Origin of the sequence: Photorhabdus hainanensis (assembly GCF_018448965.1) — a bacterium.
Taxonomy (GTDB): domain Bacteria; phylum Pseudomonadota; class Gammaproteobacteria; order Enterobacterales; family Enterobacteriaceae; genus Photorhabdus; species Photorhabdus akhurstii.
In genome coordinates, this window is sequence record NZ_RCWD01000011.1 from 57,672 (window position 1) to 115,342 (window position 57,671).

A 57,671-nucleotide genomic window follows, 5' to 3' on the forward strand; every position below is an offset into this window, starting at 1 on the left:
ATCCGCCAGTTAGCTTATGAATTAGCGCCAGTTATCAGGGTTAATGGTGTTGCGCCTTGTGGTATGCCAAGCGATCTTCGTGGGGCCGCTTCACTATCTCAGCAAGATAGATGTATTACAGATAATCTGTCATTAGAAAGTCTCGGTGCGATTTTGCCTTTGCAATTCACACCTCAGCCAGAAGATTTCACCGGTCCGTATGTCATGCTGGCTTCCCGCGCCAATAACCGTACTTTAACGGGGGTGATGATAACGGCTGATGCCGGATTAAGTATTCGCGGCATTCGCCAAACTACAGCGGGGGTGATGTCTCCGAACAAAAAGGAGAGTTCAAATGACTGTTAAATTGATTTGTACTTCGCACACGCCTTTGATGGATTTTGGTTCTCCACCGGAAACGACAGAAAAGCATGTTCGGCAGGTTTTTCAGCAATTGGCTGAACAGATAAAAGCCTACGATCCACAATTGATAGTGATTTTCGCTCCTGACCATTTTAATGGTTTTTTTTATGATCTCATGCCGGCATTTTGCGTTGGCGTCAGGGCGAATGCTGTGGGGGATTGGGATATTGGTAAAGGTCCGCTCAATGTTCCTGAGAACACAGCGCAGGATTTAATTTCCGCCTTGTATAACGCCGATATTGATGTTGCCCAGTCCTGGCGTATGCAGGCCGATCACGGTTTTACTCAACCACTGATGTTGCTTTGCCAAGATTTACAGCGTTATCCAACTATCCCAATATTTATTAACTGTGCAGCTAAACCATTGCCGACATGTCGCCGCGCTGTTGCGTTAGGTCGTGCGGTTGGTCAATTCCTATTCACCACAGATCAGCGGGTATTGCTGCTAGGTTCTGGCGGCTTATCACATGATCCCCCGATACCCCAGATGGGACAAGTGCCGCCGGAAGTTGAGGAAGGACTGATTGCCGGAAGAAATCCGACAAAAGAAGTGCGCCAGAAACGGCAAAAAAGAGTCATTGAGGTTGGAAAATCGTTGGCTCGTGGTGAGAATGTCGTTGCTCCGTTGAATCCGCAGTGGGATGACGAGTTATTGCGTATTTTTTGTAGTGGCGATATTCGACGCCTTGCTTCATTAACTGAGGGAGGGATTGCCATTCAGGGCGGGAAAGGTGGACAGGAAATTCGTTGTTGGATTGCGGCTTTTGCAGCGCTTTCTGTTTATGGCGAATATAAAGCGCAGCGACATTATTACCAACCTATTAAGGAGTGGCTGGCAGGGATGGCAATGGTCAGTGCTCAACCTGTAACTCAGATAGGAGCGTAATATGCGGAATCAGACTTTTGTTATCGTTGGAGCAGGACAAGCGGGGGCGATGGCCGCCGCGACCTTAAGGCAGCAGCAGTTTGATGGCGATATTATTTTAATTGGTAAGGAATATCATGCGCCTTACGAACGGCCAATTTTATCGAAAGAGTATTTAATCAACCCAGAGGAAGCGCCGAAGTATCTGTTCTCCGAAGATTTTTATCTGAAAAACCAGATAGATCTACGCATAGGCCAATCGGTCAGCCGGATTGTGCCATCAAAACATTGTGTTGTTTTAGAAAATGGCGGCGAGCTTAGGTATGACAAACTCCTGCTTGCTGTGGGGGCAAGAGCCAGACGATTTCCGCTCCTCGATCAACTGGGTGAAAATGTTTATACCCTGAGGACGTTGGATGATGCGCAACGTTTACGCCAGGCGGTGAAAAAAGACAAACGGATTTTGATTGTTGGTGGTGGTGTGATTGGCTTGGAACTGGCGGCAACCTCCTGTGAATTGGGGGCAAATGTTACGGTTATCGAACAGGCGGATAACATCATGGGGCGTTGTGCCCCACCGTTATTGCAAGATTATCTTCTGAATCGTCATCAGGAAAACGGGGTGCAATTCTTCCTGGATGCCAATATTGTTTCCGCACAAAAGCAAGGGAGTGAATTAGCACTTATATTGAACACCGGAGAAAAGGTGATCGGAGATATTATTATTTATGGCATCGGCGCCGAATTCAGGGATCAGCTTGCCGCTGACGCCGGTTTGGTAACTAATGGCGGTATCGTTATTGACAGCCGTTGTCAGACTTCTGAACCGGATATTTTTGCTGCCGGGGATGTTTGCCTCCAGAGAGAACCACTAACAGGTGATCTCCAGCGCCGTGAAACCTGGGAAAATGCTAACCGTCAGGCGACTATCGCCGCATATGCCATGATGGGGTTGGAACCCCCGCAGCCGGGCGCTCCGTGGTTCTGGACCGATCAGTGGGGCATTAACATCCAGATGGTTGGTAATATGCAGGCTGAAGAGTGGCATGTTCAGGGTGATTTGCAATCAGATAAGGCCATTTTATTTGGTACAGAAAATGAAGTTTTAGTCGGTGCCGTCGCGATTAATCAGGGAAGAGAAATGCGCAATTTACGGAAATTACTTGCTAATTCAACAGTTGTTTCGGTGTAGTATTTGAATAGCTAGGTTTATAGTTATAAAGCATGACGGTATTTTATTAGCAATGAGTGATTTTATTATTGATTTACCCTTAAGGATATCACTGCCTCTGAAAAAGATTACGGCTAAAAACCGTAATCTTTATTTTAATATTACAACGATGTCTTATTAATGTTTAATAACATAAAGATCTTTCGATGACATAAGACCGAGTGGGCTGATATAATATCCACCAACATAAGGTTTTACTAATCTGGCACTGACATAGTAATAAATAGGAATTGACGGGACATCTCTTGTAAGAATATCTTGTGCTTGCTGGAAATATTCTATGTTGTTTGTTGCTTTGGCTTTACTGATCAGATCATCATAAATATCGTTATGATATAATGATGTATTATTAGAACTATTGGTGACATAATTATTTAAAAACGAAGCAGGATTATCGTAATCAGCTATCCATGCGTGTCTTACCAAATCAAAGTTACCTTGATGCATGGTGTCTAACATGGTTTTCCATTCTTGATTTTGTAAGACAGCATCTACGCCCAGATTCTTCTTCCACATTGAGGTGGCTGCGATAGCAATCCTTTTATGATCCTCTGATGTATTATAAAGAAGGTTAAGCTTCAATGGGTTATTTCTATTATAACCTGCTTCATTCAATAACTGCCGGGCTTTTTCAATTCTTTTTGCCAGCGTCCATGATGCATAATCAGGCTGCTTTAAGTTCATTCCTCCTGCGTTTGGTGGAGTATTATTATAGGCCGGCTTTTGGCCTTGCCCCAAGACTTTATTGGTTATGATGTTTTTATCTAAAGCCAGATTTAATGCCTGTCTGACTCTAATATCATTAAAAGGGGCTTTCTGGGTGTTAAATTCGTAATAGTAAACACCTAATTTAGGAGAAATATGGACCTGGCTGCCTAACTTAGTTTTTAAAGAGTTAAATAAAACCGATGGGATATTTTTTGTGATATCTATCTCTCCGGCCAAATAACGGTTTACCACCGCTGTTTCTGATGTGACGTTAAGATAGGTGACTTTATTAATCACGGTGTGTTCATTGTCCCAATATTGTGGATTCCTGACGCCAATTATTTTCTCATTGACGATCCATTCAGAGAGTTTGAATGGACCACTACTGACAAACACATTCGGTTGGGTCCATTTTTCACCATATTTCTCAACCGCTTTTTGGCTGATAGGAACCATAACTGGATGTGCCAGCATATTTAAAAAATAGGATAGCGGTTGCTCTAATGTTACTTCTACCGTTAAATTATCCAATGCTTTTACACCTAATTCATCGGTTTTTTTCTTACCGGCAAGAATATCTTTGGCATTTACTATATACATGTTTTCAATATAACTGCCATACGGGGACGCCATTTGGGGATCAATTAAACGTCTCCAGCTAAAAACCACATCGTGAGCGGTAATAGGTGAACCATCAGACCATTTTATTCCTTCTCTTAGATGAAACACCCAAGTTTTATTATCGTTAGTTTCCCAACGGATAGCTAAATTAGGATTAAACTTACCATCATTTCCTATACTGATTAATCCACTGAAAAAGTCGTTTATAATATCAAACTCAACATCACTTTCAACTTTATGCACGTCAAGAGAAGCAGGTTCTGAGCCATTATGACGAACAATATTCTGGTTGGTTGCCAGTTGTGTACCGGGTGGAATAATTGCTGCATGAGCTAATGTCAAGCTTCCAAGCATAACTCCTGTGAATAAGGATATGTTTTTTATTGTTTTTTTCATCATGATTTCTCCAGTAATAACGCGTTTTTTCGGGTTAATGTTGCAAGTTGTAACGCCTGAAATCGAATCTAGGATAAATAATTAGGCTGAACGTGGAGCCAAAAGTAATTATAGCTAAATATGTATTATTTCATTCCAGATATCGGTGATTGATAATTTTATTTTTCTAATTACCCTGTTTAAAGAGTGATAAAAATAACCTGAATGACTTATTTTTATAAGAATTTATCTGAACATTGTTATTTTTTTATTAAAAAAATTTATTTAATAACAGTATTATTTGTTTCAGATATTAGTTGGTTTTTAACTTTGAAAATCGTGTTTTGTGAATTAACTCGCAATTTCTCAAAAGTGTGATTTCCTGCTACTGTCGGGTATCAACGAAGATTTATGTAGTGTAAGAGGCGAGTATGAATGTTGTAGATTAGCGGATGTGTAAGATGATGGCGGTTGTTCTTGATAATAGCACACAGTACAGATGGGTAAGATTTGCATTGGTTAACGATTGTATGTATATTCTTTATGCCATCAATCGTTAACTTGAGGTGCATTATGCAAACTGTATATAGGAAAACCAAAGTCAATAATAACGCGACGGCACCTCATCATGAGTACGATGACGCTGATGTAGCGGCTGATCGCCTTGAGAATATCATTAAGGAACTGGCTGATGGTATTCGCAGTAAGGGTAAGGCTAACATCAAGCGCCAGCTAGCGTTGCCGGATAATCAGTTTCTGATGAATATGTTGTTTTTGGCGATACCAGCACGAGCGCTTGCCGAACTGACGCCGGAAAAGAAGAGGTTACTCAATCGTGTGCGTAGCCGTGCGCGCTTTTTTGACAACGTGCGTGAAAACGGTGGTGTGTTAAATTCTGCCGAGGTAGCGAGTTTGCTAGGTGTCAGTAAAGTAACAGTTAAAAAGAAAAAGGACACCGGTAAATTACTGGCCTTGGAATACGATGGTGAGTTTATTTATCCGGCTTTTCAGTTCACCGATGATGAAAGTAAAGGCGAAAAAGGTGTGCTCAGGGGGGTGACGGAGATCTTGTTTCATCTTAATCACGTTAGCGGTGTGATGCAGTACGGATTTTTCGTGCAGAAACGTAATGTACTGGATCACCGTTTACCAGAAGGTCAAGAGTTCACGGTTATTGCTTTGCTGAGAGAGGGTGTTTCGGATGATAAGCTTCAACAGATAATCCGTTTAGCCAAGTTGTTTGGCACTCAAGATGCCGCATAGAAATATAGAAGCATAGTAAAAAGAGAGGGAACGGGCACATACCGGCTCCCCCTTTTGTCATATTACGGGGATATCCAGGTCGTTCACCAGGATATCTTCGGCAATTTCTCCTTCATACTCAAATTCCCTAAGCACCTTGAGTTCCTCGGTGCGTATCATGCCTTTACCCGAAGGATCGTCATGCCAGAGCACGATGCATGGCTCAAGCGTAACGTTGGACATGTAGGCAAGTCCATCCGCGTACGGCGATAGCTTCGCCGCGAGTTGCTGCGTGATCCGGTAGTCTGTGCCGGTTAGCTGATGGGCGGTGATGTGCATTTTCGGCGCAAGCCGGGTAATGTCTACAATACGTAACTCTTTCTCTGTCACTAATGTCGCCATATGGTACCCATCCAGTTCCCGGTCAGTAATGGCTGGCAGACGTTGAAACACCTCCTTCATCGATGTTCTTGGCGAGTTGGCAAGATATAAATTACCAACTGTGCCGTTCATTAACCCGTACCGGGTATGCCCTCCATCGCGGTTAAAGAATACGCCGCTGCCTCCGTGTTCACCCTCTTGTAGTCGGTAAAAAATTGTGCCGACTGAGATGATAATGATACTTTGCGTAATTTTATCGATGGTGAGGGTGTCTAACTGCTGCTTTGTCACTGAGTCAGGGCTTGCCTCTGATTTTGTTACCACTGAACACTCCTGTATTCTTGCCTGTTTCAGCCATATGTCGCCTCCGGTTTTATTACATTAACTGGACAGCGAAGACACGCAATGCTGTGTATCTATCCAGTTATGTCAGTATATTACAGACAACGGGGTAGGGTATATGTTTTGATACAGAAAATGATTGAAAAATGTACCTCATTGTATGCTGTCAATTAGCCGTGAGAATATGCGATAGGACAATATTAATGTATTCATTGTTGATGTATTCATTCACGAGAATAATATGAGACATTTATTATTTTATTTTAATCTAATTGCGATTATGTATTATTAATATAATAATTGAATTCATATGCTATGAAATAAAAAATTGCGCAATAATTAAAGTTATTATTTTTATTTTTTTATACAATGATATGCTTTATTAAACAGAATAATGAGTTAATGGTAAATAAATCCTCAGAATTTATCATGATATTACAGACGAATGTGATGTGAAAAATTATTTTATAGGCTGATTGATAGTATAATGGTATTAAAATAACAATATATTTGCTCGTGGATATTTATCATTGGTTTTATTACATGGGTAAAATAATCTATCAATTAGTTTTACATAATTCACAAATGGCGATTAAAATAAGCAGAAATATTGAAAATACTTATTTATGATTATGGTGATATATCTTCATTAGCCTACTTTTATAACTAGGAAAATTGACATTTTCAATCCATGTATGAATGGTAACCAATATGCAGAAAGCTCAAAGAGTGGTTATTACAGGTATGGGAGCGGTAACACCGATTGGTGAAGATGTTGAATCATGTTGGCAAAGTATTATTGAAAAACAACATCGATTTCACAGAATTGAATTTCCCGATTCATTCATTAATTCACGTTTCTTTTCCTTCCTTGCGCCAAACCCATCCCGTTATCAGTTATTACCAAAAAAGTTGACTCATACGCTTTCAGATTGCGGAAAAGCAGCGTTGAAGGCGACTTATCAAGCTTTTACGCAAGCATTTGGTGTGAACATATCACCTGTTGAATATTATGATAAATACGAATGTGGAGTCATCCTTGGCAGTGGTTGGGGAGCTATCGATAATGCTGGAGATTATGCCTATCAATATAAGAAAGTTAAATTAGCTCATCCTATGAGTAATCTTATCACCATGCCAAGCGCCATGACGGCGGCATGTTCGATTATGTATGGATTGCGTGGTTATCAGAATACTATGGCGGCCGCCTGCGCAACGGGCACAATGGCAATAGGTGATGCCTTTGAAATTATTCGCTCAGGACGTGCGAAATGTATGATTGCCGGAGCCTCTGAATCACTTACTCGGGAATGTAATATTTGGAGTATTGATGTACTGAATGCATTATCAAAAGAGCAAACGGACCCAAATCTCGCATGTTGTCCATTTAGCCTTGATCGCTCAGGGTTTGTATTGGCCGAAGGAGCGGCGGTGGTTTGTCTGGAAGATTATGATTCGGCCGTCGAGCGTGGTGTGACGATTCTGGCGGAAATTAAAGGTTACGCTCAATATTCAGATGCCACTAATTTAACTCGGCCAATAGAAGATATTGAACCTAAAATATTAGCGATAACCAAAGCCATTGAACAGGCACAGATTTCGCCGGAAGATATTGACTATATTAATGCTCATGGCACTTCTACACCGTTAAATGATCTTTATGAAACCCAGTCAATTAAAGCGGCGCTGGGGCAGCATGCTTATCAGGTCTCCATATCAAGTACAAAATCTTATACCGGTCACCTTATTGCCGCGGCCGGCAGCTTCGAAACTATTGTATGTGTAAAGGCATTAACTGAAAATTGCTTACCGGCGACATTGAATTTGCATCGGGCCGATCCAGATTGTGACCTTAATTATTTGCCTAATCAACATTGCTATACCGCTCAACCAGAAATAGCGCTCAATATTAGTTCAGGTTTTGGGGGGCATAACGCTGCGTTGGTTATCTCTAAGGTAGGGTAACTGATATGTTGATTTTTGAAATAGAAGATATTGAACATTGGTCGAATTTCTCTGGGGATTTTAATCCTATCCATTATCCGGCGAAAAGCCAGTCTTTACACAATATGCGGCAGCATCCAGTTCAGGGGATGTTGAGCCTGCTATATGTGCGGCAACAGTTCTCTCAATTAACTTCAGCTTTTACCACTGGAATATTGAACATTGATGTGTCTTTTCGTCAACATGTTTATACCGCATTACCACATCAATTGAGAATTGATACTAAAAATAAAACGTTTAAATTGGAAAACCCTGACAAAGAAAGCACGTTGTTCGGCAATACCAGCGTAGAAAATACAGTGGAGTCAATTGAAGATTGGATCGTTCAGGATAACTGTCAAAGGTTGACAATAACAGGGGAAGAAATTTGTGAAAAGTATGCTGCCTTTAGATGCTATTTCCCAAGTGTTACTTCTGTTGGCTGGTTCCTGGATGGGCTTGCTTTTCATCTTGTCATTAATTCGACAAGATTTCTTAATTTTGAGCACTACCATTTTAATCAGTTACAGGATTACCTAAATCAATCTTATACTTTGCATACTGGGCAAGGGATTAGAATAAAGAAAATGGTTGTTAATAGTACACTATTATCATCTGCACCGGATATCTGTATTGAATTAAATCCACCGTTAATAATTAAGAATGGCCCTAAAGACTATATTCGTATTTTTCATTATCGATGTTTATATGATAAAGAACCTGTTTTTGTGTCAAAGATTTCAATTGTCTCTAAAATGAAATAAAAGGAAAGCGAAATGCCAACACAAAATGATATTTTTAATAAGATAAAGAATAGAATATTAGTGATGAAGGATATCGAAGAGGATGAAATAACACCAGAATCTTCTTTTGTTTCGCTTAAATTTGATAGCCTTGACTATGTGGAAATTCAGGTTTTTGTATTGGAGATGTATGGTATTAGTATTAAAGCTGAGCTTTTTTCAAATCATTCTATTTTAACATTAAATGAACTTACGAATTATATAGAGTCTAATTTATAAACTGAGATTTTAATTTTCATCATTATACCCTATAGATTTCAAGATGCATCGCGGCGGCAAGGGAGCGAATCCCCGGGAGCATAGAGAACTATGTGACCGGGGTGAGTGAGTGCAGCCAACAAAGAGACAACTTGAAAGATGACGGGTATAAACCACCTCGTTGAGAGGTGGTCTTTTACTCTAACCCTATTTTTACTATTAACATTTAGAGGTTATAATGAACATTCTAGAAAAAGGTAAAATTGCTGCTTTATATTCAGCCTATACAGAGACAGAAGGTTCTTCGTGGGTTGGAAACCTATGCTGTTTTTCAGTTGATCGAGAACATTTGCCTATTATTGTGAATGGACGTCGTTTCTTGATTGAATTTGTTATTCCAGATCATTTACTTGATAAAACGGTTGAACCCAGAATATTCGATTTGGATATAAATAAACAGTTTTTACTGCGCCGTGATCATCGTGAGATAAATATTTATCTTTTAGGTGAAGGAAATTTTATGGATAGAACGACGACAGATAAAAAGCTATTCGAATTAAACGAAGATGGCTCACTATTTATTAAGACGTTACGCCATGCTCTTGGTAAATATGTTTCTATTAATCCTTCAACTACACAATTTATCTTTTTTGCACAAGGAAAATACAGCGAATTTATCCTGAACGCCTTGAAGGAATTTGAAGACGAATTATCAAAACGCTATCGCGTCAGAATTATTTCTGAATTGCAAGGGCCATATTATGGCTTTGAACTTGATATTCTATCTATTACCGCTTAATTCATAATATTGGAGGGTCCTATGGAAAAGAAGGTGACAGCATTTACCATCGAAAAAACTGACAATCGTTTTTATGCTAATGGGCGTCATCAATGCATGGTTAAGATTTCTGTACTTAAGCAGGAATATAGAAATGGTAATTGGGAAAAATTAGCGCTTAGCGATTCTGAAAAGAGATCGATTCAAGTAGCAGAATTTAGTGATAGTCTGATATATGATCAATTAAAAATGCCTCTGGGGTGGACAACGACCAGTGAGCGGAACCGATACGATCTAGGGTTATTAAAAGGTACCTATAGTGCTAATATTTTCGTTGAGCAGCCGGAAGCACATCATGCAGGAGATTGTTGTACAAACGAAGGTTATCAAGCAGCGGTTAGGAGTGTTCCTGAAGTTTTCTATCGCTATGTGAGTAGCGATAGAACAGGCACAAAACAGTTGATAGCAAAAATGACATTTGAAGATACGACGGGGAACCGTACACTGACAACAAATATGTCAGTTGGAGATGAAGTCTTTGACAGTAATATTTACTTAGAAGCTATCGCTCCTTATGCAATAAATAGAGTTGATTTAGATGAGAGAATAAATACATTATTTGATAAAACAGAACATCCTACAAAGTCGGATACCCATCATCAGACAATTAATCTTTATACTTGGACATTGCCGCATCACTTGAGAATTTTGGAAGGAAATGACAGAACAGTTAATAACATATATAACCTTGGTAAAGATCCGTCAGATGATAGATTTTTGACAAGAGGAAGGGTATTTAAGCGAGGAACCTCATATGTAAATGCGCGTGATAATATGGGGGGCGGGTGTGTTATGGACCATTCTTATACCGTAACTATTCCAGACACGCAGCTTGCTGCTGAAGTACTCCATGTGACAGGATGTTCATGGACGAGTGGTTATTATGATGGATATCATGATGTCACAATCATTGATAACTACGGTTGTCAGCATAAATTCAGAATATCCTCGGTTAATATTGGACGTGCGCTAAGCATAGCAAGAATAAGTTGATTTTCCTTAGTAAAGAACCTTTGTCTATGCCGGTAATCGCATATGCGTTTACCGGCAATTAAGATATTCTATTATTGAAATAGAAATATAGGGATATCTGTTATTGTACATAAATGAATAGCTAAATGGATATTTAATTTGGCTATAATTTTAGCTAACCAAACAGGAAATTTAAAATGAAAGTTAACGATATATATTCCAATGCTTTTAATTTTGGATCTTATATTGATACCGGTGTCGATCCCAGAACGGGTCAGTATAGCGCAAATATCAATATTATCACGTTAAGACCAAATAATGTCGGCAATGTTGAACAGGTATTTAATCTATCATTCTCGCCATTAACAACGTTAAATAATGGGTTTGGGATTGGCTGGCGGTTTTCATTAACAACATTGGATGTAAAAACACTCACATTTAGCCGAGCAAATGGAGAGCAATTTAAGTGTAAACCATTGCCGCCTAATAATAATGATATTAGCTTTAAAGATAAAAAGTTAAAAGATTTGCGCGTATATAAACTCGATAGCAATACCTTCTATGTTTATAACAAAAATGGCATTATAGAAACACTGAAACGAATTGGATCGAGTGACATTGCAAAAACGGTGGCGCTTGAATTTCCTGATGGTGAAGCATTTGATTTAATTTATAATTCAAGATTTGCATTATCCGAAATAAAATACCGTGTGACGGGTAAAACTTATCTTAAACTCAATTACTCTGGAAATAATTGTACATCAGTCGAATACCCTGATGATAATAATATCTCAGCCAAAATTTCATTCGATTATCGTAATGATTACCTTATTACAGTGACGGTACCTTATGATGCTTCTGGTCCTATTGATTCCGCCAGATTTAAGATGACCTATCAGACATTAAAAGGAATATTTCCGGTTATTAGTGCTTTTCGTACACCAACAGGTTATGTTGAACTGGTGAGTTATAAAGAGAATGGGCATAAAGTAACGGACTCGGAGTCTATTCCTTATGCTGCTGCATTGATTATTCAACCGGGTAATGGGCAACCCGCGATCAGCAAATCCTATGAATATAGTTCAGTGCATAATTTCTTAGGCTATTCTTCTGGTCGGACAAGCTTTGATTCTAGCCAGGATAATTTGTATCTGGTCACAGGGAAATATACTTATTCATCCATTGAACGGGTTTTAGATGGTCAAAATATCATTTCAGTAACAGAAAGAGTGTTTAATAAATTCCATTTAATGACCAAAGAAGCGAGAACACAAGATAATAAGAGAATTACAACAGAAATTACTTATAATGAAGATCCGTCAAAAAGTTTCTCCGAGCAACCAGAAAATTTACAACAACCATCTCGGGTATTAACGCGTTATACAGACTTACAGACCAATACTTCACGAGAAGAGACGGTTAATATTAAAAGCGATGATTGGGGAAATACGCTACTTATTACTGAAACCAGTGGGATACAGAAAGAATACGTTTATTATCCGGTGAATGGTGAAGGTAATAATTGTCCTGCCGATCCATTAGGTTTTTCCCGATTTTTAAAATCAGCTACGCAAAAAGGATCGCCTGATGCCGCTCAAAGTGTCGCGAATAGAGTGACTAATTACACATATCAAAAATTGCCTACGTTTACCGGCGCTTATATAAAGGAATATGTCAGCAAAGCTTCAGAAACCACAGATAATAAAATAGTGAGAACCTTTAGCTATGTTAATTCACCGACAAACAAATCTCATGGATCGTTAGCGAAAATAGCGTCGGTAATGAATAACCAACAAACGGTCACAACATTTAAATATGAATATTCAGACAGTGAGATTACCACAAACTCTACAGTGACGGGGTTTGATGGCGCGCATATGGAATCGAAAAATGTGACCTCTATTTATACACATCGGCAGCTTCGTAAAGTTGATGTGAACCGTGTGATTACAGATCAGTCTTATGATCTTTTGGGCCGAATGACAGGTCAAATTATTGACCCTGGCACGACAAAAGAAATTAAACGTAATTATGTTTATCAATATCCCGGTGGGGACGAAAATGATTTTTGGCCGGTGATGATAGAAATTGATTCCCAAGGTGTCAGGCGTAAAACCCATTACGATGGACTGGGGCGTATTTGTTCTATTGAAGAACAAGATGATGATAGTACTTGGGGAACATCGGGAATTTATCAAGGCACATATCGCAAAGTGCTTGCCAGACAATATGATGTTTTGGGGCAATTGATTAAAGAAATTTCAAATGATTGGTTATGGGATTTATCTGCTAATCCTTTGACTCGTCTGACGACTCCTTTGGTGACAACGAAAACCTATCAATATGATGGTTGGGGAAATCGTTACAGCACTGAATACAGCGATGGTCGGATAGAACTGGAAATCCATGACCCTATTACGAGGACAATTATTCAAGGGGTCAAAGGGTTGGGGATGTTAAATATTCAGCAAAATAGCTTTGAGCAACCTGCTTCAATCAAAGTTGTGTATCCTGATGGTGCGATATATAGCACTCGTACTTATCGTTATGATGGATTTGGTCGTACGGTGACTGAAACAGATGCAGAAGGTTCCGTTACCCAAATTGAGTACGATGTATTTGATCGTATAGTGAAAAAAACGTTGCCAGACAGAACAATATTAGAATCCGCTTATGCAAGCTTTAGCCATGAAGAATTAATTTCTGCACTGAACGTGAATGGAACACAATTAGGTTCATTAGTTTATGATGGTCTTGGGCGAGTCACCAGCGATACGGTGGGTGGCCGTAAAACCGAATATTTATATGGTCCTCAAGGTGATAAACCTATTCAGTCTGTCACTCCTGCGCATAATAAACAAAACATTGATTATCTTTACTCTCTCGGCAGTGTGATGTCCAAATTTACCACAGAGACGAGCCAACAAAACTTTCGTTATCACCCGAAAACGGGGGCGCTATTATCTGCGTCAGAGGGAGTATCCCAGAGTAATTACAGTTATTTCCCATCGGGTGTATTACAGCACGAATCGTTTTCTCGGGATAATAAACCCGTTTCATCGGGCGATTACCGTTATACGATGTCCGGCTTGATTCAGCGTCATAAAGATAGTTTTGCTCATGATCATGTTTATAGTTATGACGGGCAAGGGAGATTAGTTAAAACAGAGCAGGGTTCACAATACGCTACATTTGAATATGACAATGTTGGACGGTTGATAACAACGACGACAAAAGACGCAACATCATTATCCCAATTAGTTACAAAAATCGAATACGATGTTTTTGATCGAGAAATAAAACGCTCGCTAATTAGCGACTTCTCAATACAAGTAATGACTTTAAGCTACACAAAGAATAATCAAATTAGTCAACGCATCACCTCCGTCGATGGGGTGGTTATGAAAAATGAACGTTATCAATATGATAGTAATCAACGCTTAAGCCAGTACCAATGCGAAGGGGAGCAATCTCCGGTTGATCATACCGGGCGTGTGTTAAATCAACAGATTTATCATTATGACCAATGGGGAAATATTAAACGGATTGATAATACATATCGAGATGGTAAGGAAACAGTGGACTATCATTTCAGTCAAACTGATCCAACTCAACTTATTCGTATTACCAGCGACAAACAGCAAATAGAGTTAAGTTATGATGCCAACGGTAATCTGACGCGCGACGAAAAAGGGCAGACGCTTATTTACGATCAGAATAATCGCTTGGTACAGGTTAAAGATAGTAAGGGTAATCTGGTATGCCAATATCAATATGATGCGTTGAACAAATTAACCGCACAAGTTTTAGCGAATGGTACGACTAATCGTCAGTATTATGCTTCAGGTAAAGTGACGAATGTTCAATTGGGTGATGAAACTATTACCTGGTTGAACAGCGATAAGCAACGGCTTGGTCATCAGAGTACCAAGAACGGCCAGTCGGTCTACTATCAATATGGTACTGACCATAATAGTACGGTTGTAGCCAGCCAAAACGAAAACGAGTTGATGGCTTTATCCTACACCCCTTATGGCTTTAGGAGTTTAATTTCTTCATTACCGGGTTTGAATGGCGCGCAGATCGATCCGGTAACAGGATGGTATTTCTTAGGTAACGGATATCGTGTTTTCAATCCGGTTCTCATGAGGTTTCATAGCCCGGATAGCTGGAGTCCTTTTGGCCGGGGAGGGGTTAATCCCTACACTTATTGCCAAGGCGATCCCATAAACCGGATTGATCTGAACGGTCATCTTAGTGCCGGCGGGATATTAGGCATTGTGCTAGGGGCGATTGGTATCATTGTGGGCATTGTGTCACTGGGAGCTGGCGCGGCGATTAGCGCAGGTTTAATTGCCGCAGGGGGCGCTTTGGGGGCGATTGCTTCTACCAGTACACTTGCAGTTACTGCGACTGTCATTGGATTGGCGGCTGATTCGATAGGGATTGCGTCAGCCGCATTATCGGAAAAAGATCCGAAGACAGCCGGAATATTAAATTGGATTAGTGCGGGGTTTGGGATTTTAAGCTTTGGCATCAGCGCAATAACCTTTACCTCTTCGCTGGTAAAATCGGCACGGAGTGGTTCTCAAGCGGTCAGCACGGGTGTTATCGGGTCAGTACCGATTGAATTTGGTGAAATTGCCAGTCGTTCTAGCAGACGCTGGGATATTGCTTTATCCACGGTGTCATTGAGTGCGAATGCCGTGGCGCTCTCTACCGGAATAGCAGCTTCCGCTGTTGCGGATAGTAATGCGCATGCGGCGAATATCTTGGGATGGGTCTCTGTGGGTTTTGGCGCTGTGTCAACAACCTCGGGGCTAATCAACCTTGCACGTACTGCTTATGCAGTGAATCATCATACTTGGGAACTCAGTTCATCGGCAGGCGCTTCGGAAGGAAGCGAAGCCTATACTTTATCTCGTTTTACGCAATTGGAGCCGGAAGCAGTAAACGTTCATCCATCCATTCGGGCAGTTGAAGTGAATCAAGCATTTCGAAATAGTACCGGAAATTTATTTAGTCAATCGTCTGTTGAAACCCGTAATGTGTTGCGAGGCCGTTTGACCATATAAAGATTCTGCGGGCTGATTGTTAAGTCCCACGAAAAATAACTATTGGGCGACGTTGTGTCGCCTTTTTGGTTTCTTTGAGGTAAAAAGTGGAGTGAAATGTTGTCAAGGGTTATAAGTATTAATTATAAAATATGTGATTAAATTCACATTTATATGTCGATATAATGCCTCTGATTATTTAATTTTATTGCACTTACTATGCGAAACTGCCTTATAATTTTATTTTTAATAAATTATTATCTCATTATGAAATTAAAATAAATTATTTCTAGATCATATTCTTGAGTTTGTTTTTTTATCCAGTTCCGGTTTTAATTAACGTGCTACAAGGCGTATCTTGACCTGTTCAAATTAATAAACGCTTATATAATGGCTCCTTGCTATTCTATCATCATGACCTATTATTTTTTTATCTACCTACCTATCTCTCTCTTCGCTATCATCAAAGGTCGGGATCACATATGAACGCTTATATTAAGTACGTTAAAAAATTTAATGAGGTTTGTGAGCATTATCAGATGCATAAGATAAGAGAAGATGAACAAGTTTATGATCCAGTTAATAAACCTGTGATTATGTCAGCTAAGTTAATAAAAGAAGCTTTTAATCCTGAGTTGTTTTCTGATGATGCTTTATTTTCACTATTTAACATATTGAAAAAAGAAATGATGGTTTCTCAGGAGTCTTTAATCCGGGTATATATAGAGGGAAGATTGAGTGCGGAGCACATTGATCCTATTCTTTATACTGAGCCTAATGAAAATGAGACATTTGAGAGTTGGATATCACGAGCTACTGGAGGTGAACGGTTCTGTGTTATTGTCAATGATACTGAACATTGGTCTGATTACATTTTTCAATCAGTTTCTTCTATTTTCGCTCCTTTGCGAAAAATTCTTGGGGAAAGAAATACTTTCATAGGAACTTGTCTGTTTATTGGTAACTATGGATACACGCCATTTGGTGTTCATCTTGATGATCCTTATAGCTCGGTAGTGCATTTCCATTGTGGACCTAATGCTAAAGAAATGTCTTTGTTTAATAAGGACATTTTTGAAAAAATAGAAGGGATTAAATATCGGTTTAATATGGATAAACTACGGCCCTATGCCGATAACTGGATAATAGAAGCCGGTGATATATTTATTCTTCCACCACATCATTATCATATTGGGAATACGCCACAATACTCAGTTGGAATGGGGATTGTAGTGAATAGAGAGACAGAAGATCGTTTGGAAAATATGCTGATTAATAAAGGTATTGCCCAATCAATCGCTAAAAAAGGTATTGATAATCTTATCATTGAAGCGGAAGAAAAAAATATTTCTCTATCAGACTGGCTACGTGCTTCACGTGATAGTTATTTTACCTCTCTATATGAAAAACAGGGATTACCTAAAGCTGGTCAGAGTAAACGGTTACATTTTGATGAGCAGGAAGCGGAAGAAATTTCCAAGTTGGACCAATTGGAAAAAATCATTACTAAGAAGATGGCGGATAATGGTGGAGATTTCTGGTCGGTTGGAGAGGTTTTGGGTAAGTTATCACGTGATAATATTATCGATATATTGAATGATCTATTAGAAAAGAAAGAAATTACTGATAAATACGAGCTTCTCTCCGAAGATAGTATTTATATTCATCGGCAGAAAAATTTTAATTTACTTGTTCGCTTTATTGGTAAAACGAATAATGAAAGACTGTACGTCAATGAATTCGATACTTTTATCATCAATCCATCACAAGAGGCAATACAAGTTCCTTATTATAAATGCAAAATTAATCATAATGATCCATTTATACAACCAGAAGCATTGACCTCATTAGGCGTTTTTACTTTCGAACCAAACCAGCTATATAGCTTTAAAGCTTACGAGGATATTCTTGATTTCGGTTATGAGAATCGTAATGGCTTTTTTTTACTCATTGCACATTCAGATGCTAAAGGGTGGATTAGTTGGATTTACGATCGAATGAGCTTACAACCCGTCGAAACCATTTGCACTAATTTAAGTGCGTCACGTATTCAACTATATGTTCGGCTCTTAGGAGCAATGAAATATCATGGTGCAAGTGCTGTACTGGAGAAACTTGCAACATCTGATTACGCCAATTTTGTTCGCTGGGAGGCGGTTGAAAGCTTGGCACAGATTGATAGTGCCGCATGTCTGGAATTGTTACATCAAATAGCCCATGAAGATACCGATACGATGATGCGTGAAACGGCAAAAAATAGTTTACGGCTCAATGGATTTGACGTTGTAAGGGAGGACTAGCCATGGCGATAAAATTGGTGGTCGAACCTGGCTTTCAAATCACTTTGACGGCCTTAATTGAATATTTGACCGATTCCGGCGTGCTCGAGAGTTTGAGAGCATCCTGTTATAGCCAAGATGATATGTTAAATACGGCAACCCATCTTAAGGCTTTAGCGCTTAATCGCCATGAGGTATTGCAACATATAAGTAACGCCTTAGTGACTCCTGAAACTTTCCAATATTCCAATAACGGACAATCACAAAGTTATGTTTTGTACACTTGTCCAGTTTTTACATTGCGTCTGATGGTCTGGATACCTGCGGGATTTCAAGCTCGGAGTATCCCTTTTTCCTATCGTTATGCCCATGATCATGCATTTGACCTGATGAGTGTTGGTTTCTTTGGGCCTGGATACCGTACCTCTCTGTATGGTTTTGACTATTCTCAGATCGAGCAGAGTGACAGTGGGGAAACACTTTTCAGCTACGCAGGGGATATGTTTCTGGAAGAAGGGGATATTATTTATTATTACGCCAATAAAGATGTGCACATTCAGCACGAACCTGTTTCGTTGTCAGCATCTTTGAATCTCATTATTCCTAAAAGTATTCCTTCGGTTCGACAAACGATTTTTGAACTATCGGAATCGGAAGGGCGTATTGTTGGCAAACCAATATTCAATAGCTTGCAACGGGTAATTTCTCAGCGTTCGATTTTCTCATTGATGGCATATCAGGGGAATCCACGTACACAAAAACTGTTGATCCATATTGCTAAAACTCACCAGTCGGAAGAAGCCAGGGCGATGGCATGGGCTGCTATTCTTCGTCATCGGGCCTCACAACCGTTGATTGATAGCGCGTTGGATGATAACAGCAACTATGTCCGTAACGCGATTCAGGCAGTGTTGGAAACTTTGCGGGAGAAAATTCATGACTCTTGAATTCACGCCTAAGCCAGGTAAGCCATTGGCATTGCCTGAGCTGGTTCAGCTTTTGAAGACCAGCAGTATGGTGGACAATGTTTCCTGTGGTCATTACCAACGGGAAGAGATAGAGATAGCCAGTCAATGGTTGGTAGATTTCGCGGCTAACAAGCAAGAAATATTGGACATCATCTGTAACCAATTAGTATTCCCTAACCAATTTCAGTCAGGGAATGATGTTCAACCACCGACATTTATTCTATACAGCGACCGGAGATTTGCTGTTCGTATGGTTCTGTGGTTGCCGCCTGGGCCTCAGTCCGCACCAGCCCCATTTTCCTGGCTAGAACCTCATGACCATAATTTTGATTTTTTGACCACTAACTTTTTTGGTGATGGCTATACTACACGTCTTTATGAGTATGACTATGACAGTGTTGATGGCGTTGAGGGTGAAGAAGTCGCTATGAATTACTTTGGCGAACAGGTGTTATCCCCAGGCAAAGTCATATTTTTCTTTCGCAGTAAAGATATGCATATTCAATTTCCACCGCCAAATTTATCCGTCTCTATCAATATCATCATTCAACCCAGAGGGAATGGACAGCGCCAATATGAATTTGATCTGGATAGAGAAAATAATGCTGACTTTCAGGTTGCACGTATTAAGAACGGGCGGTTTGAACGGTTCCGGGCACATAAGGCTTTGTTTTCTGTTTTGATGAAAGAAGGCAATGAACGTAGCAGAGAGCTACTGCATACCATTGCCAGCAGCCATACCCGAGAAGAACTACGTTCCATCGCTTTTGTTTCCATGCTGAGTTTTTCTACCGATACACAATATCGTGATCAGGTTTATCGCCTTGCCATGAGTGATCCCAGTAGTTATGTCCGTGTGCAAGCTCAGCAATGTATGTTAGCGCTGGCCTAGCGAGCGTTAATAGTACCGCGTCATACCAGACGCACACTTTACTATCTAATATAAAAAAGAGGTAAATCATATGAAAAACACTAAATTGGGCAAGATTGAAACAGGCCAAATGGAAAATTCTCTCCGGTTGGCGACTTTTTCTCAACCGGTTAGTCTGGCTGGAGCCGTACCGCGCACCTTATCTGGTAGTGAAGCGGGAAGGGTGCTTGGCTTTGGTTGTCGCTCTTGTACCGAATCATCAAAAAACGAGTAATAAATAATTCTGTAGCTATTTGGTAGCAATATAAAGTTAAGCGGATTTCTAATTGGCGAATAATACCACCGGATGGAGGTCCGCTATTAGGGAGGGTAAATGTTGCGTGGTAAACGAGTATTACTTACCGGCGCCAGCGGCCTGCTTGGTCACGCAATCACTGAAATACTTGTAGGCAATGGTTCCCGAATGGTGGTAACTGGAAGATGTGAGAATCGACTTAAAGAATTGTCTCAACAATATCAGGATAATTGCGAAATATACTCATTTTCTGGGGATATATGTCATGATAATTTCCGCCAGCAGCTAATAGATTTCACCTGTGCAAAGTTGGGGGGATTAGATATATTAATCAATAATGCCGGTGCTTTCCATTTTGGCAATCTGATGGATCTAATACCGGAAGAAATTGATCAGGTTATTACGACTAATGTCACTGCTTTAATTCATATGACATATCTCGCCTTGCCACATCTATTATCAAGCGCGCAGCCCTCCATTATTAATATTAGCTCCTTGGCTGGAAAAGCCAGCTTGCCAGGGGCTAGTTGCTATGCAGCATCAAAATGGGCAGTTATTGGATTTACTGTAGCGTTACAGCAAGAACTATGGAAACAAGGTGTACGAGTATGTGCAATTTCACCGGGTCAGTTTGAAGTGTTAGGCGCGGTATTACCAAATGGTGTAGGAACTATCCCGCTTTCATCCGTCACTGACGCGATTGTTTTTATTCTTCAGCATCCAGCAGGTAGTTGCCCGGCTGAAATTGTTTTACGGCCGATAGCGACTTGTTAATCATAAATAAAGTATTATTTGTCTGTTGCTCTTAACTAATTAAATATAAAGAATCATTGCAGTGGATAAAGTTATGTTATTAATTATTTGTTCTGTAAATAAACTTTCACGGCTCACTCATTCAGTAAAACTAGATGTCAGTGGCTTGGGGCGACATGGATGTCGCCTTTTATGAGAAGTCGAAAATTGAATTTAAAACTATTTTGCAAGAAGTTATATGATGATGATTTTTTTATTTTGCGATACCTAAAAACAAAGCTAAACAGCGATCCACTTGCTGCATCGTCGCGTAATCGAGTTTACCAAATACTGAGCCAGCTTTTTCTTTCGGGAGAGTCATGGTTTTATCAATCATGACCTGTGACGGTTTTTCAAGATTTGTTTCAGGAAGAGGCTCGATCATCACTCGGAAAAGCGGTGCGTCAATTAATGTTGAGGTCACGGGCAAAATAGTAACACTGGGATGTTCATCAAAGTTGTCAGATTGGATAACCAGCGCAGGGCTTGCCGTAAGCCCCTTGTAGAGCAACTGTTATCAAGTCTCCCCGCTTCACTCCCAGTCTCCTGAATCAGCTAGTTCATTTATCGCGTTTTCTAATAGTGTATCCGTTTCTTTGTCTTGGGTTGCCATAGCCAGACGGCTTTGACGTCGACACTCCTCTTTAAAATGAGGAAGGCGTGTATCAGGCACCCATATTTGAACGGGCCTTAATCCTGACATCCTGAGCTGTTGTCTGTGTTTTCTGACACGATCTGCGACCTTATTCATACTTCACCCTCGTGACATGTAACGATGTCTATAATATAACCAAAAAAAAGTTACATGCAACACGTTAGTAAAAATTGTTGTAAATTTTCTCTCAATGTAGACAGAGATATCGAGTTAAAATCCGAAAAAGTTTTTAAGGTATTCATCCGGTGTATTCTCGTTTCTCGATTTCCTGTTTATTCCCACATGGGAATAATCTTCCTGTATATTATTTTAATATTGATATCAGTGCTAATAATAATTTTTCAGTAGGTGAGTACTTTTGACTTATCCTAAATAAATTTCGGTATTTTACTATCTCCTTAATCATCTTGTTATTTTCTTAGCAATGTGATGAATATGAAGTGATTTTGATCGTGGAATATTAGCGGTAATCAGATTATGGCATTATACTGTGAAAAAGAGATAATAAACAAGGTTGGGGCGATTGAGCCAAGTAAATCAATTAAAAGATGAGGCACAATGATGACTAATATTTATGTAAACAAATATGCTCCAAATGGTATCGTGATGAAATTCCCATTGGCACCCGATAGAAAGATAGAGAAGTGGAAGGCGGAGAATTTGAATTTTCGCATTGGTACTCCAGGATTTATATGGTTGAATGGCCAGAATATCTCAGAATTTCGCAACTTATTTTGTTATCCAAATATTTCAAATCTTTATCTTGCATTTACGTTTAAAGCACAGTTTTTCACTCCACGAAATTTTACCGCGGAAATGTCTAGGGAGAAGCCAACTCAAGATTGGTTTTTCAATAATGGGGAATACGTTGAGAACGGTTTTGATAATTTTGGCATATATTCCGATGATACAGGCGCCGGAGAGTACAGTATAAATCTAATTGAACCCTGTTGCTATATTATAAAACAGGGTGAATTGAGTTATAGTGGTAAAGGTTCCATCTTTCCAAATCTATCTTTTTTTGTAAAAAATAAAGTGAGTTCAAATTTTTTAGCAAATTTAATTTCTACAGATTTTGAAGTCATTATTAATTAGTGAATGGTTTGATTATATACCCAATGGATTTCAAGATGCATCGCGACGGCAAGGGAGGGAATCCCCGGGAGCATAGGTAACTATGTGACCGGGGTGAGTGAGCGCGGCTCATTCTCTCTTTCTATTATCTTGCTTCTGGAAGTTTGGCGAGTTTAAATCCTAAAAGTAGGGCCAAAAAGAGAAGAATAGCAATAAATAAAACAACGCCATTCCAACCTGATTGGAGCCAAAATATACCGCCAAAAGTACCAACCACACTTGAACCAAAATAATAACAAAACAGATAAAGGGAAGATGCTTGTGCTTTGGCCCGTCGCGCCCGACGTCCGACCCAACTGCTGGCAACAGCATGTGCGGCAAAGAAACCGAAAGTAAGGACTATCATGCCAATGATAATCGTCACCACAGATGAGAATAAGGTAATAAGCGTACCGATTAGCATCATACTTATCGTCGCGATCAGCACTTTTCCAAGCCCATATTGATGGGTTAATGCGCCAACTTTAGAGGCGCCGTATGTCCCTGCCAAATAAACAATAGATAACATACCGACAATTGATTGATTAAAGTGATAGGGTGAATCTAATAAACGATAACTTATGTAATTAAATAGGGTAACAAAGCCGCCCATGAGTAAAAAGGCTTCAAAAAACAGTAATGGCAATCCTTTATCACGAAAATGTAATCTTAAATTGACTAATAAAGATTTGGGCTTGAGAGAGCTTGGTCTAAAATGGCGCGATTCAGGTAACATACGCCAAAACATCATCGCCGCAATTAATGCCAATAAACCTAGTACGATAACAGAAGCCCGCCATGAGAAATAATCAGTGATAACACCTGATATTAATCGTCCACTCATGCCGCCAATAGAATTACCACTAACATAAAGTCCCATTGATAAAGCAACAAAATTAGGGTGGATTTCCTCACTAAGATAAGTCATTGCAACGGCGGCTACGCCACTGAGAGATAAACCAACCAGAGCGCGTACAATCAGAATTCCATGCCAACTGGTTATATATGCACTGAGTAAAGTGAAAAGCGCAGCGGCAAATAGCGCTGTTACCATCACATTTTTACGGCCAATGGCATCAGACAGAGGGCCTGTGATTAATAAGCCTAATGCCAGCATGCCAGTTGAAAGGGATAAAGATAAACTACTGGTAGCGGGAGAAACGCCAAAATCATCCGACAACATGGGTAAGATTGGTTGAACGAAATAGAGTAGGGCAAATGCAGCTAACCCTACGGTAAAGAGTGACAATGTAACTTTAACATATAGAGGATCGTCTTTCTGGATATAACTTTTCTTATTTTGAACATGTTGGACAAGATGATTATCAGGAGTCGGATTTTCACTGATACTACTATTATTACGACTAAGGTTGGTATTACTACTGGGGCTGGCGCTCACATAATTTCCTTACTTAACTCATTAGCTAGCTGGTATTTTTATGAAGATCAAGCATATGAATTGCAAAATATTTTGTCTAATATATTAATCATTAATAATAATATGTATTAGATCTCAAAGGTGATTATGTCCATCGAATTACGGCATTTACGCTACTTTATTGCAGTGGCGGAGGAATTACATTTTGGTCGCGCGGCAGAACGGCTTAATATTTCACAGCCTCCGTTAAGCCAACAAATTCAATCACTTGAAAATAGTATAAATGCGCGGTTGTTAGAACGTAATAACCGGAATGTGAGCTTGACGCCGGCAGGTAACATGTTTCTAAAAGAAGCTTATCAGATCCTGGCTCAGGTTGATGCTGCCGCGACTAAAGCAGCAAGAATGCAAAAAGGAGAATTAGGTGAAATGTCTATCGGTTTCACTTCTACGACGCCTTTTATGCATAAAGTTACTCTGAGTTTACGGCAATTTCGGGAGCGCTACCCGGAAGTCGCTATTCATATGCATCAGATGAATACTAAACAACAGATTGCGCCATTACTGACTGGACGGATCGATGTTGGCATCATGCGTAATACTCAATTGCCGGATAATCTTGAGTATCGGCTATTATTTCGAGAACCTTTTATGCTTGCTGTTTATGATGGACATCCTTTGTTGCAATATGCTCCGCAGGGAATAAAGCTCGAAATGCTGGCAGGTTATCCGATGGTGCTTTTTGAGCGCGAAGTAGGGACTGCTTTATATGATGAAATCATCACATTACTTGCTCAAGCAGGTGTGACACCAATGATTTCACAGGAAGCAGGCGAAGCAATGACCATACTTGGGCTGGTTGCCGCAGGATTAGGCATCAGTGTTGTGACTGAATCTTTTACCCGTATGAAAGTGGATGGTGTCCAGTATATTCCAATAGTTGATAACCACTCTTGCTCTGAGGTCTGGTTGGTGAATCACAAAAATCGACCAATATCGGCTGCGGCAGACAGGCTGATAAACCTACTCATATCCAATATATTAAATGGAAAAAATAAGTAGAAATCAGCCAAATTTCGTGCTGAATATCACATATTTACTGAAAGAATCATACTTTTTGCCTAAAACCTCGACATAATCAGCCAACAATTATTTTGAAACGTGAATTAATTAGAGCGTAAAAGGATAAATAATGGATGGACAACCGGGGCATATTGATCAGATAAAACAGATTAATATTGGTACTGTTTATCGGTTAATTGATCAATATGGTCCAATTTCCCGTATTGAGCTATCCAAAAAAGCTCAACTTGCTCCAGCCAGTATTACTAAGATTGTCCGTGAATTGGTCGATGCGCACTTAGTCATGGAAACGGAATTTCTGGATTTAGGATTCAGAGGGCGTCCGGCGACTGGATTGAAGCTTGATTCTGAAAGTTGGCATTTCCTGTGTGTCAGCATTAACTTGGGAAGTTTAATATTGGGACTGCGCGATTTAAGCAGCAAGTTAATTGTTGAAGATGTATTGCCATTACCGGTCAACAAGGAAAAATCCTTTTTAGATAGTATTATTGATGAGATTGATGCATTTTTCGGCCGCTATCAATCTCGTCTTGAGCGTTTGACGGCAATTAGCATGACTATAAATGCCATTGTTGATCCGACCAAGGGTTTAATCCACAGTTTCCCTTATTACCAGATTCAGGAATTACCAATAGGCGAATATCTGCATCGTCGTACGGGATTACCGGTATTTCTTCAACATGAAACAATCGCCTGGACGATAGCTGAATCATTATATGGCGCGGCAAAAAATTGCCAGAATATTATCCAAATGGTCATTGATGAACATGTTGGCATTGGCGTGATTATTGAGGGGCAAACATTACATGCTGGCAACCGTGGTGTAATGGAGATAGGACATATTCAGGCTGAACCTGATGGTAAACGCTGCTATTGTGGGAATTTGGGGTGTTTGGAAACAGTTGCGGGTATCAGCCACATTTTATCCAGAGCAAAACAGCGGTTGACAGTGGCGCCAGATTCTTTACTGAACGGTGAGCCACTGACTATTGAATCATTCTGTCAGGCGGCTAATAACGGCGATACTTTGGCAATGGATATTCTTCGTGATATCGGGGTGAAAATTGGTCATATTATCGCAATTATGGTTAATTTATTTAACCCAGAAAAAATTTTGATAGGTTCTCCCCTTAATGCTTCACAGCAAGTTTTGTATCCGGTGATTAATGAATGTATTCAACGATACTCTTTACCTGCTTATAGCAAACAGATTGAGTTAGTTGCGACAAAATTCAATAATTCAGGCACATTATCTGCGGTAGCATCAGTTAAAAAGGCTTTATATGATGGTTCATTATTGATCAATTTAATGAAAGGATAATATGTTTGATAGTGGTTCTCTGGTTGTAATATTAACTTTTATATAGATTTTTTTGCAGCAATTAAACAAAACATTGAGCTAACGCAATCTCCCTTATCGTTGCATCCTCTAGACTTAAGCGCTCATTAACCGGATTCTATCTGTCATTATGGAAAACAGAATTTATGTTAACGCGCCTATTTGTTACGGGGACAGATACCAACATAGGTAAAACGGTTGTTACCCGTGCATTATTACAAGTTTTTAATCGCGATGGAGCAACGGCGGTAGGGTATAAACCTATAGCCACAGAAGGGTATGAGACAGAAGAAGGTATGCGTAATCGAGATGGCATAATTCTACAAAACTCTTCTCCCGTTCCGCTTAAATATGAAGAAATTAACCCAGTTATCTGGAAAAGCAGGTATTGTGAAGGAAATCAGGTTGATTTCGAACAGATGAAAAAAGGATTGAATAATCTTAGTAATAAATCAGATCGCGTTATTATTGAAGGTAACGGTGGCTGGCGTGTATTACTGGATGATGAAACTTTTTATTTTGATTGGGTGATTCGGGAAAAAATCCCGGTCATTTTAGTTGTTGGTATTCAGCCTGGCTGTGTAAATCACTCAATTTTAACCGCTCAGGCAATAATAAATGATGGGTTGCAATTAGTAGGATGGGTAGCTAACAGAATTAATCCTGGTTTATCGCACTATACGAAAGTGATGGATAGGTTACGCCGTCACATTAATGCGCCACAATTAGGTGAAATTCCTTATATTTTACGCCCCGAAGAGAAAGATTTATCCTGCTACTTGGATGTCGCCACTATATTTAAACAAGTTGGGGGAAGTGAGAGTGAAGTTGGTATAGAGAGCCAATATACATAAATATACCCGTAATCATTGAAGATGCTTGATTTTATCCGAAATGGAGATCATTACCTTCCTCCATTTTGGATATATATCATTTAATAACTCATTAATCTACATAAAATATTACTATAATGAGTTATAATTTTATATTAATTAGAATTTAGTTAATTTTCTGTCTAATTATTTTGTGTTTTTTATAAACCGTGATCTTGGTTTTTTTCTGATAAAAGCGATAATTTTTGAATTCACTTATATAAATCACACAAGGATGTGATATATACTGAAAAAATACATAAAAAAATGTGCATATATGCTGTGACAGTCTATCTTATAAATACCATTCGTAATTATGGTCTGATTGGGAAGGAGGTTGTTATGACGATAAGGCAAGGTTGGGCACCGCCATTAACATGGGGACCGTGGGTTGATCTTCGGATGCATTCAGGAATTTCAGTATATACCATAAGTTTTGATACCGACTCATCGGCCCCATCAGCTTTTGGTGTTGAAATTGAATATCCCGTATCGACTGGAGTGAAACGAATAAGTACAACGGGACCTGGATCACATCAAATTACGGATAATAATGGTGCTGGTACGGATCGTATTAGGTTTAAAAGTTACTCTATAGGTCAAGTCATTAGGATCATTTACAACGCTTAAAGTTGAGCCTATGGTTTGCTTTTTTTGATGGATAAATGAAACACAAGAGTAGCAACCATAGGCTTTTCATTAATTCAAGGATCTAAGAATTCCATCTGACAATGATTTCGATTCTATTGCTTGATGGAAGCCTTCTTCTGGATGAATCATAGAAACAAGTCTGGTTTTTATGACTGGCTTACCGTCAAAGTAAATAAACAACTCTTTCCCTAAGTTTCTTGCTAAAAAAAGTTTGAACCGGTCACTACAATTCAGTCCTTTTTTAACCTTAATAAAAATGTTATTAGCATTCACAGCTAAATCATCACCGACTTCTCCTACAGGAAGAGCTTGTTCTATACAAGGTTTGGATAAATGAAATGTTTCATTACCTGCGATGTAATCAAGAGAAAGTGGTTGTTTCTGCGAAACACACCCTGTAAGACCAAGGATAATAGACAGCGTAAGGATGAATTTAGTCATTCAGTTTGCCCTCATTGTTGACATTAGTATTCTCAATTATAGCTACCAAAATAAGTTATTTTATGCAAGTTATTTTTTTCTTTGTCGGTTTTATTAATTAAGAGCGGGTAAATTTATTAAAGAGTTCGGTTTTCTAATCAAGTACATTGTTTCCTGTGATCTTTTATCAGCAATGTTATCAGGGGAGCATCCTATGCTACTCCCTAATAATAAGATTATTTGCTTTTTTTATTTCTTCTTTTATTGCCGGCAGCAATATGAGCTTGTATCTCCTCTTGAGATAATGGTGTTTTAGCGGGTGATATTTGTGACGTAATATCAAAAATATTCCTATCATCGAATTCAGGATGGTTAATAAATGGCAAATATTAAAAAATTCATCTTATTGTGGATGGTGCGGGTGACAACAAAGCTCGTCTTGTGGAGGAGTAGGCTTATGTTAGCAACATTGAGTGACATTACCTTCCTTCATATAGCCCAAATTTAAACCCGATAGAACGATTATGGAAGGTTATGAATGAACCTGTTCGAAATAACCGTTATTTCGCTGATAAACATGAATTTCGAGACAAAGTATTCAAATTTTTTACCACAACGCTACCTGATATAGCGGACTCGCTGATGTCTGGAATTAACGACCATTTTCAGGTGCTAAAAACTGCATCTTGAAATCCATTGGGTATATAAGCAATCAATAAGAAAACCTCACTTGAGAAAAAGTGAGGTTTATCATCGATCCAAGATCTCAACCCGATATAATAGGCTTAATCTCTATTTACCACAAACACTTGTCATTTTTTTAACAAACTTGGGAATACCATCTATTCCATTATATGCAGATATTTGCATGCATTTTTTGTTAACATTAATGATAAAGAAATCACCTTTAAATAGTGCTCCGCTGTCATAGACTATTGCATTTCCAAATATGGGGGCGTTGTATTCTTTAAGAACATGTGAATGCCCGACGAAAACAGCCATAACGTTGTATTTTTTAATCAGTGACTTAAATTTTTCTTTTTCAGCATAACTGCTGTTGGTAATAAAATGGTCATACCCATCATGAAAATTTAAAACCACAGCCTTTCCTCTTGTTTGAGCAGATTTAAGATCACTTTCCAACCAATCAAGGGATTTTGTAATATAAACAGTTGGGCTGATATAGTGGGTCAAATTGACGCTATAGGTAGGATAATTTTGCAATTGAACGTAATGAATATCACCAAAATCCCATGAATAAGATAAACTTCCTTTCCATGCTTCATGGTCATAATCATAGGAGAAATTATTCAGTTCTTTACTATAATCACTTATTCTCTCTGCCATATCAAATACTGCGGATCTGGCGCAGGCATTACGACTGAAATCAAGATTTTCTGGTGAAGTACAATCATCAACATTATTTGCATAATCATGATTTCCTAATCCCATAAATAGTGGGAATTTGATTTTTGATGTATATATCTTATCAAGACTTCTTCTGGTACTAGCACGTCCAAACTCGGTAAGATCACCATTAACGATGCCAAAAGCAAGATGATTGCTTTCATAAATACTATTGATACTGTTTGCTACTTTTTTATTTAATTCTTCCCACGGTTCTTTGTCGGCGTTGGGATCACCTCTTTCAGGATCTAAACGCCACGGCTGAGGATCTGACATCACGGCAATTTTATAATTGCTATCTATATTTTGTTCAGTGAGATAAATATCAATCTTTATGCCCGAAGAAGATGAACTTTTAACTGTTTTCTCAAGTTTATAATTAGCGGGTACTTCGGAGAGATAGATATTGTGGTTCTGATCGCCCCAATATGAAAGACTCCAGCGAACATTTAACTTACCCTCACCATTGGATAAACGATAAATAACTTCTCCCTCAGTGCCACTAAAAATTTTACCTTTTGAGGTAAATGAATCACGACTATATGCGGGTATTGATGACGATGGTTCTTCAATCCAGCTTCCCCAAAGTAAGTCTGTTTTTTCCGCCACTAATAAATGTGATGTATTATTATGCAAATAAATTTTTACATATTGCTCGCTGCTGTTACCATTAAAACTCTCAATTTCTGTTTGATTTCCTGCGACAGCGCTACATCCTGATATCGCTAATGCTGTGAAAAATACCATGACAGAGAAAATTTTCTTGGCGATAAAATCACTCATAACGTTTCCTATTTTGAATTTTCAATATGATTATTTGAGAAAATAAGCTATTTAACTCACATAAATTGTTCGGAAAATATTTATATTTCAAAACGTTATAATATTAGAGTTGATTATCTAAATTGTCAGTTTTAAAAAAACTAATGGTTTACATATGAAACTATATTGAGGTTATCATACAGGTATAACTTGCCACGGAAAACACCACTAATATGCCGTTCACAGAGAGATAATATGAAGGCCGAAGCATGTAGCCTCGACCTCTACTCATCAATGGTAAAATATTGGTGTAATATTTTCTCTGAACTTTATGTGTTTTCCTTCAGAAAGATGACGTGGGTCTATTTAGCGGTCGGATGAGGTTGAGATTGGCTTCCTTGCCGGGTATAGACAATCTTTTTGGCATTATTTTCACAATGCCCAACGATTTTACTTCCGGCTTGTTCAACGTGGTCATTAGCAACAATTTCCAACTTAAAGCCAGATTCCGGCACACCATTATTGATAATCTTCTGCGCAATTTGTTCTTTCACGCTTTCGCATGAAGCTTGTGCAGCAAGGGCAAATGGGGGTAGGGTAAAGAGTAATGCACTGCATAAAAGTGCTTTTTTCATCTTCATTATCATCACCTTTAATTACGGTCTGATAGGCATACCTGTATTGCTGTCTAAACAACGTTCGGTATTGGGTTCCCAATAAGCATTGATATTGGTACTTTTCATACATGCATCACGAGCATCAATGGCTTTATCGAACTTGTCGAACTCTTTCTCGGCACGTTTATTAACCTTAGTGCGAAGATTTTTGGTTTCATCCCATTGTTCTTTGCTTTGACGGGCGGCTTCTTTATCGAGCACAGAATCTCCGCTGCCATTCACGGTGACACAGGTACTTCCGGCAGTACAAGTTGCCGCCAATGCCGGCGTTTGCCATAACAAGGGTATTGCCAGAGCGATAGCTGGCATAGCTTTTAATATCAAAGAATTACAAATATTCATCTTTTATCCTCTTGGAACTCTTGAAAGAGATGGAGCCAATTTAGATGGCACAATAAGAAACTATCAGATAGATAAATTATAAGATAGCAGCAAGATGTTCAACAAATTATCAAGAAGAATGTGATTATTCATTTCGGTGCACACTAAGTCCGGCAAATGATTGGCAAACCGGCATCATTTCTAGTGTATTAATGTTGACATGGGCAGGTAAATTGGCGACCCAAAAAACAGCCTCGGCGACATCTTCAGCGGTTAATGCCTGAGTGCCATCGTAGGTTTTATTTACTTTATCATTGTCGCCTTTAAAACGGATTAAAGAAAACTCAGTTCCACCCACTAAACCGGGTTCTATATCAGTAACACGGATATTTTTTCCCTGTAAATCGGCTCGTAAGCTTAAACTAAACTGTTTGACGAAGGCTTTAGTTGCGCCGTAAACATTTCCACCGGAATATGGCCAACTCGCAGCGGTAGAACCGATATTAATAATATGCCCATGATTTCTTTCCACCATTCCGGGCAGCAGAGCATGGGTCATATTGACAAGCCCTTTGACATTGGTATCAATCATTATTTCCCAGTCATCCAAGTTAGCCAGATGAGCCGGTTCTAATCCAAGCGCCAAACCTGCATTATTGACTAAAATATCGATATCACGGAGTGATTCTGGTAATTGTTCTACGACCTGGTTGATAGCTGTCCGATCAGTGACATCAAGTTGAACAAAGTAAAAGTTATCACCTAGTTCAGCTTTTAATTTTTCTAACCGTTCTTTACGGCGTCCAGTCGCAATAACTTTAGAACCGTTTTGAATAAATCTTCTGGCAATTGATTCACCAAAACCTGAAGTTGCTCCCGTCACAAAAACGATCATACAAAACCCCTTGTTTACTCGTACTGTTTCTCCCGCAGTAAATGGGGTTCTGTATTTTTAGTCAAGAGATGATTGAAAAAATTTCAATGATTTTCTTTTTATTCTTCCAGCATGATTTCTGGCAGAGGAAGTTGATCATTAATAATTGCATCCGCAATGCGGGTTATATCTTCATCCAATGCTCGATCAGTGATTAAAGGAGAGCTGATTTCGCGTACTGCATGGTAAAATTTAGCGGTTTCAGGCGCAATTTCACTAATATTGCCACGTAGATGAATGGCCTGACAAACCACCAGAATTGTCATTGCAACAATATTGCGTAATTTCTGCTCCATCTCTAAAACATCTTGAGCGGCATGCAGACCCAAACTAACAATATCTTGATTGTATTGTTCTGTGGCGAGGGTATGAATGCCTGATGCGGCACAATCATGGCGAATTGCAGCAACTAAAGCGGTTTGAGAAAGTTGGACGCCTTTAAAACCTTGATACATGCCTGGCGTCGGACTAAGTGAATTAGGTAATCCACGTGAGAAGCGGTTATCCATCATAAGCGCCACAATGGCATGAAGATGATTGGCAATTAAAGCAATGTCCAGTTTTAATGCATCCATTGTCCGGGCGACATATTGTCCCATAAAATTCCCACCGTGTAGAACATCGCCATTTTCTGGATCTATCAATGGGTTATCATTAGCTGAGATAACTTCCCGTTCCAATATTTTCCGTGCGGTAGCTAAAGATTCTGGCACTATACCTAATATCTGTGGTACGCAACGAATTGAATAAACTTCCTGTAAGGTATCATTTAGCCGGGTAACTTCTTGATGACGACAAGCTTTATTGGCTTGTTCTTTAATCCCAGTTAATAAATTAACCTGAGTTGAACCTGCCAATAAATTACGCAATGTACTTGCCACCGCTTTTTGACCCGGGTGATTTTTGACTTGTTGAATTCGGGCATCATAATGTTCATGAGATGCAAGTAATGCCTCGACAGCAAGGGCGATAGCCGAAATTGAGGCTTTAAATAGTTTTTCCAGTTTAATGACGGTAATTGCACTGATACCTGACATTACTCGTGTACCGTTAATCAGAGCAAGCCCTTCTTTTGCTTCTAACGACAATGGCGTCAAACCTGCGCGTTTAATTGCTTCCGCAGCATCAATTTCTGCGCCCATATAATAAACTTTGCCGATACCACATAATGCGCGTGCAATATAAGATAAAGGAATTAAATCACCGCTTGCGCCCACTGAGCCATAGCGAGGAACCAGAGGAACAATGTCATGATTAATATGATCAACAATTGCTTGAGCGACAATTGCTCTGGTTGCAGACCAACCTTTGCAAACAGAAAGCAACATAGTAAATTGTGACGCTTTAATACAAGGTTTGGACATATAGTCCCCGGTACCAGCAGAAAGAAAAGTGAGCAGATTTTTCTGATGCTCAGAGATCTTCTCAAATGGCACAACTAAATTGGCATTCCCCCCAAACCCTGTATTGATGCCATATATAACTTCTCCTGAATTTAATTTTTCCTCCAATTTTTCACGACCATGCGTCAAAAGCTCAGTGATCTCCGCTGATATCTCTACTTTTTTTTGTTTTATCGCAATGTCATAGATATCTTCCAAAGAGATAAGGCCATTTTTATTAATAATAATGGTTGGCTGAACATCTTTAGCTTTCATTTTAATCTCCATATATAAGTATGGTAATAATATTTCAAAGAAACAAACACCCCTAAGGATACAAATCAGTATAAATATAAAATATAAGAAAAAGTCAATTTAAAATAAAATTAAAATAGATGGTTCGTAAAAATTAATTTACAAATTTAATTGAGTTAGATAATTGTAATAATGACAATTAATATATTTACAATTTGCAATTATTTGTTTTTGATATCTGATAATAAATGCTCGTTAATATAAATTCCATTGACATAAATTTGAGTTGACCATTAACGATAAAACAAATAGCAATTATTTGTTTTCCTAAGAATACAAACTAGAATGTAATTATGTTACCACGTAAGTAAAGTAATTGGAGTGTTCATCGAAAAATAAATTGATATCTAGTCGAGGTGATTTATGTCAAAAATAATCCAGACAGATTCTCTTAGTGAACAGTCTTATAAGATAGATAATTTCAATCCATCAACTGAAACAATAAATTTCAGTTACACATCGGGAAGAACCGCATTACCAGTCTACAATAAATATGACACACGAAATAAACCTAAAGTTTTTGGTTATTATACAGATTGGTCGCAATATGACGGTAGATTACAAGGAAATCAAGATCCTATTCGTCGAGGTAGAGGAATAGATTTACAGCACCTTTTAGATAATCCTTTTGCTTATGATAAACTAGTTATTGGTTTCTGTGGAATATTAGGTGATGAGGGTGAAAAAGAGCAGCAAATTAAAGAGCAAGCGCCATTATTTGCCCGCACCAATAATGGAGAAGTAACATTCACAGATGCCTGGGGAGATTGCCAATCTTATCAGAATTGTACTTATTCTGGTTGGCAAGATATCCAAATGCCAAGGGATTTTGATCAATCTAAAAGTATGGGCGTATTAGGTGGATTGGCTAAAGTTCAACAAGCTGCAAAAGCTCAAGGCCATGATCTTATTATGTCATTTAGTGTTGGTGGTTGGACCATGAGTAATGGTTTTTATAATATGGTCAGAGACGAAACACTAAAATCCTATTTCTGTTCGAGTCTAGTTGATATATTTCAGCGTTTCCCTATGTTTACCGAAATTGATATTGATTGGGAGTATCCTGGCGTTGCTGGAAATGAAGGTAACATGTATGCGCCAGATGATGGCGATTATTATGTTAGTTTAATTAAAGACTTAACTGCTGCTTTTAAAGAAGCGGGGCGTTCAGATATAAAAATAAGTATCGCTTGTTCGGCGGTGCCAGAGAAAATGGAAAAATCAAAAATACCTGAATTACTGCAAGTTGGACTATATGGTATTAATGTTATGACTTATGATTTCTTTGGTACTCCGTGGGCTGAAAGATTGTTACATCACACGAATCTCCGTGATTATCCTAGCGGTGAGAATAGTGTGGAAAAGGCGGTTGAATATTTATTGAGCCTTGGTGTGCCTGCATCTGCAATCAATATTGGCTACACCGGCTATTCGCGAAATGGCAGAAATACGGTTATTGATAGTTATTCTCCATTATCCGGCAGTTATGATCCAGGCTATGTTCCGAAAAAAGATCCGAAGATTACAACAACCGGTTCATTTGAATCAGGGACAACAGAATGGTACGACACGATATATAATTATTTAGATTTGGAAGAAAAAAGAGGGAGAAATAATTTTGACTTGTATACCGATGAAATAGCAGATGCTGATTATCTCTATAATAAGGAGAGCAAGTTGTTTATTTCTCTTGATACTCCTCGCTCCGTCAAAGCTAAAGCACAATATGTGTTAGAAAAGAATCTGGGGGGAATATTTACATGGACCGCGGATCAAGATCGTGGTTTATTGGTCAATGCGGCCAGAGAAGGTCTTGGTTGTGAGTTAATCACGAAGAAAATAGAGATGGCGCCATTCTATTTCAAAGGTATTAATGTTGAACCGGTTGATCCCGTTAATCCAGATACAGGGAGCGATTACCCTGTCTGGGATGCAAATAAGGCATATCAGGCTGGCGATAGAGTGAGTTGGAACAATCAAAATTGGGAAGCTAAATGGTGGAATAGAGGTACCGTGCCGGATGGCGGAGGAACATCTGATACTTATCCTTGGGTAAAAATTGCGTAATTAATTAAACTAAGCCACCAGTATAATATATACTGGTGGCGGTTCCTTTTTAGTTCTTTTTTATCTTCACCTCGTTCTTATTGTTGTAATCAGTATATCTAGCGTAATGATATGGAATTAGCTCAGGTATGACAATTTACTCGGAATATTAACGTCGGTGCTGATAACCTTGAGATGTATTTCTTCTTATGCTCAAATGCCGTTGTTTTAATGGCGGTATTGAAAAATGTATTACAGCGTTCTGAGCGCTGCGCAGTGAAATTCCAACGATCTCATTAGCATATGCGCGCATTTGTTGCTCATAATCTGAAATTGCCTTGATTAACTCTTCTTGACCGGACGCTACACTGGCAAGCTTCTGTGTGAGTAAAAGAGCGTCTCGCAGCGCTGTGTTCGCTCCTGAGCCTGTCGTTGGCGTCATGTTATGAATAGCATCACCAAGTAGTGTGACAGTGCTGGATTTCCAGGGTGGAAGATGAGGCATGCTGCGTAAATGTATCGGAGATACGTTTTCGATATCACTATGCTTAATTAAAGTATGCAAATTTGAGTCCCATGAAACCATACGGGATAAGACCAGATCGCAGAGGGCTTCAGAGGAAAGATCGGTGATATTGTTGGGAAAACTATTTTTTGCTGCTACGTAAACCCAAACTATAAAATCATCCATTTATACCAACGTGCATAATATTTTCTCCAGTTGTAGGTACGATAGATTCTGGCTAGATCAGGTGAGACTATATCTATCTGATATTGTCTAATCATAGCCATGATTTTTGTTGTAATATTTAAAATAAAAATATACCTTATCTAGAAATAGAGCAAGGTAATCTGTTTTTTTCATAAAAATAGTTGATAAAAAATCTATATTGTTTTTTTCTAAAAATTTTTAATTAAATGATTAAGTTACAGAAGTGAGTTTGTGGTTTTGTGTTTACAGTTTCTTTTTTTTCATAAAATTAATATTAAATCGTGATGTGAGTGTGAATTTTGTTTGGAATTTTTTTTGCATATAAATACAACATGTAGAATGATTAATATTAATCTTGTTTTTATTGTTACGAACTTCAACTATTCAAAGTGATTATTAATAAAATAGTAGATGTATTATTTTTATGAGAATTTTATGATTAATATGAAATTATTTTCATTCTAATTGAGTTTAAGATATTTTTTTCATTGTGATATGTTTTGATTACTCGTTGCCATGAATTTGATGGGGGTGACCATTATACTAATGATTATTGATCATCATGAGCTAGTACCACTGATTTATCATTTTGTTCGGAGAAATAGATATGAGTGATCAGGATGTCAAAGCCATGTATAACCGATATCCATATCCTAGTTCTGCCGTTGGGGATAATCTTATTTATGATATGGCTATGGTTGTAGGGCTTATATTTAAGCCGGGTTATTTAACGGGAAAGTATGTGCTCGATTTAGGGTGTGGAACGGGGCATCGTTTGGTAGGGCTGGCAAGTATGTATCCCGATACCCAATTTGTGGGCGTTGATATGACGGATAAAGCATTAGAGGTAGCCGATAAGCTGATATCTTACCATCGATTGGATAACGTCACGTTAGAAAATAATACGATTGAGAAGCTAACACGAGATAATCAATTTGATGTTGTTGTTTCTACCGGTGTTATTCATCATATGGAGTGTCCACAAGCGGGTTTTTTAGCAGCTTCACGTTCATTAAATGAAGAGGGTATCGCGCTTATTTGGCTATACAATGCCATAGGAGAATATGAACGATTAAGGCAGCGAGAACTTTTACAGATTTTTGCAAAACAAATTCATGTAGAAGAATATTTTTTACATACTGATTTAATGAATAAACTATGCGAAAACTTAAGTCGGAATCAATATGGCGATAGTACAGCTAATCATTTAGACGATAGTGTTGATCAGATTGCTGTTAATGTGGATGCGTTTTTGAATCCTGTCGTCAACGCATATAGATATGATGAGATATGCGATTTTTATTATAAATCTGGCTTTAAGCATGTGAGATGTTGTGGGTTAAATCGTGAAAACAGCAGTAAGCTTTTTGCTGGATGTTGCGATCAATTCAATGATGAATGTTTTCTTCAATATCAAGATTTACTTTTAGATGAACAGTTAAGTCAACTGTTTAATACCCTTGATTATAACCAGAAAGTGCGTGTTATCGAGCTTTTGTGGAAGCCAACCGGCATATCTTCAATTGGGTTTAAATCTGAAAATGCCCGGTCTTTTGTCAATGATTGGCTAATGAGAGGGTAAGGGGAGGAATAGCGGTTATTCTCGGATGGTAAATTAAACTTTCGTAAAATGAGTACCAAGCCAGAAACGCCCGCTTTCTAGTTTCTGGCTATATTTTGTATTGATGAATTCGAGTTAATCGTAATATTCCGGCGCCTTACGGAATGTTGGCCAGGCATCTGGATCGTGCCCTGTTACCACAATTGCATTCGTGCGTTTGGCTAGATGCCGTAGTTTTTGCACCGAACGTACGGTTTCAGTGGTAGAGGTGAGAAACCCCGGCAATGCACGTTCTTCCCAGTGATCGAGGGTATAAGCGGCATCAATCGTCAGCAGCAAGCTGCCACTGTTCGGCAGGGTGACTAGTAGTGATTGATGTCCTGGTGAATGCCCCGGTGTAAATACTGTTTTTAACGTGCCATCTCCATAAACATCAAACATGTCATTGCGTTCCCCATCGAGAAATTCCCATTTCAGACCTGGCCGGTCAAAATCCTTGCGGATATAGCCGCCAGCGGAAAACCAGTCAGGTGTGTAGGCGTATTCATATTCACGCCGCTGTACGATATGTGTCGCGTTAGGGAAGCGTCCTATTGCGCCGGTGTGATCGAGATGAAGATGGGATTGCACCACATAGCGGATATCTGCGGGATCGATACCCAATTTTTTAACTTGAGCGACACAACCTTCATCTTCACGCATCACCGGCCAGTAGGCTTTAGTGATATTTCCCCAGTAGCCTTTGGGGTCAGTTGCGGCTTCAACTGCATTGCCGCCGTCAATTAGCGTATGACCGTTAGGATGAGTGAGTAAGAAAAATGGAATCGGAATTTCATAATCGGCTCCGTTGCCTTGATTCATCTTGATGTAGTGAACTTTACATTTGATGGTTCCGGTTTGCAGCATATACAGGCGAATATCTGACATAATGTTAACCTTTTGATTGGATTATTCATGTAGGTAAGGCCGGATCGTGGAGGATGTTAGCATATGTCATCCTTTGCGTTGAGCTGATTTTATCAACATCAAGTTCTGTATGAGGAGGTCTGTGGGGATAACCTTTGGGGGGATTAGAAGAAATTACCTTATGTAGGTTAAAAGTGATTCAGAATAATTCATAGATCGTAATCACCCTTTTAACTCATTCGCGAAAAGGGTGATAAGACGTTATAGATTATGAATTTCATCGTGCTTCAATGTTATTTTTAAGGGGGTTTAAGTTGGAATAATCGAATGTTCTAATTTCCTCGTTAAAGCCGGTCACTTGTTCAGAAATAAGCTTTGTAATTGAAGAAGGTCCTTGGCCCATCGCTTTTTTCATTAAGATCCTATAGGGGAGAAGGCTTGCTCTATCGGCAGAAGAAGGATGTTTACATCTATAAATCACTTGCTTCCCATGTTTTTCACGTTTATACCCAAAATTGAGAAGACCTAATATCTCTCTCGCGGTGACGATATGGTAGCCCTGTTCATGATTCCATAAATTAGACGGGGCTTCGGCCGACATTAGATGAAAATCTGCGTGTCTATGGATACCACCAAGTACCCAACAATCATTTATCACATCGGTCCATTTATCTACCATTAAAATATTCCCCTGGGCGTTTGGGTTCCATGAATTCTCACTTTTTTCTCGGCCGAGTCCGAGTGGCTTAAGCAATCTATCCTGCTGAACATCGCTAACTCGACCAATTAGCATCGGTCCACTTGCTGAAAGGGCTTTACGATAAACTAACCAGCAATACTCGGTTAGATCATTAAGATAATTTTTACGCCTTTGGTTGTTAGGAAACTGATTGGAAAGATTTTCATGAACAACATCTTTATCTTGTTCCCACAAGAATGGATTGACCTTTTTTTTGTAACTTAGCGACTCTAGATCTCGCCTTAATGTCAACATTGCATATTTCATATCTTATACCTCAACCGTTTATAATAAAAAAAAGTTATATCAAGCCACACTAATTTTTATAGCAGTAGTTTATGAATTAGTCCAATTTGGTGATAATAACGTCAATTTACTGATTGAGGTATCGTTCGCTTCCATTAGCGCCGGTGGCGTTCGGCGCGTCACTGGAGCCAGGTTAATTTCTAATGTAACCATAACCCCGTGTTTTTTAATCTGCTAAATCGGCATAACCTCTAACACCAAATTTTGATTTAGCTGATTTTACGGCATCTAGAACCGCAGCAGCCATGACCTCAGCCGCGAGAATACCAACCGTATTTACCGATGAGTCCACACCACCTGTTGCCGCTGCAAAAATAGTATCTCCGTCACTCATGGTATGAACAGGGTATATCGTTCTCGCCAAACCATCATGAGCCATCTGGGCGACTTTTTTCATCTGGCTTTTGTTCATGTTGGCGTTACAACAAATTATGCCAATAGTCGTATTTACTCCCTGAATGAAATTATTATCTTTATTATTTTTTATAATGTAGGGCATGAGATCGATAAGATGACCGTTTTTATCACATGCACCGGCAATGGTTTTACCATTTTTAGGGTCTCTGATTTCCCCGACAGCATTCACAACAACCATTGCGCCAATTGTCAGCCCCCCAGGTAATTTAACCGATGCGGTGCCAAGGCCGCCTTTCATGGCTTTGTCAAAACCGGCCATTTTACCTATAGTGGCCCCGGCGCCTGCGCCAGTATTTCCCGATGGAAAAGGGGTTACAGAAGCGTTTTGCGCGGCAAGATAGCCCATTTTAGCGTCAGGGCGAACAGCCGGATCGCCAAAGTTTAGATCAAAAATTATTGCGGCAGGAACGATAGGTACGACAGTGACACCAACATCAAAACCTTTTTTCCTTTCTTCAAGATAGCGCATTACGCCAGAGGCGGAGTCTAATCCAAAAGCACTACCTCCACTTAGCACTACCGCGTTGGCTTTCTGAACAGTATTAATGGGATCTAAAAGCTCGGTTTCCCTTGTTCCCGGGGCAGAGCCTCTGACATCAACGCCACAAACAGCTCCGTTGTCAAAAATAATGATGCTACAACCAGTTTGTTGCAACTCATCTTCAGCATGCCCAACCTTAACTCCCGGTACATCCAAAATGGTTCCATTTGTCTTATGCATAAATGTTCACACCTTAAATCTCTAAAATAACTCATTAAGGGTTTTAATGATTTTCGATGTGAATCATAGCAAAGGAGACCAAACAAGCTGTGATTTTTAGTGGGAATTGTCTTCCCTGTCTCTTGCAGTGTCTCCTTCTTGAAGGGATATCTCGGCTGCCAGCGTTTCAAGACTAACTGGCGATAGTGGAATGCGAGGGGATGGTATTGCCCAATGTTTGATATCGTGGAGAATGGCAGAACAGATTTTTCCCTGACAAGCTCCCATGCCGCACCGCGTCGCCATTTTTGCACTGTTCCAATCCTGAAATGGTTCGAGTTCGTTTAAACTCACATCTTCACAACGACAGATCAAGGTATCGAGGGGAAGCGCTTGTGTGATCTCTTTGTTTAATTTAAACGTTTGTGCTACCGCTGTGGCAAAATGTTGCCATTTTATTCGTTTCCGCCGCCATTTTTCAGCCAGTGCGTATTTACCACTCGCTGCAAACCCGGCGATAAATCCTTCACAAAGTGCCAGTTCACTGCCGCCGATACCTGTACATTCTCCCGCTGCATATACACCAGGTATAGTCGTCTGTCGCCACGCATCTACTTGAATGTTTCCTTGTTCATCCAGCAAGCAACCAAGCAATTGCGCCAATTCTGTATTTGGTCTTAAACCAAAACCGCATGCTAAACGCGTACAGGATAATTTCCGTTTTTGCCCTTTATTGCTGATATACACTCCTGTCAATCTGCCTTCTACCGAGGTTTCTACTCCTAACACCATACTGTTTTGGTAATAATTTTTAAGTGGTATGAGAGAAATGGCTTGATACAACTTGTCTGGCCAGAGTAGTAGTCGCAAGCTAAACGAAAATAGGCGGTGTAAAGGCGCTTGTTCAATGATACCAACCACGTTCCCTCCCGCTTTTTTTACTGTCTCCGCAACCGAAAGTAACAGGGGACCGCTGCCGGCAATAACAACACGCTCACCTGTCATAGGGAGACCACTTTTTATCAGCGCCTGTAATCCGCCTGCACCGGTGACACCCGGTAATGTCCATCCGGGGAAGGGAAGTAATTTTTCTTTGGCGCCGGTACAAAGTATGATGCGTTGGTAATGAACCATTCGGTGTCTACCTGCCATTTCAACAATCACACATTGGCTGTCTATTGCGACCACTTTACAATCCGATAAATAGATTAATGCATCTTCTGATAGTACCGATAAATAATGTTTCGCCATCGGTGGTAATGTATGAAACGGCCCTTGACGCCAAATTTGTCCGCCTGCTCTGGGATTGTCATCAATCAGGATAACGGATTGTTGTCCTTGTATCGCAGCTTGTGCGGTAGCCAATCCCGCCGGCCCTGCGCCAACAACCAGTACATCACAGCGCAATACCGTAGAAGAAGATGATGTTGCCATGTTCAGATCCTCTCGACTTTCATACCCATCTCACAAACTGTCTGACATGCTACATGACGGCGACCATTAATCATCAAGCGGCATTCTTGGCAGATCCCCATACCACAAAAAGGCACTCTCAGTTGATGTGACACAGATATACGACAATGTTCATCACCGGTATAAGCTAGCGCCGCCGCAACAGTAATCCCCGCAGGAACCGTGATCAGTTCGCCATCAATAAACAGAGCAGTGAATGGTGTTTTTTTGAGTGTCATGGCAACCTCTGACGAGTCATGGCAGTAAAACGGGTAGGTTGGTAAGGCAGTGGATCAATCTCCGTTTTTTTATTCAGCATCAATGCAGAGATGATTTTGGCGCTGCCCGGTGCGGTGGTAACACCTAATCCCTCATGGCCTACAGCTAGCCATAGCCATTCGTAATCAGGATGTTGTCCCAATAGCGGCAAGCCATCTGGAGTCGCGGCACGAAAGCCGGACCAACAACGTAAAATATTCATCTGACCAAGCTGAGGTAAAAAATGAAGTGTGCGCTGGAGCATAGAACGGAGTAGGGCGAGATCAATAGTGTGTTGTTCGTTATGGAACTGACGTGAAGAGCCAATTAAAAGCTGACCGGTAGGGCGGGCCTGAACGTTGAAAGCGATTGACGTATCATCCGAGGTATGTGTACTGGCGCTATACCCTAATTCCACCAGTTGATGGGTGATGCTGGTGGGGTAACGATCTGTAATCGCCAATTGCCCTTTTTTAGGAACAATCGGTAATTCAGGTAACAGATGTGTACTCCACAGCCCATTTGCTAGCAATATCCTCGGCGCACAATATTTCTTTCCATCACGTAGCACAACGGTTTGAGGCTCTAAGGTATGCACCTGTCCTTTAATAGACCAAATCTTTTCATTACAGCTAGCAAGAAACCAATGTACGACATTCGGTGCATAGACAATTCCATCCTCAGGAACACACAAACCACCAGCAATCCCACTTCTCACCATCGGTTCCACTTGATGAATTTGTGTCGCTGTCATTGGCGTATTCTCAATTCCATAGGAGGCAAGGCGTACGCTTTTTTCCTCAGCCAGTTCCATTTCGTCCTCTGCATCCGCCAGCCAAAGTGTGCCGCATCTACGCCATGCACAATTTTCTGGCATATGTGAGGTGAATGTTCGCCATATATCTAATGAGTAACTACTCAGCGCCAGTTCCGCAGGATTATCATCCATACACACAAGATGCCCCATCCCTGCCTGTGTTGCCCCTTTACCACCATCATCAATTACAGCGACTCTCAAACCATCCTGTACCAACTGATAAGCACACGCGGCTCCAACGATGCCAGCACCAACGATAATGACATCTGATATTTGGGAGGGGGTCATACATTGATTCCCCAGACAAAAGGATCGCTCTTGGCAATGATTAACTTGTTATCACCGTAAACATGCGCTGTTCCCCGGATCACTGGGGCGATTTTCTGACCAACCCACTGATATTGGGCTTCAAAAACACTTCCGATAATGCTGGATTGGCGCCAAATCTCACCCGGCTGCAATTTTCCATCCGCCGCCAGGCAGGCTAATTTAGCACTTGTTCCAGTGCCGCACGGTGAACGGTCATAGGCTTTCCCCGGACATAACACAAAATTACGACTATCTGTATCGTTATCAGGAGCGAACAATTCAATATGGTCGATACATTCACCGTTTTCACCGGTTATCCCCGCTTGTTCCAGTGCCTGCCTAACGGCCCAACTGTATTGCGTGAGTTCATCGATATGGTGGGGGGTTAGAGACATGTTGTGCTGACCGATCAGAAAAAACCAATTTCCGCCCCAGGCAATATCTCCATTAACATCACCCACGCCAGGCACGTTCACGGTGACATTTTGCTGATAACGATAAGAGGGAACATTATAAACAGACACTGTTCCATCCTTATGGAGCACTGCCTCTACAATCCCAACAGGGGTCTCAATTTTATATTTGCTAGGGTTCAACCAGCCCAGATGATAGAGCGAAGCGATAAGGCCCATAGTGCCGTGGCCGCACATGCCTAAATATCCTGCGTTATTAAAGAAGATCACCCCCATATCGGCGTCAGGTACAGTAGACGGACATAAAAGCGCGCCTACCAACATATCATTCCCTTTTGGTTCAAGAATGAGAGCCTTGCGCCAGTGATCAAATTCGGCTTCAAAGCGTTGACGCTGTTTGGCAACGCTTCCTTTGCCAAGAGATGGAAATCCTTCGATTACCGTGCGGGTAGGTTCTCCACCCGTGTGTGAATCAATGACACGAACAATCTGATACTCATGTTTATCCGCCATAAAGCCACCCGATTAACGTATTTTTAATCAATGGTGGCGTACTATTTCATTTGTCGCTTGATGAATTTCATACTGCAATATGCTGAAATCAGCACAATGAAAAAGTCACTGAATATCATAGAGACATTTCAATAGAGTAAAGGTAATAAAATGAAAAATTATAAATAAACCTGATGAGTGTTGTTTTTGTTTTTACCCGAGAAATTTATAAATTAATCTATAAAATCAAATAGGTAAATAAGAGTGGTTGGAATGACTTTCTGTGACAATGACAATTATCACATGAATATAAAATAGTTCTTTTGAATATTGCTAATACTTTGAATCTGATATTTATCTTTTTAATCAAGGTAAATAACTAAACATGAGTCAAAAATCCCATTTTAATGGTCATAGACTGGAGATATCGATGATGAATATATACCAGAACAATGAAAAAAACGGCATTGGCACAAATGGTCATGATGCTTGTAATGTTGAGTTTTTATCGGCGCTTTGTAGTGGATTAGTTAATCACAAACCCAATAACCTGCAAGATATTCTCAATGCGGTTGCCTTAATTACACCGTTGTTAAATGCGATCCCCAGCGTAGTTTTCTTTATCAAAGATATCAAAGCGCGTTATCTCATTGCGAACCTTACGCTAGCCACACGCTGCGGATTTAAGTCGATCTCTTCGCTACTCGGTAAAACCTCTTCCGAAATCTTTCCTGCCCAAATGGGCAGTTGTTATACCGAACAGGATTTGCGTGTGTTACATCAGGGGATAATTATCCAAAACCAACTGGAGCTTCACTTCTATCATGGACGCAAAGCGGGTTGGTGCATGACGTATAAATTGCCATTGTATAATCAACATAATCAAGTTATTGGTATGGCAGGAATTTCTCATGATTTGATGGAAGTTAAGGAAAATCACCCTGTGTACCAAAGGTTGGCTATCGTTGATGATTATATTCGTGAAAATTTTAATCGAACAATTCGCCTCGAAGAGCTAACTCATTTAACACGTCTCTCGGTTGCTCAATTGGAACGTTACTGTAAACGCATCTTTCACCTGACGCCTCGGCAAATGATCCACAAAATTAGAATTGAAAAAGCGTCGGAATTGTTGGCTACAGCATTACCTATCACAGATGTTGCCTTGCAATGTGGTTATACGGATCACAGTGCCTTTACTCGGCAATTTAAGGCGTCAACTGGGCTTACTCCCAGTGATTTTCGTCAGTCAATAGGGCTGGAGTAATTTGCTGTTTTACTAATACTTCTATTCTTTAGGAATTATCGACTCCATCAAAGTCTCTCAGCTTTAAAGTTTGCCATTCCTATTATGCTGATTTCGTCATTGTTCACTGCGAAAAGTGACAAGCTTCTCTGATGCGAAATAGTCATCATTCCATCAAAACCAATGATCCACATTTTATTAACAAAATAAAAACAATTTACGTTTTAAATATCAAGTAAATAAATCCGTGACAATCAAAGGATAAGGCTATGAGCAAAAGAAAGGTTAGTTGGCATGGTGTTTTTCCGGCAGTGACGACACAATTTAACCCCGATTTTTCCATTAATTTGGACGCCACACAGAAGGTAATGACGAACCTGATTAAAGATGGGGTTTCCGGTTTAGTCGTCAATGGTTCTGTAGGGGAAAACACCTCTCTGTCTATGCAGGAGAAGCGTGCTATTGTTGAACTTGCAGTAGATGTCGCTGGTGGGCAAGTTCCCGTTCTTTCGGGTATCGCAGAATTGACAACCGATAATGCTTGCAAAATGGTCTCTGAATGCCGTCAGGCAGGGGCTAATGGGGTGATGATCATGCCACCTCTGGTTTATACCCCAACACCGAAAGAAAACAGGGCGTATTTCCGTACAATTGCTGCCTCTACCGATTTACCCGTCATGCTATATAACAACCCTCTGCTGTATAAAAATGATATTACGCCGAAAATGCTGATGTCTCTGGTCGATTGCGAAAATATCGTTGCATTTAAAGATTCATCAGGCAATACCCGTCCTTTTAGTGATATTCCCAATGAAACAGGCGATCGCTTTATTCTTTTTGCCGGTTTGGATGACGTCGTTTTGGAGTCAGTCGCAGTCGGTGCGGAAGGTTGGATTTCAGGTATGTCGAATGCTTTTCCTCGGGAAGGAGAGACTTTATTTCGTCTGGCTAAACAGAAACGTTATGAAGAAGCTCGGGAATTATATCGCTGGTTTATGCCGCTGTTGCATTTGGATTTTCGCTCTGATTTGGTGCAATGCATCAAGTTGTGTGAAGAAATGGTTGGTCGTGGTAGCGCCATTACCCGCCCGCCGCGTTTACCACTCGAAGGGGAGACATTGGCAGAAGTACGCGCCATTGTAGAAAAAGCCCTCGCTAATCGTCCTTCACTGCCCGATGTAGGTCTCTGAATTGGGCTGTAACCGTTTTCTGATACCCTGGGAGGAATCGCTATGTTGGTAACACATTCAGGTATGCAGTTTATTGGTGGTCGCAGGCAAGCAGAGGGAGAACGCTGTTTGCACAGCCGGCGAGCGGTGGATAACTCACCAATCGGTTATGCGTTTTATCAAGCTACACGACATGAGGTCGATCTCGCCGCTCAAGCGGCAGCCGATGCATTTACACGTTATAGCCAAACATCGTTAGAAGAACGTTCTGTTTTTTTAGCTAGAATTGCCGATGAAATTGATGCTCTCGGTGATGATTTCATTGCTCTTATATCAGAAGAAACGGCTTTGCCTCCCGCCCGACTTCAAGGCGAACGGTCGAGAACGAGCGGACAAATGAGGCTGTTTGCCACGCTGTTACGCCGTGGTGATATTCATGCTGCCCGTATTGATACTGCGCAACCTGAGAGAAAACCGCTTCCCAGAGTTGATATTCGCCAGTGCCATATTCCTCTAGGCCCTGTTGCGGTTTTCGGCGCCAGTAATTTCCCTTTGGCTTTTTCAACCGCTGGTGGTGACACGGCGTCAGCATTAGCTGCGGGTTGTACCGTTGTTTTCAAAGCGCATAGCGGCCATATGGCTACCGCCGAAATCATCGCAGAAGCCATTGAACGCGCTATTATCGCCACACAAATGCCCGCAGGTGTATTCAATATGATTTATGGCAATAGCGTGGGGGCAGATCTAGTCAAACATCCCATTATTCAGGCCGTTGGTTTTACCGGTTCACTCGCTGGTGGACGTGCGCTGTTCGATATGGCTGCGCAGCGACCACAACCTATTCCGGTTTTTGCTGAAATGTCGAGTATTAACCCGGTCATTGTGCTGCTAAACGCCTTAGCACAGCGGGGAAAGCAGATCGCCCAAGAGTTGGTGAATTCATTCACATTAGGTAGCGGTCAGTTTTGTACCAAGCCAGGAATAATCTTAGGTATTCGTTCACCAGAATTTGATCAATTTATTACTCACTTGACGCAGGAAATCACGCTTCGTCCGGCACAGTCAATGCTAAACCAAGGCACGTTGATCAACTATCAAAAAGGTATTCATCAACTGGACGATGAACCCTTAATGACACGGTTAGCCATTGGCGAACATCATGAAAATCAGGCAAGTGCAATGCTGTATCGCGCAGATATTGCTTTGTTGTTGAATAAAAAAGCCCTGTTACAAGAGGAGGTTTTTGGTCCGGTTGCTATTGTGATTGAAGTCGAAAGCCAATATCAGCTTTTACACGCAATTGACTGTTTGCAGGGGCAGCTTACCGCTACCTTGATTGGTGAGCACGATGAATTAGCAAATGCACATGAACTTAGTCGACGATTACAGAGCATCGCGGGCAGGGTGGTTGTCAACGGCTATCCGACAGGCGTTGAAGTATGTGATGCCGTGGTTCATGGCGGGCCTTATCCAGCGACTTCTGATGTGAGAGGGACTTCCGTTGGCACACTGGCCATCTGGCGTTTTCTGCGCCCGGTATGTTTCCAAAACTATCCCAAATCTTTACTTCCGCCTGCGCTGCAAGACCATAATCCGTTAAATATTTCTCGATTAATCAATGGGGTGATGAGCCGGGAAGTATTGTAAAACGCGCAGTTACTCCACGTTGACGTATATCAAATAAGAAACAGAAAAGGGCGAATAATTATGGCGCTATACGAAGCTTCTTCGCTGCCAAAATCCGGTTCAGGGCAGGGTAAATTTAAGAAACAGTTAACACTCACGGATTTAACCTTTATTGGATTAGGGGCTATTTTTGGCTCTGGCTGGTTATTTGCGGCCAGTCATGTGTCTGTTATTGCGGGACCAGCAGGAATTTTTTCTTGGGTGATTGGCGGTATCGCCGTGCTCTTACTCGGCATTGTTTATTGCGAACTGGGGGCGGCGCTGCCGAAATCAGGCGGCATTATCCGTTACCCGGTGTTTTCTCATGGTGAACTCATGGGGTATTTAATGGGTTCCATCACCTTAATTGCATTTTCCAGCTTAATCGCCATCGAAGTCGTCGCGGCTCGACAATATGCGGCGGCGTGGTTTCCATTTCTCAGTCAGCCTGGTTCTGGTGATCCGACTCTGACCGGCTGGCTGGTTCAATTTATTTTATTAGCGTTTTTCTTTTATCTTAATTACAACAGCGTGAAAACCTTTGCGAAATCTAACAATATTATTAGTATTTTCAAGTTTATCGTTCCGCTGCTTGTCATTATTGTCCTGTTTAATTATTTCAACCCGAGTAATCTGCAAGTTCACGGATTTTCTCCTTTTGGGATATCGGGTGTTGAAGCTGCGGTTTCAGCGGGTGGGATTATCTTTGCTTATCTTGGCTTAACGCCCATTATTTCTGTCGCTGGTGAAGTGGAAAACCCCCAAAAAACAATTCCTATTGCCCTCATTCTGTCTATTTCACTGTCTACGGTTATTTATGTTTTATTACAGTTAGCTTTCCTTGGCGGGATACCCTCTGATTTACTTCTTGGTGGCTGGAATAACATTGGACAATATTTTTCACTGCCGTTTCGTGATATAGCCTTAATCCTCGGTGTGGGGTGGCTCGCTTTTTTGGTGGTATGTGATGCGGTGATCTCTCCAAGCGGTACCGGGAATATTTATATGAATGCCACTCCCCGCGTAGTTTATGGTTGGGCAAAAAGTGGGACGTTATTTAATGTGTTTACCCATGTCGATGAAAAATCGGGGATACCGCGTCCGGCGCTCTGGTTGACATTTATTCTTTCTGTTTTCTGGACGTTGCCTTTTCCTTCATGGGAAAAACTTATCAGTGTCGTTTCTGCGGCGTTAATTCTGAGCTACGCATTAGCGCCAGTAACCGCTTCGGCCTTACGCCGTAATGCTAAACAGATAAAACGTCCTTTTTATGTTAAATGGTTTGCGATCATTGGCCCGCTTTCTTTTATTATTTCGGCTTTCATTGTTTACTGGTCTGGTTGGAAAACCGTTTCTTGGTTGCTCGGATTACAAATTGTCTTGTTTTTTATCTACTTGTTATTTAAAAATAAAGTTCTTATAGGCAAAGTGAGCCTGCGCCAACAGATAACTTCCTCCTTGTGGCTGATCGGTTTTTACAGTGCCATGATCATTCTATCTTATTTAGGCACATTTGGCGGTAAAGGTATTATTCCGGCACCCTGGGATATCGTTGCAGTGGCAGTGATCTCTTTAATTGCCTTTTATTGGGGAACTTTTAGTGCTTTACCCAATGCTATTTTACCAACCGAGGATGAAGATTAGTGCTGACGGATAAAGGGCAGAGCAGGGGATTAATGTTTAAGGTTGGCTCTGGAACTGACAGATGGTTCTATTAAAGCTCACTGAGTTGTTAAAAACAGTGAGCTAATTTTTTGTATTCTTAGGCTTTTGTCAGTCTTATTGGATTTTGGGTTTCAATAGCCTTTTCCATCATAAATCAAGCACCTTCTGCAATGCTTGTTGCTTCAGGAACCTCAATTAATTTTCCTGACCTCACATCATATATGTACCCATAGATGGAGATATTTGCGGGGACAAGAGGGTGGGTACGAATACGATGAATATCTTCAACTACGCTATCAACTTGATTGCTAATGGTAAGCCATTTGATATATTTCCCCTCAGACGATCCTGTACCGTTGCCGACATCTTTAAATCCCTCTTCCGTCATTATCGCGCTTTCCAGGCTGCTTTCTAGTAGATCGCCCATGATATTGTCTGTAAAAAGCTCCATCCCACAATTAGTATGGTGAATGACAAACCACTCTTTTGTGCCAAAAAGTTTATAGGAAATGATAAGTGAACGAATGGCGTCATCACTGGCTCTTCCGCCTGCATTACGAATAATATGAGCGTCACCTTCAGATAAACCTGCAAATTTTGCTGGATCTAACCTGGCATCCATACACGTCAATATGGCAAATCGTCTGACAGCAGGCAAACCAAGGTTTTTTTTATCGCCAAAAGTTTCTGCATATGCAATATTAGCGTCACTTATTTCTCTGATAACACTGCTCATCCTTCCTCCCTTCATATAGAAAATTAACTTTTTAATAAAGCTAGGGTATCCATCTAGATAAATGAATATGAGGCTGAAAATACAGATATATAAAAAAATTTTATGAAAAATATATACTCGTATCCTTTGTACTGGTCAAGTAAATCTTAAGTGTTTCAACAGACATTGTGATGTAATGATGTTTTCGGTGGAGAGAGTTGTACTTTAAAAAAATTCTAAGGTGGGGTATGGTTCGCCACAGCTTACCTACCCAATTTATGCACTATGCACAAGGATCCCATATGCGGCTATCTATTCGAACTTTATCAGCTTTTACATCTTTTGCTTTCCTCATTGCTCCGTTTTTCACTCAAGCGCATAGCGGCAATACTGATGGTATTAAAGTTGAAAAATTGCTTGAGACTGAAAAGTCTTGGGATGGCGTATATTATCAGGGATACCCTAAAGGCACTCCTCAGCTTTCAGTTCTTAAAATTACTATTGCTCCAAATACCAGTCTTGCCTGGCATGAGCACCCGATACCTAATGTGGCTTACGTGCTGGACGGGGTGTTAACGGCAGAGAAAAAATCCAGTGGCGAAAAACGTCTTATAAAGGCGGGAGAGGTGGTACCGGAGATGGTTGACAGCACTCATCGCGGTTACACAGGCAAAGAGGGCGCTACTCTCGTGGTCTTCTACGCGGGACAAAAAGATATCCCTCTTTCTAAACCCATTGAGTGAAAATCACTCTCAGGCACGCAGAGAGTGCACTTGAGACGACCTTTAACAACCTGAGAACTGTTGGCACAGATAACAAATAAGTGGATAGGGAAGTATGACCCCATTCAGGCGTGCCTCCTTAATCAATCAAACGAAGAGACGAATTTTATGGCACGAGTAACTAGTGTTACCCTTGGTGAGCACTTCAACGGGTTCGTTGGTGATATGATCCAATCTGGTCGTTATGGCAACACATCCGAAGTTGTCCGCGATGCTTTGCGCCTGATGGAGGCTCGCGAGCAGCGTATTCAGAATGTTCGTGAAATGGTGTTGGCTGGCCTGAATTCCCCCGTCAGTAAAAACAGCATGGATGATATTTTTGTAATGGCAGCGAAGGACTTAAATGTATAACTGCTGATATTAGCCAGTTGGCGGTCAGTGTCAACATTCCCGCCAGATTGGTCTTATCTGCACACTGGTGCGTATAATGTATATTATGTTAAATAATATTAGATGATAAACAACTTCACATAGAACTAGGTGATTTTTGACACCCTTTCCTGTTCTAGTGTTACGATAATTACGATAGGTTTTTTATATGTACATTGCATGTGTACACCTACTTCTACCTAAGGAGATAACCATGCAAACCTATACCTCAACTCAGGCCAGAGCCAATATTTCTGTGGTGCTGGATACCGCAGTCAATGGTGAACCTGTTGAAATCACCCGTCGGGACGGCAGCGCTGCCGTAGTGATCAGTAAAGCGGAATTCGAGGTGTATCAGAATGCAAAGCTGGATGCTGAGTTTGATGCCATGATGCAACGTCATGGTCATACAGTAGCAGCGTTGACTGACCGATGATTTGGGTGAGTGCTCAAGAAGTTATTGCCTTCCATGATCACATCCTGCAACGTTTTCCTGGCGTTGCCGGGAGAGTAAATCCTGGTAGAGCGCAGGCATTGATTTATCATGTGCAGAACTGGGTTCACTATGAAGGTGTTACTTACTTTTTGTAACCTGCCGCAACTTACTGAATACCATTGCCCTCCTCTCCTTTTGGTCTTGGATAAAGATATTTTGTGATCTAATTCTCTATTTAAGAAAAATGCCTATTAAATAAAATGTGACTTAGTTCACGTTATTTTTGTTCATCGCTTAATATTTAAGCGATTTAATTTTTCTGCATGAGTAAAATGTGATCTGAGAGATATAAATAAGGGGCGAAGAAGAGGAACTTGGTGATATTAATCACAAAAAAACTCGCGGTACGCATCTGAAAAAAGGCGTGATAAAGTGAAGGTGTTCAACAATCAACAGGCGTTATTTGGCGATAACGTCTACCAAACCTTATCTTCTCGTACCACGAGGTTTTGTCATGGTAACATCAAATATCAAATTAAAGGTACAGAATTTTGGGCGCTTTCTCAGTAACATGGTCATGCCCAACCTAAGTGCTTTTATTGCGTGGGGGCTTATCTCCGCCCTATTCATCCCGACTGGCTGGTTCCCTAATGAAACGCTGGCGCGACTTGTCGGCCCTATGATCACCTATCTACTCCCCTTGCTAATAGGCTATACAGGAGGCCGCCTGGTCGGTGGCGAGCGCGGTGGGACCGTTGGCGCTATCACAACCATTGGGGTCATCGCCGGCGCGGAGATTCCTATGTTTATGGGAGCTATGATCGCAGGCCCATTAGGAGGTTTTGCTATCCGTCATTTTGACCGCCGGGTGGAAGGTAAAGTTAAAAGCGGTTTTGAAATGCTGCTGAATAACTTTTCATCAGGCATTATCGGGATGTTCCTTGCAATACTTGCCTATCTGGCAATTGGTCCTCTAATCGCTGAAATATCAAAAGTTCTGGCTGCCGGCGTGAATGTGATAGTCACATATAATCTACTGCCGCTGACGTCCATCGTTGTCGAACCGGCAAAAATCCTGTTCCTCAACAACGCAATCAACCACGGTATTTTCTCTCCCCTAGGGATTCATCAGGCAACTGAAACGGGAGCCTCTATCTTCTTCCTGATTGAAGCAAATCCAGGGCCGGGGTTAGGTGTTTTGCTGGCTTACATGTTCTTTGGCAGAGGTAATGCCCAGCATACTGCTTCCGGTGCGGCCATCATTCATTTCCTTGGTGGTATTCATGAAATCTACTTCCCGTATGTATTAATGAACCCTCGTTTGCTGATTGCCTTGATCCTTGGCGGCATGACAGGAGTTTTCGTCATGGGGATATTCCATGCTGGACTGATTTCTCCGACATCTCCTGGCTCTATCTTTGCTGTACTGCTGATGACGCCGAAATCTTCTCTTATTGGTGTAGTTCTTTCAGTGTGTAGTGCAACATTGGTCTCATTTCTGGTATCAGCCATTTTGTTGAAGAGAACCCGTATCGGTGATGAAGACGCTTTGAGCCATGCCACTCAGCGTGTACGTGAGATGAAAACACCTAACTTGGCGAATAAACAGAGGAAAGCCGCTCTGACAGACCGCCATAATAAAAATTTATCCCACGTGAAAAAAATTGTGGTTGCCTGTGATGCAGGTATGGGGTCAAGTGCTATGGGCGCGGGCTTACTAGCGAAAAAAATGCATGATGCGGAATTGGCTGACATTTCTGTTACCAACATGGCGATAAACGATCTGAAAGATGATGTGGATATCGTGGTGACGCACCGAGATTTGACAGACAGGGCAAAAATCTTTGCGCCGGGCGCCATTCATATCTCACTGACCCATTTTCTGAACAGTCAGGTATACAGCGACCTTGTTACCCGCCTGATAGCAGAAAAGCATCCGAATGCGGCAAACGATGGCAGGATTGCGCGCCAGCCTATCGCTGCTGCCAATGATGAATATTATGACCCAGAAAACCAAGAGGAGCTGCTATTTACACTGAATGAGAGCCATATTTACCTTAATCTGACCGCACAGACCAAAGAAGAAGCGATCCGTTTTGCTGGCAACAAGATGGTGGAAGGTGGTTATGTCGAACCGGACTATGTGGATGCGATGCTGGCAAGAGAAAAGCTAACGTCTACCTATCTGGGGGAATCTATTGCCGTTCCTCACGGCACGATTGACGCGAAAGACCGGGTGCTTAAAACAGGCATCGTGATTTGCCAGTATCCGGCCGGTGTTCAATTTGGTGAAGAGCCTGATGAAATCGCTTGTCTGGTGATAGGTATTGCGGCTCGTAGCAATAAGCATATTGAAGTCATTGCCCACATTACCCGCATGCTTGATGAAGACGGCGTGATTGAGCGCCTGAGCAAAACGCAGAATGTTCAGGAAGTGCTGGAAATCTTATCAGGGAAAGTGCGGCTTGAGCAGAGAGGTTTATCATGAAAGTGATTCATTTTGGCGCCGGTAATATTGGTCGAGGCTTTATCGGTAAACTTCTGGCTGATGCTAATTCAGATATGACATTTGCTGATATTAATCAGCCGCTGGTTGACCAGTTGGCACATAAGCAGTCCTATCAGGTTCATATTGTGGGCAAAGAACAACATCGCGTTGAAAGCGTGCGACAAGTAAATGCCATCAATAGCACTGATCCGAAAACAGTGGAATACATTGTACAGGCTGACATGGTGACAACCGCCGTTGGCCCGCAGGTATTGGAGAAGATCGCCACAACATTGGCAAAAGGCATCATGCTGCGCAAAGAAACAGGCAATGACCGACCTCTGAACATTATTGCCTGTGAAAATATGGTTCGCGGAACCAGCCGGTTGAAACAGCATGTACTAGCAGTTATTCCACAGGTAGATCATGAATGGGTACAACGGCATATCGGTTTTGTTGATTCAGCCGTAGACAGAATTGTGCCGCCAACAGATGCCGCCAACGATGAGCCTTTGGATGTCACCGTTGAAACATTCAGTGAGTGGATTGTTGACCAGACACAATTCAAAGGGGAAATCCCGGCTATCAACGGCATGGAACTGACCGATAACCTGATGGCGTTTGTGGAGCGTAAACTGTTTACCCTCAATACTGGCCATGCCATCACGGCTTATTTGGGACAACTCTTCGGTCATAAGACGATGTGTGCCGCAATCAATGATCCTCAGATTCGTACCATTGTTAAAGGAGCAATGGAAGAAAGTGGTCGGGTGTTAATAAGGCGCTACAGTTTCTCCCCTGATAACCATGAGCAATATATAGAAAAGATACTGAATCGCTTTGCTAACCCCTATTTACAGGATGATGTAGAACGCGTCGGGCGTCAGCCGATACGTAAACTCAGCCCGGAGGACAGGTTAATTAAGCCGTTATTAGGGACTCTGGCGTATCATTTGGCGAACGATAACCTGATTACAGGCATTGCTGCGGCTTTGCATTTCAGGAGTGATTCTGATCCGCAGGCTGTAGAAATGAGAAGGATAATTAACGAGGAAGGTATAAAACAGGCAGTTCTCCGTATTTGCCGACTGGATGTTCAGTTTCCTATTATTGAGCGTATATGCAGTGAATATCAGCGCTTAGGGGCACTTATGCGGTGAACACGGTAATCAATTTCTACATTTAATAAAACTGTTAAAATTCACTTCATGGCTACAGGGAACAACCTCGTTGTGAAGTGAAAAATCATCATGGAAAATAGACAAAAAACAGAAAACCAACTCCTCGAACGGCTCAACAAGCGAACTGAGGTCAAGCCATTTATTCAGGAAGTGATCCACCTGATAACGGGAGCTATTGACCAGTTGATGCTAAAAGTTTTCCGTAAAGATGATTATGCCGTGAAATATGCTGTTGAACCGCTCCTCCAGGGAGATGGCCCGTTGGGCGAACTGGCGGTCAGACTTAAATTGGTTTATG

51 protein-coding genes and 3 pseudogenes (2 of these 54 cut by a window edge) are annotated in these 57,671 nt (G+C 40.6%); 34 read left to right on the top strand and 20 right to left on the bottom strand.

Annotation, left to right across the window (positions count from 1 at the left end; all coding sequences use genetic code 11):
- The 3 genes in view from hcaB to hcaD are tightly spaced (at most 1 nt apart) and all read left to right on the top strand, a layout consistent with a single transcriptional unit that may run on beyond the window.
- Window positions 1-345, top strand: the final stretch of a protein-coding gene (gene hcaB, locus EAE92_RS08980) for a 3-phenylpropionate-dihydrodiol/cinnamic acid-dihydrodiol dehydrogenase (RefSeq protein WP_214067831.1). Its footprint begins 498 nt before the window's first position; 345 of the gene's 843 nt are visible here — the last part of the coding sequence; its start codon lies beyond the left edge, outside the window; it ends in the stop codon at window positions 343-345.
- A complete protein-coding gene (locus EAE92_RS08985) occupies window positions 335-1,288 on the top strand; it encodes a 3-carboxyethylcatechol 2,3-dioxygenase (protein ID WP_214067832.1) in 954 nt (317 codons plus the stop codon). The genes hcaB and EAE92_RS08985 overlap by 11 nt, the downstream gene beginning before the upstream one ends.
- Before the next feature lies 1 nt (window position 1,289).
- A complete protein-coding gene (hcaD, locus tag EAE92_RS08990) occupies window positions 1,290-2,459 on the top strand; it encodes a phenylpropionate dioxygenase ferredoxin reductase subunit (protein ID WP_214067833.1) in 1,170 nt (389 codons plus the stop codon).
- A gap of 156 nt (window positions 2,460-2,615) precedes the next feature.
- Here hcaD and EAE92_RS08995 read toward each other — a convergent pair whose 3' ends face one another.
- Window positions 2,616-4,226 (bottom strand): ABC transporter substrate-binding protein, encoded by a 1,611-nt coding sequence (locus EAE92_RS08995; RefSeq protein WP_214067834.1) that lies wholly within the window; start codon window positions 4,224-4,226, stop codon window positions 2,616-2,618.
- Between the two features lie 549 nt (window positions 4,227-4,775).
- Between EAE92_RS08995 and EAE92_RS09000 the strand changes: the two genes are divergently transcribed.
- The gene (locus tag EAE92_RS09000) at window positions 4,776-5,465 is read left to right on the top strand and encodes a hypothetical protein (RefSeq protein ID WP_036806258.1); all 690 of its coding nucleotides are present in this window, start codon (window positions 4,776-4,778) and stop codon (window positions 5,463-5,465) included.
- Between the two features lie 57 nt (window positions 5,466-5,522).
- On the opposite strand, the gene EAE92_RS24525 is transcribed toward EAE92_RS09000, so the two are convergent.
- Window positions 5,523-6,149, bottom strand: a complete 627-nt coding sequence (locus tag EAE92_RS24525; protein WP_214067835.1) for an RES family NAD+ phosphorylase — start codon at window positions 6,147-6,149, stop codon at window positions 5,523-5,525.
- A 729-nt stretch (window positions 6,150-6,878) separates the two neighbouring features.
- On the opposite strand from EAE92_RS24525, the gene EAE92_RS09010 reads away from it, so the two are divergent.
- The 11 genes from EAE92_RS09010 (at window position 6,879) to EAE92_RS09060 (ending at window position 21,202) form a co-directional block, all read left to right on the top strand.
- A complete protein-coding gene (locus EAE92_RS09010) occupies window positions 6,879-8,132 on the top strand; it encodes a beta-ketoacyl-[acyl-carrier-protein] synthase family protein (RefSeq protein WP_246545101.1) in 1,254 nt (417 codons plus the stop codon).
- A 5-nt stretch (window positions 8,133-8,137) separates the two neighbouring features.
- The gene (locus EAE92_RS09015) at window positions 8,138-8,914 is read left to right on the top strand and encodes a hotdog family protein (protein ID WP_214067837.1); all 777 of its coding nucleotides are present in this window, start codon (window positions 8,138-8,140) and stop codon (window positions 8,912-8,914) included.
- 12 nt (window positions 8,915-8,926) lie between these two features.
- Window positions 8,927-9,172 carry an acyl carrier protein gene (locus EAE92_RS09020; protein ID WP_036775687.1) on the top strand — a complete coding sequence of 82 codons (246 nt, stop codon included), beginning with the start codon at window positions 8,927-8,929 and terminating at the stop codon, window positions 9,170-9,172.
- A gap of 217 nt (window positions 9,173-9,389) precedes the next feature.
- The gene (locus EAE92_RS09025) at window positions 9,390-9,950 is read left to right on the top strand and encodes a hypothetical protein (protein WP_214067838.1); all 561 of its coding nucleotides are present in this window, start codon (window positions 9,390-9,392) and stop codon (window positions 9,948-9,950) included.
- 21 nt (window positions 9,951-9,971) lie between these two features.
- On the top strand, window positions 9,972-10,982 hold the full coding sequence (locus EAE92_RS09030) for a hypothetical protein (protein WP_214067839.1): 1,011 nt from the start codon (window positions 9,972-9,974) through the stop codon (window positions 10,980-10,982).
- A 176-nt stretch (window positions 10,983-11,158) separates the two neighbouring features.
- The gene (locus EAE92_RS09035) at window positions 11,159-16,036 is read left to right on the top strand and encodes an RHS repeat domain-containing protein (RefSeq protein WP_214067840.1); all 4,878 of its coding nucleotides are present in this window, start codon (window positions 11,159-11,161) and stop codon (window positions 16,034-16,036) included.
- Window positions 16,037-16,497: 461 nt separating this feature from the next.
- Window positions 16,498-18,315 (top strand): HEAT repeat domain-containing protein, encoded by a 1,818-nt coding sequence (locus EAE92_RS09040; RefSeq protein ID WP_214067841.1) that lies wholly within the window; start codon window positions 16,498-16,500, stop codon window positions 18,313-18,315.
- 2 nt (window positions 18,316-18,317) lie between these two features.
- Entirely contained in the window at window positions 18,318-19,241 is a 924-nt protein-coding gene (locus tag EAE92_RS09045; protein ID WP_214067842.1) for a HEAT repeat domain-containing protein, read from the top strand.
- Window positions 19,231-20,154: a hypothetical protein gene (locus EAE92_RS09050; RefSeq protein ID WP_214067843.1), complete on the top strand. Its 924-nt coding sequence runs from the start codon at window positions 19,231-19,233 to the stop codon at window positions 20,152-20,154. The genes EAE92_RS09045 and EAE92_RS09050 overlap by 11 nt, the downstream gene beginning before the upstream one ends.
- 70 nt (window positions 20,155-20,224) lie before the next feature.
- Entirely contained in the window at window positions 20,225-20,407 is a 183-nt protein-coding gene (locus tag EAE92_RS09055) for a hypothetical protein (RefSeq protein ID WP_214067880.1), read from the top strand.
- A 99-nt stretch (window positions 20,408-20,506) separates the two neighbouring features.
- Window positions 20,507-21,202 (top strand): SDR family oxidoreductase, encoded by a 696-nt coding sequence (locus tag EAE92_RS09060; RefSeq protein WP_214067844.1) that lies wholly within the window; start codon window positions 20,507-20,509, stop codon window positions 21,200-21,202.
- 232 nt (window positions 21,203-21,434) lie between these two features.
- Here EAE92_RS09060 and EAE92_RS09065 read toward each other — a convergent pair whose 3' ends face one another.
- Both EAE92_RS09065 and EAE92_RS09070 read right to left on the bottom strand, forming a co-directional pair.
- Window positions 21,435-21,731, bottom strand: a complete 297-nt coding sequence (locus EAE92_RS09065) for a type II toxin-antitoxin system PemK/MazF family toxin (protein ID WP_246545102.1) — start codon at window positions 21,729-21,731, stop codon at window positions 21,435-21,437.
- Between the two features lie 21 nt (window positions 21,732-21,752).
- Complete coding sequence (locus EAE92_RS09070) at window positions 21,753-21,971, bottom strand: antitoxin MazE family protein (protein ID WP_214067845.1); 219 nt, start codon at window positions 21,969-21,971, stop codon at window positions 21,753-21,755.
- Between the two features lie 462 nt (window positions 21,972-22,433).
- Here EAE92_RS09070 and EAE92_RS09075 point away from each other — a divergent pair, with 462 nt between their 5' ends.
- The gene (locus tag EAE92_RS09075; RefSeq protein WP_214067846.1) at window positions 22,434-22,970 is read left to right on the top strand and encodes a hypothetical protein; all 537 of its coding nucleotides are present in this window, start codon (window positions 22,434-22,436) and stop codon (window positions 22,968-22,970) included.
- Between the two features lie 124 nt (window positions 22,971-23,094).
- Here EAE92_RS09075 and EAE92_RS09080 read toward each other — a convergent pair whose 3' ends face one another.
- Window positions 23,095-24,336 carry an MFS transporter gene (locus EAE92_RS09080; RefSeq protein ID WP_339959368.1) on the bottom strand — a complete coding sequence of 414 codons (1,242 nt, stop codon included), beginning with the start codon at window positions 24,334-24,336 and terminating at the stop codon, window positions 23,095-23,097.
- A 177-nt stretch (window positions 24,337-24,513) separates the two neighbouring features.
- Here EAE92_RS09080 and EAE92_RS09085 point away from each other — a divergent pair, with 177 nt between their 5' ends.
- The 4 genes from EAE92_RS09085 (at window position 24,514) to EAE92_RS09100 (ending at window position 28,290) form a co-directional block, all read left to right on the top strand.
- Window positions 24,514-25,428 (top strand): LysR family transcriptional regulator, encoded by a 915-nt coding sequence (locus tag EAE92_RS09085; protein ID WP_214067848.1) that lies wholly within the window; start codon window positions 24,514-24,516, stop codon window positions 25,426-25,428.
- 130 nt (window positions 25,429-25,558) lie between these two features.
- Window positions 25,559-26,770: a sugar metabolism global transcriptional regulator Mlc gene (mlc, locus tag EAE92_RS09090; RefSeq protein ID WP_214067849.1), complete on the top strand. Its 1,212-nt coding sequence runs from the start codon at window positions 25,559-25,561 to the stop codon at window positions 26,768-26,770.
- A 164-nt stretch (window positions 26,771-26,934) separates the two neighbouring features.
- On the top strand, window positions 26,935-27,642 hold the full coding sequence (bioD, locus tag EAE92_RS09095; protein ID WP_214067850.1) for a dethiobiotin synthase: 708 nt from the start codon (window positions 26,935-26,937) through the stop codon (window positions 27,640-27,642).
- 360 nt (window positions 27,643-28,002) lie between these two features.
- Window positions 28,003-28,290 (top strand): colicin Z C-terminal domain-related protein, encoded by a 288-nt coding sequence (locus EAE92_RS09100; protein ID WP_065391844.1) that lies wholly within the window; start codon window positions 28,003-28,005, stop codon window positions 28,288-28,290.
- Window positions 28,291-28,359: 69 nt separating this feature from the next.
- Here EAE92_RS09100 and EAE92_RS09105 read toward each other — a convergent pair whose 3' ends face one another.
- On the bottom strand, window positions 28,360-28,752 hold the full coding sequence (locus EAE92_RS09105; protein ID WP_040150683.1) for a hypothetical protein: 393 nt from the start codon (window positions 28,750-28,752) through the stop codon (window positions 28,360-28,362).
- 372 nt (window positions 28,753-29,124) lie between these two features.
- Between EAE92_RS09105 and EAE92_RS09110 the strand changes: the two are divergent.
- Window positions 29,125-29,421: pseudogene (locus tag EAE92_RS09110) on the top strand (transposase); the annotation flags it as partial.
- 102 nt (window positions 29,422-29,523) lie between these two features.
- Here the strand turns inward: EAE92_RS09110 and EAE92_RS09115 are convergent.
- The 5 genes from EAE92_RS09115 to stlA all read right to left on the bottom strand — a co-directional run bounded on the left by EAE92_RS09115 (window position 29,524) and on the right by stlA (window position 34,490).
- On the bottom strand, window positions 29,524-30,921 hold the full coding sequence (locus tag EAE92_RS09115; protein ID WP_214067851.1) for a metallophosphoesterase: 1,398 nt from the start codon (window positions 30,919-30,921) through the stop codon (window positions 29,524-29,526).
- A 341-nt stretch (window positions 30,922-31,262) separates the two neighbouring features.
- Window positions 31,263-31,535 carry a DUF1161 domain-containing protein gene (locus tag EAE92_RS09120; RefSeq protein WP_181148723.1) on the bottom strand — a complete coding sequence of 91 codons (273 nt, stop codon included), beginning with the start codon at window positions 31,533-31,535 and terminating at the stop codon, window positions 31,263-31,265.
- A 21-nt stretch (window positions 31,536-31,556) separates the two neighbouring features.
- Window positions 31,557-31,919 carry a DUF1283 family protein gene (locus tag EAE92_RS09125; protein WP_112875965.1) on the bottom strand — a complete coding sequence of 121 codons (363 nt, stop codon included), beginning with the start codon at window positions 31,917-31,919 and terminating at the stop codon, window positions 31,557-31,559.
- 124 nt (window positions 31,920-32,043) lie between these two features.
- Entirely contained in the window at window positions 32,044-32,793 is a 750-nt protein-coding gene (gene ydfG / locus EAE92_RS09130) for a bifunctional NADP-dependent 3-hydroxy acid dehydrogenase/3-hydroxypropionate dehydrogenase YdfG (RefSeq protein ID WP_214067852.1), read from the bottom strand.
- A 98-nt stretch (window positions 32,794-32,891) separates the two neighbouring features.
- Window positions 32,892-34,490, bottom strand: coding sequence for a phenylalanine ammonia-lyase StlA (gene stlA, locus EAE92_RS09135; protein ID WP_214067853.1), 1,599 nt, complete (start codon window positions 34,488-34,490; stop codon window positions 32,892-32,894).
- A gap of 402 nt (window positions 34,491-34,892) precedes the next feature.
- Here stlA and EAE92_RS09140 point away from each other — a divergent pair, with 402 nt between their 5' ends.
- A complete protein-coding gene (locus tag EAE92_RS09140) occupies window positions 34,893-36,596 on the top strand; it encodes a glycoside hydrolase family 18 protein (protein ID WP_214067854.1) in 1,704 nt (567 codons plus the stop codon).
- Window positions 36,597-36,744: 148 nt separating this feature from the next.
- On the opposite strand, the pseudogene EAE92_RS09145 reads toward EAE92_RS09140, so the two are convergent.
- Window positions 36,745-37,266 (bottom strand): annotated as a pseudogene (locus tag EAE92_RS09145) (stiblene epoxidase); the annotation flags it as partial.
- A gap of 628 nt (window positions 37,267-37,894) precedes the next feature.
- On the opposite strand from EAE92_RS09145, the gene EAE92_RS09150 reads away from it, so the two are divergent.
- Complete coding sequence (locus EAE92_RS09150) at window positions 37,895-38,869, top strand: class I SAM-dependent methyltransferase (RefSeq protein WP_246545104.1); 975 nt, start codon at window positions 37,895-37,897, stop codon at window positions 38,867-38,869.
- Between the two features lie 114 nt (window positions 38,870-38,983).
- Here EAE92_RS09150 and attM read toward each other — a convergent pair whose 3' ends face one another.
- From attM to EAE92_RS09185, 7 genes are all read right to left on the bottom strand, one after another.
- Entirely contained in the window at window positions 38,984-39,775 is a 792-nt protein-coding gene (gene attM / locus EAE92_RS09155) for an AttM family quorum-quenching N-acyl homoserine lactonase (protein ID WP_200868752.1), read from the bottom strand.
- A 256-nt stretch (window positions 39,776-40,031) separates the two neighbouring features.
- Window positions 40,032-40,760, bottom strand: a complete 729-nt coding sequence (locus EAE92_RS09160) for a hypothetical protein (protein ID WP_214067856.1) — start codon at window positions 40,758-40,760, stop codon at window positions 40,032-40,034.
- Between the two features lie 205 nt (window positions 40,761-40,965).
- The gene (locus EAE92_RS09165) at window positions 40,966-41,937 is read right to left on the bottom strand and encodes a P1 family peptidase (RefSeq protein ID WP_214067857.1); all 972 of its coding nucleotides are present in this window, start codon (window positions 41,935-41,937) and stop codon (window positions 40,966-40,968) included.
- 96 nt (window positions 41,938-42,033) lie between these two features.
- Window positions 42,034-43,350, bottom strand: a complete 1,317-nt coding sequence (locus tag EAE92_RS09170) for an FAD-dependent oxidoreductase (RefSeq protein ID WP_214067858.1) — start codon at window positions 43,348-43,350, stop codon at window positions 42,034-42,036.
- A 2-nt stretch (window positions 43,351-43,352) separates the two neighbouring features.
- Complete coding sequence (locus EAE92_RS09175) at window positions 43,353-43,607, bottom strand: (2Fe-2S)-binding protein (protein WP_214067859.1); 255 nt, start codon at window positions 43,605-43,607, stop codon at window positions 43,353-43,355.
- Window positions 43,604-44,731 (bottom strand): NAD(P)/FAD-dependent oxidoreductase, encoded by a 1,128-nt coding sequence (locus tag EAE92_RS09180; RefSeq protein WP_214067860.1) that lies wholly within the window; start codon window positions 44,729-44,731, stop codon window positions 43,604-43,606. The genes EAE92_RS09175 and EAE92_RS09180 overlap by 4 nt, the downstream gene beginning before the upstream one ends.
- Window positions 44,728-45,678, bottom strand: coding sequence for a 4-hydroxyproline epimerase (locus EAE92_RS09185; RefSeq protein WP_214067861.1), 951 nt, complete (start codon window positions 45,676-45,678; stop codon window positions 44,728-44,730). Before EAE92_RS09185 ends, EAE92_RS09180 begins: the two co-directional genes overlap by 4 nt.
- 409 nt (window positions 45,679-46,087) lie before the next feature.
- Between EAE92_RS09185 and EAE92_RS09190 the strand changes: the two genes are divergently transcribed.
- The 4 genes from EAE92_RS09190 (at window position 46,088) to EAE92_RS09205 (ending at window position 51,381) form a co-directional block, all read left to right on the top strand.
- Window positions 46,088-46,924 carry a helix-turn-helix domain-containing protein gene (locus EAE92_RS09190; protein ID WP_214067862.1) on the top strand — a complete coding sequence of 279 codons (837 nt, stop codon included), beginning with the start codon at window positions 46,088-46,090 and terminating at the stop codon, window positions 46,922-46,924.
- 248 nt (window positions 46,925-47,172) lie between these two features.
- A complete protein-coding gene (locus EAE92_RS09195) occupies window positions 47,173-48,093 on the top strand; it encodes a dihydrodipicolinate synthase family protein (protein WP_214067863.1) in 921 nt (306 codons plus the stop codon).
- 42 nt (window positions 48,094-48,135) lie between these two features.
- Entirely contained in the window at window positions 48,136-49,719 is a 1,584-nt protein-coding gene (locus tag EAE92_RS09200) for an aldehyde dehydrogenase (NADP(+)) (RefSeq protein ID WP_214067864.1), read from the top strand.
- Between the two features lie 60 nt (window positions 49,720-49,779).
- Entirely contained in the window at window positions 49,780-51,381 is a 1,602-nt protein-coding gene (locus EAE92_RS09205) for an APC family permease (protein ID WP_214067865.1), read from the top strand.
- A 175-nt stretch (window positions 51,382-51,556) separates the two neighbouring features.
- Here EAE92_RS09205 and EAE92_RS09210 read toward each other — a convergent pair whose 3' ends face one another.
- Window positions 51,557-52,138: a beta-class carbonic anhydrase gene (locus EAE92_RS09210; RefSeq protein ID WP_036806181.1), complete on the bottom strand. Its 582-nt coding sequence runs from the start codon at window positions 52,136-52,138 to the stop codon at window positions 51,557-51,559.
- Window positions 52,139-52,419: 281 nt separating this feature from the next.
- On the opposite strand from EAE92_RS09210, the gene EAE92_RS09215 reads away from it, so the two are divergent.
- From EAE92_RS09215 to EAE92_RS09245, 7 genes and pseudogenes are all read left to right on the top strand, one after another.
- The gene (locus EAE92_RS09215; RefSeq protein WP_214067866.1) at window positions 52,420-52,860 is read left to right on the top strand and encodes a cupin domain-containing protein; all 441 of its coding nucleotides are present in this window, start codon (window positions 52,420-52,422) and stop codon (window positions 52,858-52,860) included.
- Between the two features lie 147 nt (window positions 52,861-53,007).
- Window positions 53,008-53,250 carry a type II toxin-antitoxin system ParD family antitoxin gene (locus tag EAE92_RS09220; protein ID WP_011146500.1) on the top strand — a complete coding sequence of 81 codons (243 nt, stop codon included), beginning with the start codon at window positions 53,008-53,010 and terminating at the stop codon, window positions 53,248-53,250.
- Between the two features lie 232 nt (window positions 53,251-53,482).
- A complete protein-coding gene (locus tag EAE92_RS09225; protein ID WP_036780625.1) occupies window positions 53,483-53,704 on the top strand; it encodes a type II toxin-antitoxin system Phd/YefM family antitoxin in 222 nt (73 codons plus the stop codon).
- Window positions 53,701-53,847 (top strand): annotated as a pseudogene (locus EAE92_RS09230) (type II toxin-antitoxin system death-on-curing family toxin); the annotation flags it as partial. The gene EAE92_RS09225 and the pseudogene EAE92_RS09230, both read left to right, overlap by 4 nt.
- Window positions 53,848-54,218: 371 nt before the next feature.
- On the top strand, window positions 54,219-56,192 hold the full coding sequence (locus EAE92_RS09235; RefSeq protein WP_214067867.1) for a PTS mannitol transporter subunit IICBA: 1,974 nt from the start codon (window positions 54,219-54,221) through the stop codon (window positions 56,190-56,192).
- A complete protein-coding gene (locus EAE92_RS09240; protein WP_214067868.1) occupies window positions 56,189-57,352 on the top strand; it encodes a mannitol-1-phosphate 5-dehydrogenase in 1,164 nt (387 codons plus the stop codon). The genes EAE92_RS09235 and EAE92_RS09240 overlap by 4 nt, the downstream gene beginning before the upstream one ends.
- A 90-nt stretch (window positions 57,353-57,442) precedes the next feature.
- Window positions 57,443-57,671 carry the beginning of an MltR family transcriptional regulator gene (locus EAE92_RS09245; protein WP_214067869.1) on the top strand. Its footprint extends 314 nt past the window's final position, so only the first 229 of its 543 coding nucleotides appear in the window; its start codon is at window positions 57,443-57,445; its stop codon lies off the right edge, out of view.

Coding starts and splice junctions, on each gene's coding strand:
- EAE92_RS09000 (WP_036806258.1), top strand. CDS start 4,776: ATGCAAACTGTATATAGGAAAACCAAAGTCAATAATAACGCGACGGCA.
- EAE92_RS09045 (WP_214067842.1), top strand. CDS start 18,318: ATGGCGATAAAATTGGTGGTCGAACCTGGCTTTCAAATCACTTTGACG.
- EAE92_RS09125 (WP_112875965.1), bottom strand. CDS start 31,919: ATGAATATTTGTAATTCTTTGATATTAAAAGCTATGCCAGCTATCGCT.
- EAE92_RS09070 (WP_214067845.1), bottom strand. CDS start 21,971: ATGAATAAGGTCGCAGATCGTGTCAGAAAACACAGACAACAGCTCAGG.
- EAE92_RS09205 (WP_214067865.1), top strand. CDS start 49,780: ATGGCGCTATACGAAGCTTCTTCGCTGCCAAAATCCGGTTCAGGGCAG.
- EAE92_RS09235 (WP_214067867.1), top strand. CDS start 54,219: ATGGTAACATCAAATATCAAATTAAAGGTACAGAATTTTGGGCGCTTT.
- EAE92_RS09115 (WP_214067851.1), bottom strand. CDS start 30,921: ATGAGTGATTTTATCGCCAAGAAAATTTTCTCTGTCATGGTATTTTTC.
- EAE92_RS09160 (WP_214067856.1), bottom strand. CDS start 40,760: ATGAAATATGCAATGTTGACATTAAGGCGAGATCTAGAGTCGCTAAGT.
- EAE92_RS09240 (WP_214067868.1), top strand. CDS start 56,189: ATGAAAGTGATTCATTTTGGCGCCGGTAATATTGGTCGAGGCTTTATC.
- EAE92_RS09040 (WP_214067841.1), top strand. CDS start 16,498: ATGAACGCTTATATTAAGTACGTTAAAAAATTTAATGAGGTTTGTGAG.
- EAE92_RS09175 (WP_214067859.1), bottom strand. CDS start 43,607: ATGACACTCAAAAAAACACCATTCACTGCTCTGTTTATTGATGGCGAA.
- EAE92_RS09025 (WP_214067838.1), top strand. CDS start 9,390: ATGAACATTCTAGAAAAAGGTAAAATTGCTGCTTTATATTCAGCCTAT.
- EAE92_RS09100 (WP_065391844.1), top strand. CDS start 28,003: ATGACGATAAGGCAAGGTTGGGCACCGCCATTAACATGGGGACCGTGG.
- EAE92_RS09185 (WP_214067861.1), bottom strand. CDS start 45,678: ATGGCGGATAAACATGAGTATCAGATTGTTCGTGTCATTGATTCACAC.
- EAE92_RS09020 (WP_036775687.1), top strand. CDS start 8,927: ATGCCAACACAAAATGATATTTTTAATAAGATAAAGAATAGAATATTA.
- attM (WP_200868752.1), bottom strand. CDS start 39,775: ATGTCAGATATTCGCCTGTATATGCTGCAAACCGGAACCATCAAATGT.
- EAE92_RS09220 (WP_011146500.1), top strand. CDS start 53,008: ATGGCACGAGTAACTAGTGTTACCCTTGGTGAGCACTTCAACGGGTTC.
- EAE92_RS09015 (WP_214067837.1), top strand. CDS start 8,138: ATGTTGATTTTTGAAATAGAAGATATTGAACATTGGTCGAATTTCTCT.
- EAE92_RS09050 (WP_214067843.1), top strand. CDS start 19,231: ATGACTCTTGAATTCACGCCTAAGCCAGGTAAGCCATTGGCATTGCCT.
- EAE92_RS09150 (WP_246545104.1), top strand. CDS start 37,895: ATGAGTGATCAGGATGTCAAAGCCATGTATAACCGATATCCATATCCT.
- EAE92_RS09010 (WP_246545101.1), top strand. CDS start 6,879: ATGCAGAAAGCTCAAAGAGTGGTTATTACAGGTATGGGAGCGGTAACA.
- EAE92_RS09085 (WP_214067848.1), top strand. CDS start 24,514: ATGTCCATCGAATTACGGCATTTACGCTACTTTATTGCAGTGGCGGAG.
- stlA (WP_214067853.1), bottom strand. CDS start 34,490: ATGAAAGCTAAAGATGTTCAGCCAACCATTATTATTAATAAAAATGGC.
- EAE92_RS09140 (WP_214067854.1), top strand. CDS start 34,893: ATGTCAAAAATAATCCAGACAGATTCTCTTAGTGAACAGTCTTATAAG.
- mlc (WP_214067849.1), top strand. CDS start 25,559: ATGGATGGACAACCGGGGCATATTGATCAGATAAAACAGATTAATATT.
- EAE92_RS09195 (WP_214067863.1), top strand. CDS start 47,173: ATGAGCAAAAGAAAGGTTAGTTGGCATGGTGTTTTTCCGGCAGTGACG.
- EAE92_RS09215 (WP_214067866.1), top strand. CDS start 52,420: ATGCGGCTATCTATTCGAACTTTATCAGCTTTTACATCTTTTGCTTTC.
- ydfG (WP_214067852.1), bottom strand. CDS start 32,793: ATGATCGTTTTTGTGACGGGAGCAACTTCAGGTTTTGGTGAATCAATT.
- EAE92_RS09180 (WP_214067860.1), bottom strand. CDS start 44,731: ATGACCCCCTCCCAAATATCAGATGTCATTATCGTTGGTGCTGGCATC.
- EAE92_RS09165 (WP_214067857.1), bottom strand. CDS start 41,937: ATGCATAAGACAAATGGAACCATTTTGGATGTACCGGGAGTTAAGGTT.
- EAE92_RS09225 (WP_036780625.1), top strand. CDS start 53,483: ATGCAAACCTATACCTCAACTCAGGCCAGAGCCAATATTTCTGTGGTG.
- EAE92_RS09035 (WP_214067840.1), top strand. CDS start 11,159: ATGAAAGTTAACGATATATATTCCAATGCTTTTAATTTTGGATCTTAT.
- bioD (WP_214067850.1), top strand. CDS start 26,935: ATGTTAACGCGCCTATTTGTTACGGGGACAGATACCAACATAGGTAAA.
- EAE92_RS08985 (WP_214067832.1), top strand. CDS start 335: ATGACTGTTAAATTGATTTGTACTTCGCACACGCCTTTGATGGATTTT.
- EAE92_RS09170 (WP_214067858.1), bottom strand. CDS start 43,350: ATGGCAACATCATCTTCTTCTACGGTATTGCGCTGTGATGTACTGGTT.
- EAE92_RS09105 (WP_040150683.1), bottom strand. CDS start 28,752: ATGACTAAATTCATCCTTACGCTGTCTATTATCCTTGGTCTTACAGGG.
- EAE92_RS09055 (WP_214067880.1), top strand. CDS start 20,225: ATGAAAAACACTAAATTGGGCAAGATTGAAACAGGCCAAATGGAAAAT.
- EAE92_RS09060 (WP_214067844.1), top strand. CDS start 20,507: ATGTTGCGTGGTAAACGAGTATTACTTACCGGCGCCAGCGGCCTGCTT.
- hcaD (WP_214067833.1), top strand. CDS start 1,290: ATGCGGAATCAGACTTTTGTTATCGTTGGAGCAGGACAAGCGGGGGCG.
- EAE92_RS09190 (WP_214067862.1), top strand. CDS start 46,088: ATGATGAATATATACCAGAACAATGAAAAAAACGGCATTGGCACAAAT.
- EAE92_RS09200 (WP_214067864.1), top strand. CDS start 48,136: ATGTTGGTAACACATTCAGGTATGCAGTTTATTGGTGGTCGCAGGCAA.
- EAE92_RS09075 (WP_214067846.1), top strand. CDS start 22,434: ATGATGACTAATATTTATGTAAACAAATATGCTCCAAATGGTATCGTG.
- EAE92_RS09210 (WP_036806181.1), bottom strand. CDS start 52,138: ATGAGCAGTGTTATCAGAGAAATAAGTGACGCTAATATTGCATATGCA.
- EAE92_RS09120 (WP_181148723.1), bottom strand. CDS start 31,535: ATGAAAAAAGCACTTTTATGCAGTGCATTACTCTTTACCCTACCCCCA.
- EAE92_RS09030 (WP_214067839.1), top strand. CDS start 9,972: ATGGAAAAGAAGGTGACAGCATTTACCATCGAAAAAACTGACAATCGT.
- EAE92_RS08995 (WP_214067834.1), bottom strand. CDS start 4,226: ATGATGAAAAAAACAATAAAAAACATATCCTTATTCACAGGAGTTATG.